Raw genomic sequence first — 55,185 nt, 5'->3', positions numbered from 1 at the left:
TGACCTTGTTGGCCAGGCCGCCGTGGTGCAGGGCCTCGATCAACGACTTATAGGCGTCCTTCAGCACGGTATATTTGCCGACCACGGCGATGGTCACTTCGCCGTCGGGGTGATTGACGGTCTGGTCGATGGCCTGCCAGCGCGACAGGTCCGGCTTGGGCGCGTCGCTCATGCCGAACACGTCCAGCACCTCGGCGTCCAGGCCTTCATGGTGATAGTCGATCGGCACGGCGTAGATCGACGAGCTGTCCATCGCCTGGATCACGGCGCTGGGACGCACGTTGCAGAATTGCGCGATCTTGCGCTTTTCCTCGACCGGGATGTCCTGCTCGCAGCGGCACAGCAGGATGTCGGGCTGAATGCCGATCGAGCGCAGCTCCTTGACGGAGTGCTGGGTCGGCTTGGTTTTCATCTCGCCGGCCGTCTTGATGAACGGCAGCAAGGTCAGATGGATGTAGCAGCTCTGGCCGCGCGGCAGGTCCTGGCGCAGCTGGCGGATGGCCTCGAAGAACGGCAGGCCCTCGATGTCGCCGACGGTGCCGCCGATCTCGACCAGCACGAAGTCGACCGGCTTTTCGCCCGTCTCGTCCATGGCGGGCGACATCACGAAATCCTTGATCTCGTTGGTGACGTGCGGAATCACCTGGACGGTCGCGCCCAGATAGTCGCCCCGACGCTCCTTCTCGATGATCGTCTTGTAGATCTGGCCGGTGGTGATGTTGTCAGCCTTGGTGGCCGACACGCCGGTGAAGCGCTCGTAGTGGCCAAGGTCCAGGTCCGTCTCGGCGCCGTCGTCGGTCACGAAGACCTCGCCGTGCTGATACGGGCTCATCGTGCCGGGATCGACGTTGAGATAAGGGTCGAGCTTACGAAGGCGGACCTTGTAGCCACGAGCCTGGAGGAGCGCTCCGAGCGCTGCGGAGGCGAGGCCTTTTCCAAGCGAGGAAACCACGCCGCCGGTGATGAAGATGTACCGGGTCATGGGCGCTCAGATTACCCGCGATTCGGGGATCGCGGCGAAAAGACCGACGTTCATCAACAGCTTTTGAGAAAAACGCTTACTGGGCCGGGGTTTGCGCAGGCGCGGGAGCCGCCGGCGCCGGCGTTTGAGCAGGTGCGGGCTGGCTGGTCAGCGGCGCGTTCAGCTGCGGGGTCGGCGCGGTGATCGCGCCCGGCTGCGATGTCGACGGCGTCTGACCGGCCGGAGCCACCGGGATGGCCGGCGCGTTCAGGGTCTTGGTGTCGAGATTGTCGATCTTCAGACGGTCGACGGCCGAACCCGCGCCCATGCGGCCCGTCAGGATGGTCAGGACCAGGCTGATGACCAGGAAGACCGAGAACAGGATCCAGGTGATGCGGGTCAGCAGGTCGCCGGCGCCGCGCGCGGTCATGAAGCCGGTGTTGCCGCCGCCCATGCCCAGGGCGCCGCCCTCGGAACGTTGCAGCAGAACCACGCCGATCAGGCCAAGGCAGACGACGATGTTGATGGCCAGCAGGATGCCGATGAGCATGAGGAAACTGATCTCGATCCGGGCGACGGGGAGTTCCGTCGTGAAAAACGAAGCGGCCCCTCTACCACTAGCGGCGCGCGCACGCCATAGCTGGGAAGGACGCCGGCCAACTCAAGTCCACAACCGAGACCAAAGATCCGAATGATCCTTGAAACCGAACGCCTGACGCTCGCGCCCCTGACGCCCCAGGACGCGCCGCTGGTCTATCCGTTCCTCAGCGATCCCGAAGTGATGGCCCATTGGGACCAGGCCCCGATCGAGGACCCCGATGAGGTCCAAGCCTGCGTCGACGGCCAGGTCGCCGAAATGGCCGATGGCAAGGCCCACTACTGGGCGGTGCGCCAGTCCACGAGCGGCGACTTCCTGGGCTATTGCGAACTGGTCGACATCGACCAGCGCCATCATCGGGCCGAGCTGCGCTTCATCGTGGCCCGCGAGGGCTGGGGCCAGGGCTATGGCCTGGAAGCCGTCCGCGCCCTCCTCGCCCACGCCGCGTCGATGGGCCTCAAGCGCCTGATCGCCCGCACCCATGTCGGCGACAACCGCGCCGAGAAGCTGCTGGAGCGGCTGGGGTTCGAGGAGGAAGGCTATCTGAAGGGCCATATCCATCGCGAAGGCGAGCGCCGGGATTGCCGGCTGTTCGGGCTGCTGCTTTAGGGCTTCGTGCGTCCTTCGAGGCTCGCCGTCGGCTCGCACCTCAGGATGAGGACCCTTTTGCATCGGATCTCCTCATCCTGAGGCGCCCGCGCAGCGGGCCTCGAAGGACGCACGGCTTCTCGGCCTCACGCGGCGTTGGCCGCTGAAGGGTGTGGGGAGGCGCGAAGCGGCCGGGACGAACCCGGGGACCGTGATGTGTTGTGTGCGTTTCGGTTCGATCGTCCGCTTCGCAGGCGCTGTTCTTGACCTGAGGATGGGAGGCGTGAGCGTTTTTCGGCTCGGGTCCCCAAGAGCCCCCGGACGGGCAGGGATAAGATCGATCGGTCTCTGTCCGTCTCGACCCCGACTATCCCCGATAGGCGGCTTGTACGATCACCGCCCTGTCGTTCCCGCGCTTGTCCCGACCTTGCGAGCCACTCGGCGCTTGCGCCGTCCTTCTGAGACAGCCCGCACGCTTCGACCCGCCGGCCAGGACATCGCGGCCCCGCTCAGCTCCATCCCCATCGCCGCTTTGGGCCGGTACCAGGCGCCCTCCCCCTGCGACGGGGACACCAATGAGTATGGGGCGGGTTGAGGCGCCGCTGAGAGCGCGATGGAAGAAAGTTTCAAGACATTGAATTGACGGCGTTTGATATCGCCAACGCCCGTGGTTCAGCGCCCTCTATCCCCTCTCTCCATGAGAGAGGAACCAGGATTTTAAGCCGCCGCGATGATCGCCAGGAAATCCGTCGCCTTCAGCGAAGCCCCGCCGACCAGCGCGCCGCCGACCTCGGCCGCGGCCAGGATCTCGACGGCGTTGTCCGGCTTCACCGAGCCGCCGTAGAGAATCGGCACGGTCGCGCCGTGGTCGCCGAACTTGGCGACCAGTTCGGTGCGGATCGCGGCGTGCATCTCCTCGATATCAGCCACGCCGGCCACATGGCCGGTGCCGATGGCCCAGATCGGTTCATAGGCCACCGCGAAGGCTTGGCCGGCCAGCGAGGCCGGGAGGGAGTTGCGAACCTGCCCCGTCACGATCGCGAGCGCCTTGCCCGCCTCGCGCTGGGCCAGGCTCTCGCCGAAGCAGACGATGGGCTCTAGGCCTTCGGCCAGGGCGGTCTCGACCTTGGCGGCCACCAGGGCGCAGGTCTCACCATGATCGGTGCGGCGTTCGGAATGGCCCAGGATCACCAGGGCCGCGCCGGCGTCAGTCAACATCGGCGCCGAGACGTCGCCGGTGTGGGCGCCGCTCGTCTTCACATGGCAGTCTTGGCCGCCGGTGAGCACGACCGAGCCTTCCAGCGCCCGGCTCAGCCGGTCCAGCAGGGTGGCCGGCGGACAGATCGCCACCCGGGCGCCGGCGGGCTTGGCCTCCAGGGCGGCAGCCACCGCGCGGGCTTGATCCAAGGCCTCGGCGAGGCCGTTCATCTTCCAGTTTCCGGCGATCAGCGGCCGGGGCGTCAGGCTTGAGAGGGTCATGAGGAGGTTGTTGACCTCGCGCGCCCTTGGGAAGTCAAGACCGCCGTGGCTTGCCCCCTCGCCTTCCGCTCTACTATACCCGCTGCTCGCGCTCGCTGCGTCGCCTTTAGGCGCGTGCGCACGCGGTAAGTCAGGAAGGTTTTCCCAGTCATGCTCGCCGGTTTCCGCACCTTCGCCAAATCGCCGCTCGCGGTGGTCCTGTTCGGCCTGCTGATCGTCAGCTTCGCCGTGTTCGGGATCAGCGACGTGTTCAAGGGTCCTCGCATCTCGGGCGTTGTCGCCGCCGGATCACGCTCGGTCTCGCCGGAAGACTTCAAGACCCGGTATGAAAACTACCGCAAGGGCACGGAGCGCCAGACCGGCGAGGCTCTGACGCCCGACCAGGCCGTCGAGCGCGGCGTCGACCGCCAGATCCTGCAGGAAGTGGCTCTGCAGGAATCGATGGCCGAGATCATCAGCCGGTTCGGCATCAAGCCGTCGGACAAGCTGGTGGGCAACATCGTGCGCGAGCAAATGAGCAACCTGCCGCCGAACCAGCGTCCGTTCGACCCGATCACCGGCAAGTTCGATCCCAAGCTCTACCAGCAACTGCTGGCCCAGGCCGGCCTGACGCCGGACAGCTACCAGGCCTCGCTGCGCGACGAGATCGCCCAGACCCATGTGTTCTCGGGCGTCGCCAACGGCCTGCACGCGCCGCGCATCTATGGCGCCCTGCAAGCCGCCTATGGCCTGGAAAGCCGCGATCTGGCCGCCTTCGCCGTCAACCCCGCCAGCGTCGAGCGCCCGGCCAATCCGACCGACGCCCAGCTGACGGCGTTCATGAAGGAGCACGCCGATCGCCTGACCCGTCCGGAGACGCGCGTGCTGTCGATCATGCGCGTCAGCGCCCAGGCGCTGGAGCCCTCGGTCACGGTCAGCCCGGCCGACGTGCAGAAGACCTTCGACTTCCGCAAGGACACGCTGGCGACCCCGGAAACCCGCTCGATCGTCCAGATCGTCGCCCCCGACGCCAAGGCCGCCGCCGTCATCGCCCAGCGCCTGGCCAAGGGCGACCAGCCGGCCGTCGTCGCCTCCGCCTACGGCAAGACGCCGGTGGTCATCGCCGACAAGCCCAAGAGCGCCCTGCCCGACCGCAAGGTCGCCGACGCCGCCTTCAGCCTGGCCGTCGGCCAGGCTAGCGGTCCGATCGCCGGCGAGCTGGGAACCTCGGTGATCAAGGTCACCAAGATCACTCCCGGAACCGCCGCGACGCTGGACAGCGTTCGTCCGCAGATCGAGGCCGAGCTGCGCGCCCAGAACGCCCAGGCCAAGGCCTATGACCAGACCCAGGCCTATCAGGACGCCCACGACGCGGGCTCCGACCTGGTGGCCGCCGCCGGCAAGGCCGGCGCGCTGGTCATGACCACGGCTCCGATCACCGCCCAGGGCGCCGACGAGACCGGCCGTCCGCTGGCCGGCCTGACCCCCGACATCCTCAAGACCGCCTTCGCCCTGTCCTCGGGCGGCGAGAGCGAGCTGGTCGAGATCGGCAAGGGCGAATACTACGCCGTGAAGGTCGAGAAGGTCATTCCGGCCGCCCTGCCGCCGCTGGACGCCATCAAGCCGCAGCTGACCGGCGTGTGGCTGCAGACCGAGATGGGCAAGCGCCTGCAGGCCAAGGCGGACGCCCTGGCCGCCCGCGTCAAGAAGGGCGAGAGCCTGGACGCCGTCGCCGCCTCGTCGGGCTCCAAGGTCCAGCGCGTGGCGGGGATCAGCCGCGAGAACGCCCAGCAGCACCAGGCCCTGGGCCGCGAGCTGCTGATGGCCACGTTCGGCGCCAAGCCCGGCGACGTTTTCACCTCGCGCGCCGGCCAGATGGCCTTCGTGGTCGCCAAGCTCGAGACCGTGCGTCCGGGCAAGGTCGAGGACATGGCGCGCATTTCCCAGGCGCTGCGTCCGCAGGTCGACCAGGGCCTGATGCGCGACATCGGCGAGACCGTCCGCAACGCCGCCAAGGCCGAGCTGAAGACCAAGATCAACCTGACCCTGGCCCGCCAGGCCATCGGCGTGGACACCGACGCCCTGGCCAAGGCCGAGGCCGCCAAGACCGGCAAAGCCAAATGAGCCTCGAGCCCGCCTTCGACGCCTTCGCCGAAACCTACGACGCCGGCCGGCCGCAGGTCGTCTGGACCCGCCTGATCGACGATCTGGAAACGCCAGTCTCGGCTTATCTGAAGATCGGCCAAGGCAAGCCCTATGCCTTCCTGTTCGAGAGCGTCGAGGGCGGCGCATGGCGCGGCCGCTACTCCATCGTGGCGATGAAGCCGGACCTCGTCTGGCGCTGTCGCGGCGACCAGGCCGAGGTCGCCGAGGGTGAGGCCATCGACCGCAAGGCCTTCACGCCCCAGGCCGGCGGCGCGCTGGACAGCCTGCGCGACCTGATCGCCCGCTCGCGGATCGACCTGCCCAAGGGCCTGCCGCCCATGGCCGCCGGCGTGTTCGGCGCGCTGGGCTATGACATGGTGCGCCTGGCCGAACGCCTGCCGGACATCAACGAGGACACGCTTGGCGGCCTGCCGGACGGGATCATGACCCGGCCGTCGATCGTCGCCGTCTTCGACGCGATCGCCCAGGAGATCATCCTGGTGACGACCGCACGGCCGAAGGCCGGCGTCTCGGCCAAGGACGCTCATGACGCGGCACGGACCCGCATCGAGGCGGTGATGGCCGACCTGCGCCGTCCGCTGGCCCACGAAGCGCCGCGCACCGGCCACGCGCCGATCGAGTTCACCACGCCCGTCAGCCGCGAGGACTATGCGGTCGTGGTCGACAAGGCCAAGGAGTACATCCGGGCCGGCGACATCTTCCAGGTGGTGCCCAGCCACCGCTTCCGCGCGCCGTTCGATCTGGATCCGTTCGCGCTCTACCGCTCGCTGCGCCGGACCAACCCGTCGCCGTTCCTGTATTTCCTGAACCTGGACGGCTGCCACCTGGTGGGCTCCAGTCCGGAGATCCTGGTGCGCCTGCGCGACGGCAAGATCACCATCCGCCCGATCGCCGGCACCCGCCCCCGCGGCGCGACGCCGGAAGAGGACAAGGCGCTGGAAGCCGAGCTGCTGGCCGACCCCAAGGAACGCGCCGAGCACCTGATGCTGCTGGACCTCGGCCGCAACGACGTGGGCCGCGTGGCCATGCTGCGCGAGCCGGGCAAGAACACGCCGGCCCAGACGCCCAAGGGCCCGCAGGTTCGCGTGACCGAGAGCTTCAAGATCGAGCGCTACAGCCACGTCATGCACATCGTCTCCAACGTCGAGGGCAACGCGCCCGACGGCGTGGATCCGGTCGACGTGCTGATGGCCGCCCTGCCCGCCGGCACCCTCTCGGGCGCGCCCAAGGTGCGGGCCATGGAGATCATCGACGAACTGGAGATCGAGAAGCGCGGCCTCGGCTACGCCGGCGCGGTCGGCTATATCGGCGCCGACGGCTCGGTCGACACCTGCATCGTGCTGCGCACGGCGCTGGTCAAGGACGGCATGATGTACGTGCAGGCCGGCGGCGGCGTGGTCGCCGACAGCGACGCCGACGCCGAATACGACGAGACCCTGCACAAGTCCCGCGCCCTCAAGCGCGCCGCCGAAGAAGCCTGGCGCTTCGCTTAGGGGCGCTTCGCCTATACCTTCAGCCCAGGCGGTCGCTCGGCAGATGCTGGGTGACCGCCGGCGGAGCGATCACCATGATGGTGGCGAAGCTCAGGGCGCAGAACGCCGCGAAGGCGGCGGCGGCCAGCACCGGTCCCATCTTCTGGCGACGCTCCTTAGGCCGCAGCAGGGCCCGGGCATAGGCCATGGCGATGGGGTCGAGGGCGGAATCACTGACGCTCATGTCCCCTAGGATGACGAAGCCCTGGCCCGACGCAATGCGGCGCTTTCGCGCTGGCGCTCGGATGAGAAAAACTCCTCTCACCTTTTTGCCGAACCCGAACTAAAAGCTGTTCTCCGAAAGGCGGCGTCATGATCCTGGTCATCGATAACTACGACAGCTTCACCTACAATCTCGTCCACTATCTGAACGAGCTTGGGGCCGAGACGGTCATTCATCGCAACGACGACCTGACGGTGCAGGAGGCCCTGGGTCTTCGCCCTGCCGCGATCCTGCTGTCGCCCGGCCCCAAGGCGCCCGACCAGGCCGGCATCTGCCTGCCGCTGCTGCGCGGCGCGCCGGACGACATGCCGATCCTGGGCGTCTGCCTGGGCCACCAGGCCATCGGCCAAGCCTATGGCGGGGATGTGATCCGCGCCAAGGAAGTCATGCACGGCAAGGTCAGCCCGATCCGCCACGCCGACGTCGGCATCTTCAAGGGCCTGCCCAATCCCTTCACCGCCACCCGCTACCACAGCCTGGCGGTGAAGCGCGAAACCCTGCCGGCCGAGCTGGAAGTCACCGCCTGGACCGACGACGGCGAGATCATGGGCGTGCAGCACAAGACCCGCCCCGTACATGGCGTACAGTTCCACCCCGAGTCGATCGCCACCGAGGGCGGCCACCAGATGCTGGCCAACTTCATCGACCTGGCGGGCGTCAAGCGCGACGCGGCGATCTGGGTCTAGGCCGACACCATGTCCGACGCTTTCAAGCCGCTGCTGGCCAAGCTGGCCGACGGCCAGACCCTGTCCGAAGACGACGCCGAAGTGTTCTTCAGCGCCTGCCTGCGCGGCGAACCGACCCCGGCCCAGGTGGCCGCGGCGGTCACCGCCATGCGCCTGCGCGGCGAGACGGTCGGCGAGATCGCCGCCTGCGCCCGGGCCATGCGTCGCGCGGCCGTCCGGCTGGAGCACGACTATGACGTCGTCGACGTCTGCGGCACCGGCGGCGACGGCCTGCATACGCTGAACATCTCCACCGCCGTCGGCTTCGTGGCGGCAGGCGGCGGGCTGAAGGTCGCCAAGCATGGCAACCGCGCCGTCACCTCCAAGTCCGGCACCGCCGACGTCCTGACCGCCCTGGGCGTCAATATCGACGCCAGCCGCGAGCAGCAGCGCGCCGCGCTGGACAACGCCGGCATCTGCTTCCTGTTCGCCCAGGCCCACCACGGCGCGATGAAGCACGTCACGCCGATCCGCCAGCAGCTGGGCTTTCGCACCATCTTCAACCTGCTGGGCCCGCTGACCAACCCAGCTGGCGCCCGCCGCCAGGTGGTCGGGGTGCCCGCCCCGCGTTTCGTCGAGCCGATCGCCCGCGCCCTGGGCGCCCTGGGCGCCGAGCGCGCCTGGTCGGTGCACGGCTCGGGCCTGGACGAGCTGACCACCACCGGTCCGACCGAGGTCGCCGAGTGGCGCAACGGCGCGGTGCGCCTGTTCACGATCACGCCCGAAGCCGTAGGTCTGCCGCGCGCGTCGCTGGCCGACATCACCGGCGGCGAACCCGCCTTCAACGCCGCCGCCCTCACCCGGCTGCTGGACGGCGAAAAGGGCGCCTATCGCGACATCGTCCTGCTGAACGCCGCCGCCGCCTTCCTGGTCGCCGACAAGGTCGAGACGCTGAGCGAGGGCATCGAGGCCGCCGCCGCCTCGATCGACAGCGGCGGGGCCAAGGCGGCCCTGGCCGGCCTAGTGGCCCTCACCAACACCGAGATCGCGACCGCATGACCGACATCCTCGCCAAGATCGCCGCGTACAAGCGCGACGAGGTCGCCGACCGCAAGCGCCGGCGCACCGTGACGGCGCTCGAGAACGCCGCCCGCAACGCCTCGGCCCCGCGCGGCTTCAAGCGCGCCCTGAAGGCCGCTCATGCGCCCGGCAAGCTGGCCCTGATCGCCGAGATCAAGAAGGCCTCGCCGTCCAAGGGCCTGATCCGCGCCGATTTCGACCCGCCGGCCCTGGCCCGCAACTACGAAGCCGGCGGCGCGGCCTGCCTGTCGATCCTGACCGACGGTCCAAGCTTCCAGGGCGCCGATCCCTACCTGATCGACGCCCGCGCGGCGGTGTCGCTGCCCTGCATCCGCAAGGATTTCCTGGTCGATCCCTGGCAGGTGGCCGAAAGCCGCGCCCTGGGCGCCGACGCCATCCTGGTCATCCTGGCTATGATCGACGACGTCCTGGCCGCCGAACTGATGAGCGAAGCCGCCCGCCTGGGCATGGACGCCCTGGTCGAGGTCCATGACGAGGCCGAGATGGCCCGCGCCGGCCAGCTGGGCTCGACCCTGGTGGGCATCAACAACCGCGACCTGAAGAGCTTCGTCGTCGACTTGGCCGTCACTGAACGCCTGGCCGCCCAAGCCCCGCAGGACGCCCTGCTGGTCACCGAGAGCGGCATCTTCACGCCCGAAGACGTGGTGCGGATGGAGACGGCCGGCGCCACGGCCATGCTGGTCGGCGAAAGCCTGATGCGGCAAGCCAACGTCACCGAGGCGACCAGAGTCCTGCTGGGCTAATCCGCCGAGACCGGTCTAGCCGCGTGGAGACCGAGCGCGTGGGCGCTCCAGTCGGCCGCCGTCTCGGGGATCTCTTGCCTGAGCAGCGTGGGTTCGAAGGAGCCCGTCCAGATCAGAAGACGCACGATTTTCCGTCGCCCGGCCGCCGTTAGGAATGAAACCTCCATCCAGGATCTCCAAGACTTCCCGGCGCCGGAAGGCGCAAGCACGTCCTAATAGTGACGCTTTAATTTCCCAGGCCCTGAAAGCGCCGCCATACCGCCAAAATCTGAAATCAATGTCTGGCTGTGGGACTTCCGAAGGTTGAGTCCCGGTGGGGGATCTTCAATGGGATTCAGTGGCGCTTTGCTGCAAGGTTTTGCGGCCGCGATGACGGTCGGCACGGCCCAGCCGTTCGACGATGCGCCCTCCCCGTCCAAGACCGAGGAAGTTCGGCCCGACTGCGACGAACCACGCTCGACCTCCGGCAAGCCATCCAAGCCCGCCGAGGCGCCCTGCAAGGTCGATCCGAACGCCGTCGACGGCGTCACCGTCGAAGGCGAAAAGCGCGGCAAGACCGAGGGCCCCGTCAAGCCCGAACTGGTCCTCGACGAGGAAGCCATCAAGTCCTACGGCGCCAGCAGCATCGCCGAGCTGATGATGCTGATCGAGCCCCTGACGCGCAGCAGTCGCGGCGACGATCCGCCCATCCAGCTGATCAACGGCCAGCGCACCTCCAGTCCGCAGGAGACGCGCGGCATACCGCCCGAGGCCCTGGTGACGGTCGAGATCCTGCCCGAGGAGGCCAGCCTGGCCTATGGCTTCCGCGCCACCCAGAAGCTGGTGAACTTCAAGCTCAAGAAGACCTTCCGCGCCAAAACCCTGCAGACCGATGGCCGCTGGGCCACCGACGGCGGGCGCGTCAGCGTCGAGCAGCAGGCCAATCTGTTCAATGTCGACGAAAAGGCCCGCTGGACGATCGATACGCGCCTCAACCGCGCTTCGCCGCTCTACGAGCAGGAGCGCGACATCGTCCGCACCGCAACCGCGGGCGCGCCCTACGACATTCAGGGCAATGTCACGAGCGCCGTCGCGGGCGGCGAGATCGACCCGGCCCTGTCGGCGCTAGCGGGTTCGGTCGTCACCACGGCCGCCGCGCCGGCCTCGGCGGCGAGCGGCGCGAGCGCCCTGTCCGACTTCGTCGCCGGCGCGGGCAAGTTGGCGAGCGACGACCTGACCGCCTCGCGCACCCTGATGCCGCGCACCGAGGGCGGCTCGATCCAGGCCGCCTACACCCGCAATATCTTCGGCAAGACCACGGCCACGCTCAGCGGCAATCTGGAAAGCTCCAGCCAGATCAGCTACCTGGGCCTGACGGGCGCGGCGATCCAACTGCCGGCCACGAGCCCGTTCTCGCCCTTCGCCCAGGACGTGACCCTCTATCGCTATTTCGAGGCGCGCGACGCCCTGCGGCGCACGGTCGACACCGACAAGGTCGAGGCCGGGCTGACGATGCTGGGCATGGTCAAGGGCTGGCGCTGGACCTTCGCCGGCAATTTCGACCGCGCCGACAGCGCCACGCGCACCGGGCGCGGCCTGGACGTCACCGCGTTCAAGGCGGCGGTGGCGTCCGGCGACGCAGGCGTCAATCCTTTCGGACCGATCCCGGCCGGCCTGCTGCGCTACGCCGCGCAGGACACAGCCGACTCCGTCACCACCAACGCCAAGGCCGACCTGACCCTCGCCGGGACCTTGGCCGAGCTGCCGGCCGGCCGGCTGCGCGCCACGCTGAAGGGCGGGCTGGACACGCGCCGGATCGAGGCCGAGAGCCTCCGTTCCGGCGTGCGGGTCGCGCGCGAGCTGGTCCGCGACCGGGCCAGCGTCCAGACCAGTCTCGACCTGCCGTTGTTCAGCCGTCAGGCCGGCGCGCCCGTGTTCCTGGGCGACGTCTCGCTGAACGGCAACCTGCTGTACGAGCAGTTCTCGGACCTCGGCGGCCTGGCCACGATCGGCGCCGGGATCTCGTGGACGCCGGTCAAGCGCCTGACTCTGTCGGCTAATTACAGCGGCGAGGACGGCGAACCCACGCCTCAGCAGATGAACGATCCGGAGCTGCTGACGCCCAACGCCTCGATGTACGACTTCGCCACCGGCCAGACCGTGCAGGTCACCCGCACCGACGGCGGCAATCCGAACCTGGTCACCGACAGCAAGCGGGTGCTCAAGCTGGGCCTCAATTACAAGCCGTTCGAGAAGCGCGACCTGTCGCTTTTCGCCAACTACACCTCCAGCCGCATCGACGATCCGATCATATCGCTCCCCGCCATCTCACCCGAACTGGAGAAGGCCTTTCCCGAACGGTTCACGCGCGACGCGACGGGGCGGTTGACCGCCGTCGACCTGCGGCCGGTGAACTTCGCCCACGCCGACCGGCAGGACCTGCGCTGGGGCTTCAACTATTCCCGGCGCTGGGGCGCGCCCCCGATCGCCGCGCGGCCGGCCAGCCCCGCCACGGCGCCTCGCGGCCGTCCCGGCACGCCGTCGACGCCGCCGGCGACGGGCTTCTTCTCCGTGTCACTGACCCATACGTGGCGGCTCCAAGACGAGGCGGTGATCCGCGACGGCATGGCGCCGCTGGACCTCCTGGACGGCGCCTCGCTGGGCCGCCGGGGCGGCACGCCGCGCCACGAGGTCACCCTGCAGGCCAATGTCTTCAAGGACGGCCTGGGCCTCTTTGCTTTCGGGGTCTGGAAGTCCTCGACCTGGGTCGACGGCGGCGTCTCCGGCGACGATCTCTATTTTTCAGATCTGCCGACCCTCAGCCTGACCGGCTTCGTCGACTTCAATTCCCGTAGAGCCTTGGTCAAGCGCCATCCTTGGCTAAAGGGCGCGCGCGTCAATGTGGGCGTCGACAATGTCTTCAACACCAAACAGACGGTGCGCGACCCGCAGGGACTGACACCCCAGGCCTACCAACCCGACTACATGGACAGGCTGGGCCGGACGGTGAGGCTGAGCGTACGCAAACAGTTCTGAGCCCAGATGACGAAACCGTAAGCCATGATTTGGCCAAGCTGGCCCCCACACTCTGTCTTCAGGCAGATGCGGGGAACAGCCATGAGCCACGATAGCGAAACCAGGACCGGTTGGGCCCACGGCCTGGTCGACACCGCCAAGACCTTCGCCATCGTCGTGGCGATCATGCTGGTGCCGCGCACGGTGCTGTGCCAGCCCTTCACCATTCCCTCAGCCTCGATGGAGCCGACCCTGCTGGTCGGCGACTACATCCTGGTCTCGAAATTCCCTTACGGGATAAGCCGCCACTCGGCGCCGTTCAGCCCGCCGGTGGGCCACGGCCGCCTGCTGAGCCACGACCCCGAACGCGGCGACGTCGTGGTGTTCAAGAAGCCCGGGGATGGCCGCACCGACGTCATCAAGCGCCTGATCGGCTTTCCCGGCGACCACATCCAGGTGGTCGGCGGCGTGCTGCGCATCAACGGCAAGGCCGTGGCTCAGCGGCCCGTCGCCACTCGCGTCGAGGACAGCGCCTGGGGCTATCCGGTGACGGTCGACGAGATCGCCGAGACCCTGCCCAACGGCCGCCGTTACCTGACCCACACGCAGGGCCCGACCACCCCGGCCGGCAACACCGGCGTCTACATCGTGCCGGCCGGCTGCTATTTCGTGATGGGCGACAACCGCGACAACTCGGTCGACAGCCGCTTCGATCCAGGCGTGACGCCCCGAGGCTACGCGACCTGCAAGTGGAACAGCGAGCTCGACCGCTATCTGCCGCCCGAGACCGGCATGGGCTATGTGCCGGCCGAGAACCTGGTCGGCCGCGCCGAGCGCATTCTGTTCTCCTGGGACGGCAAGAAGGGCCTGCGTCTGGACCGGACCTTCAAGTCCCTCTCCGCCCCCAAGGCCTGACCCGAATTCGACGCCTCGCGACTGGCGCTCGACGCCCCGCTCGGCCACATTGCCCTAACGGAACGTCCCGACACGCGGACGCGTTTGGGAGGATCGTTCGGATGGGCATTGTCGCCCGCATCGTCAAATGGGCCCTGGTCACCTTCTTCCGGACCCAGGGCTGGAGCGTCGAAGGCTCCGCCCCGGCCACCCGCAAGTTCGTGATCATCGCCGCCCCGCACACCAGCAACTGGGACTTCGTCTATTTCCTGGGCGCGGCCGACGCGCTGAACCTGAACCTCAGCTTCATGGGCAAGGCCTCGCTGTTCCGCTGGCCGTTCGACAAGATGATGCGCGACCTGGGCGGCGTGCCGGTCGACCGCTCCAAATCCGGCGACACCGTCTCGGCCATGGCCGCCGAGTTCGGCCGTCGCGACGAATTCATGCTGACGATCGCGCCAGAGGGCACGCGCGGCAAGGCGCGTCAGTGGAAGACCGGCTTCTACAACATCGCGCGGCAGGCCGACGTGCCCCTGGTGCTGGGCTTCATCGACTACGAGCGCAAGATCATCGGCCTTGGTCCGACCATGATCCCCAGCGGCGACTACGATGCGGATCTGGCCAAGCTGATCGAATTCTACCGCCCCTACAGCGGCAAGCACCTGGACAGGGCGACCCAGCTTTAACGTTTTGATTCGGCCGGTTTCGGCGGTTCGACGCGTCCATGGACCCAGCAAATGCTTGCCCGGTGGCGCTTCGACGTCCGTCAACTTGACATTAAGGAAGAACGCCTAGAGAACATTCGCAGGGTTTGCGGTTTGTTCCGCGTCTTCACCGAGGTCGAGATGCTCACGCGCAAGCAGCACGAGCTGCTGATGTTCATCCACGAACGCATCAAGGAGAGCGGCGTGTCGCCGTCCTTCGACGAGATGAAGGAGGCGTTGGACCTCGCGTCGAAGTCGGGCATTCACCGCCTGATCACGGCGCTGGAGGAACGCGGCTTCATCCGTCGCCTGGCTCACCGGGCCCGGGCGCTGGAGGTGGTGAAGCTGCCACAGCAGGCGACCACGGCGGCGCCGCCCAAGGGGCGCGGGTCGTTCAAGCCGCAGGTGTTCGAGGGCGGCGGCGCGCCGGCTCCGGTGCCCAACGGCGGATCCTCGTCGACGCCGGCCAATGACAGCCGCGAACTGCCGATCCTCGGCAAGATCGCCGCCGGCACGCCCATCGACGCCATCCAGCACGAACGCGAGCGCCTGCCGGTGCCCGAGAGCATGCTGGGCGGCGGCGAGCACTATGTGCTCGAGGTGCAGGGCGACTCGATGATCGAGGCCGGCATCCTCGACGGCGACTACGTGATCATCAAGAAGGGCGACACCGCCAACTCCGGCGAGATCGTCGTGGCCCTGGTGGGTGAAGAAGCCACGCTCAAGCGCCTGCGCAAGAAGGGCGGCTCGATCGCACTCGAGGCGGCCAACCCCAAGTACGAGACGCGGATCTTTGGTCCGGACCAGGTCGAGGTGCAGGGCAAGCTGGTGGGGCTGATCCGGCGGTATCACTGAGTTCAGTTGAAGCTTCGGAATTGAAAAGGCCGTCCCGGTTGGGGCGGCCTTTTTCGTTGGTTCAAAAACGCAAAATTCTTGTCATCCCGGAAGCCTCGCAGAGGCTGTCCGGGACCCAGGGGCCAAGGCACTGCGGCTACCCCTGGGTCCCGGCTCTCCGCTGCGCTGCGGCCGGGATGACAAGGTTGAGTTGGAGGGGAGGCGCTAGCCGCCCTACTCCCTGGCGATCCGCGCCAGGTGCCCCAGGATCTTCTCGGCCGCGTCGAGACGCTGAGCCGGCGTATCCCACTCGCCCTTGACCACCACCTTCTGATCGGGCCGGACCTTCCAGATCAGGCTGTTCTTGGCGACGTACTGCATCAGCCCCAGCGGGTTGGCATAGGTATCGTTCCGGAAGCTGGCCACCGCGCCCTTCGGCCCCACGTCGATCTTGGCGACATTGGCTTCACGGCACAGGCCCTTGATGGCGACGACCTTGAGCAGGCTGTCGGTCTCGGGCGGCAGCGGGCCGAAGCGGTCGATCAGCTCGGCGGCCAGGGCTTCGCGGTCGGCCGACTTCTCGGCTTCCGACAGGCGGCGATAGAGCGACAGGCGCACGTTCAGGTCCGGCACATATTCGTCCGGGATCATCACGGCCGCGCCGGTGTTGATCTGCGGCGACCAGCCGCGATCCTCCAGCAGGGCCTCGGCGCCCTGGCGCTGGCGCAGCTCGGCGACGGCGTCTTCCAGCATCTGCTGATAGAGCTCGACGCCGATCTCCTTGATGTGGCCGCTCTGCTCGTCGCCCAGCAGGTTGCCGCCGCCGCGCTGATCCAGGTCGTGGCTGGCCAGCTGGAAGCCCGCGCCCAGGCTGTCCAGCGACTGCAGCACCTGCAGGCGCTTTTCGGCCGACAGGGTGATGGTCTTCTCGTTGGGCGTGGTCAGATAGGCATAGGCGCGGGCCTTGGACCGGCCGACCCGGCCTCGGATCTGATAGAGCTGCGCCAGGCCGAACATGTCGGCGCGGTGGACGATCAAGGTGTTGGCCGACGGGATATCCAGCCCGCTCTCGACGATCGTCGTGGCGAGCAGCACGTCGTACTGGCCCTCGTAGAAGGCCGTCATCACGTCTTCCAGCTGGGTCGGGGCCATCTGGCCGTGGCCGACCACGTACTTGATCTCCGGCACCTGGGTGCGGAGGAACTTCTCTATGTCCTCCAGGTCCTTGATGCGCGGCACCACGTAATAGGCCTGACCGCCGCGATACTTCTCGCGCAGCAGGGCCTCGCGCAGGGTCACCGGATCGAACGGGCTGATATAGGTCCGCACCGCCAGGCGATCGACCGGCGGGGTGGCGATGATCGACATCTCGCGGATGCCGCTCAGCGCCATCTGCAGGGTGCGCGGGATCGGCGTGGCGGTCAGGGTCAGCATGTGCACGTCGGCGCGAAGCTCTTTCAGCTTCTCCTTGTGCTTGACCCCGAAGTGCTGCTCCTCGTCGACGATCACCAGGCCCAGGTCCTTGAACGAGACCTGCTTGCTGAGCACCGCGTGGGTGCCGACCACGATCTCCAACTGACCGTTGGCCAGGCCCTCGCGGGTCTCGGCGGCTTCCTTGCCGGTGACAAGGCGCGACAGGCGGGTGACCTTGACCGGCCAGCCCTGGAAGCGGTCCTTGAAGGTCTTGTAGTGCTGACGGGCCAGCAGCGTCGTCGGGCAGACGATGGCCACCTGCTTGCCGCTCATCGCCACCACGAAGGCCGCGCGCAGGGCGACCTCGGTCTTGCCAAAGCCGACGTCGCCACAGATCAGGCGGTCCATCGGCTTGCCCGAGGACAGATCGCCCAGCACGTCGGCGATGGCCGACAGCTGGTCGTCGGTCTCCTCGTACGGGAAGCGCGCGCAGAACTCGTCGAACACGCCGTGCGGCGGGTCGGTTTCTTCCACCGACTTCATCTGGCGGGCGGCGGCGATCTGGATCAGGCCCTCGGCCATGACCCGCAGGCGCTCCTTGGCCTTCGACTTGCGCGACTGCCAGGCCGCCCCGCCCAGCTTGTCCAGTTGGACGTTCTCGCCGTCGGTCCCGTAGCGGGTCAGCAGGTCGATGTTCTCGACCGGCAGGTAGAGCTTGGCCTCGCCGCCGTACAGCAGGTCCAGGCAGTCGTGCGGCGCGCCCTGGACGTCGAGGGTCTTCAGACCCTCGTAGCGGCCGATGCCGTGGTCGATGTGGACGACCAGATCGCCCGGCGTCAGAGCGCTGGCCTCGGCCAGGAAGTTAGCGGCGCGGCGCTTCTTGCGCGGCCGGGCCAGGCGATCGCCGAGAATGTCGGTCTCGGAGATGACCGCCAGGTTTTCGGTCTCAAAGCCGTTGTCCAGCGGCAGCACCACGCGCTGCGGGACTTTGGGATCATTGGCCTTGGCCGCCTGCCAGTAGCCGGCATAGGGGATCTTTTTGAGGCCATGGTCGGCCAGCATGGTCCCCAGACGCTCAGACGAGCCCTCGGACCACGAGCCGAACAGCACGCGCTTGCCCGCGGCCGCCAGGGCGCTGGCGTGGGCGGCGGTGGCCTCGAACAGGTTGACGCTGTCCTGGGCCCGCTCGGCGGCGAAGACGCGGCCAAGCTTGGCGCCCATGTCGACGACGTCCAGGCCCTGGGGCTGGAACGGCGTGAACTTGCGGTGCGGGCGGTCGGAGACCGCTTCGTCCCATTCCTTGGCGGTCAGGTAGAGGGCGCTGGGCTCTAGCGGACGATAGGCCGACTTGCGATCGGCCGAGGCGCGGGCCTGATAGGCATCCTCGATCATCGACAGGCGCTCGTCGCGCGCTTCCGACGTCTGGTTGTCGAGGCCCACCAGCGAACCGTCCGGCAGATAGTCGAAGAGGGTCGCCATCCGCTCGTAGAACAGCGGCAGCCAATGCTCGAGGCCCGCGCGGCGACCGCCCTCGCTGACGGTGTTGTAGAGCGCATCGTCGCCCGGCGCGCCGAACTTGGCGACATAGCCTCGGCGGAAACGCGAGATGCCCTCGGCGTCCAGCAGGGCCTCGCTGACCGGCAGGAGATCGATCTCCTTCAGCTGCTTGGTCGAGCGCTGGGTCTCGGGATCGAAGGCGCGGATGCTTTCCAGCGTGTCGCCGAACAGGTCCAGGCGCACGGGCTCCTCGGCGGCCGAGGGGTAGACGTCGATCACGCCGCCCCGGATCGCGAACTCGCCGCGCTCGGAGACGGTGGAGGCGCGGACATAGCCGTTGACCGCGAAATAGCGCTCCAGGTCCTTGATATCGACGCTGTGGCCCACCTTGGCCGAGTAGGACGCCCGCATCAGAACGGTCTTGTCGGGCACGCGCTGCAGGAGGGCCGGCGCGGCGATCACCAGCATGGCCGGCTTGGTCGTGCCGAGGCCTCGGGCCAGGCGCGACAGGGTCGCCATCCGCGTCGCCGCGACGCCGGCCGACGGGCCGATGCGGTCATAGGGCAGGCAGTCCCACGACGGGAACAGCACCGCCTCGATCTCGGGCGCGAAGAACTTCAGGGCATCGATGAAGGCGCTGGCCCGGGCGGTGTCGCGGGCGACGAAGGCGGTCAGGCCGCCGCGCGCGCGGGCGATGTCGGCCATCACCAGGGCATCGAAGCCCTCGGGCGCGCCGGCCAGGGTCAGGCCGCCGGCGGCCTTGGCGATCTGCTTGGCGTCGTAGGCCATGAAACTCTCTTAAGCGCCGTCGCCGACGGGGCGGACGGCATGCGCCTCGAAGCGGAACTGTCGGATCATCGCCAGCACATCGGTCTCGAATTGCTCGGGCGTGGCTTCCTGCCCGACGATCCAAGCGTAGATCTCGCGATCGGGTTGCTCGAGCAGGGTTTCGAGGGTGTCGAATTGCTCGGGAGTCAGGTCCTGGCCATGGTTGTCCGCGAACGGCCCCAGAATGAGGTCCGCTTCCCGAAAACCGCGATGCCAGGCGCGGAACCGAAGCCGCCGAAGGCGGGAGTCGTGATCTATGGTCATGTGCCCGGCGGATATAGAGCGCGGGGCGGGCGGGCGCCAGCCATCAGGCCGGTTTGCGCCACTCCATGATGACGTACCAGGGAACGCGGTTGTAACGCTCGGCCTTGGCGGGCTCGCCGCCGGTGGCCCGGGGCTCGTCGAAATGGGTCAGGACAAGGCCCGTCGCCAGGAACCAGCGCATGTAGTCGCTGAGCGGCCGGTGCCAATTGACGATTCTGATGCCGCGCCAGCTTTCCCAGGTCGACCGCGCCTCGAGATAGCGATCGATGGCGAAATGCGTCCTGCGGCCCAGCCTGTCCTTTTGCCAGCCGTCATTCGCCCGGGCCGTGCTGAAGCCGGTGAGATTGGCGACGAGCAAGGTTCCACCGGGCTTCAGCACCCGCGCCATCTCGGCGATGGCCGCCTTGGCGTGTTCGATGTCGATCAGGCTGAGGCAGCTGACCACCAGGTCGAAGCGGGCGTCGGGAAAGTCCATCGCCTCGGCCCGTCCTTCCACATAGACGCCTTGCGGATCGCGATCTCGGGCGGCGGCCAGAAGCTCCTCCGTCGGATCAAGGCCGACCGGCGCGAAGCCCTCGGCGCGCAGAATCCGGCAGAACCGCCCTTCCCCGCAGCCGACATCCAGCGCATCGCCCTTCGTCAGCGCACGGAGCCGCTCGACCATCCGACCGTCCAGCACGTGCTGACGCCCGAAATCGCCGGTCTCGCCCATGTCGGCGATCCAGGCCTTGGCCGAACTCTTCCAACCGCCGTCGTCCATGCTCGCCCCGTCCCTTGAATTCTTGCCATCATTGACTTTGCCAGGGTTCGGCCTATTTATCCCCAGCTTCGGAGCAGGTCAGGCGAATCCGCGCCACCCGTTCGCCCAAATACGGGTGGCTTCGAATTTCAGCCAGAATGACATGACAGAATTTTCCGAACTCGGGCTGTCGCCCACGACCCTTCAAGCGGTCGCAGACACCGGCTACACCACGGCCACCCCCATTCAAGCGCAGGCGATCCCGGTCGCTCTGGCAGGCCAGGACGTTCTGGGCATCGCCCAGACTGGCACCGGCAAGACCGCCGCCTTCACCCTGCCGCTGATCGACAAGCTGATGAATGGCCGCGCCAAGGCGCGCATGCCGCGCGCCCTGGTCATCGCCCCGACTCGCGAACTGGCCGACCAGGTCGCCTCGTCCTTCGAGAAGTACGCCAAGGGCACCAAGCTTTCGTGGGCGCTGCTGATCGGCGGCGTGTCGTTCGGCGATCAGGAAAAGAAACTTGATCGCGGCGTCGACGTGCTGATCGCCACCCCCGGCCGCCTGCTCGACCATTTCGAACGCGGCAAACTGCTGATGACCGGCGTGCAATTCCTGGTCGTCGACGAAGCCGACCGCATGCTGGACATGGGCTTCATCCCGGACATCGAGCGCATCTTCAAGATGACGCCGCCCAAGAAGCAAACCCTGTTCTTCTCGGCGACCATGCCGCCGGAAATCACCCGCCTGACCAAGCAGTTCCTCAAGGATCCCGTGCGGATCGAGGTGGCCAAGCCGGCGACGACCAACGCCAACATCACCCAGCTGCTGGTCAAGGTGCCTTCCTCCGATCCCAAGGCCAAGCGCTTGGCGCTGCGCGCGCTGGTCGAGAAGGCCCAGATTGAAACCGGCATTGTGTTCTGCAATCGCAAGACCGAAGTCGACATCGTCGCCAAGTCGCTGCGCTCGCACGGCTTCGACGCCGCCGCCATCCACGGCGACCTGGACCAGAGCCAGCGCATGAAGACCCTGGCGGCCTTCCGCGACGGTTCGCTGAAGATCCTGGTGGCCTCCGACGTCGCCGCGCGCGGCCTGGACATCCCGGCCGTCAGCCACGTCTTCAACTACGACGTCCCGCACCACGCCGACGACTATGTGCACCGTATCGGCCGCACCGGTCGCGCCGGGCGCACGGGCGTGACCTACATGCTGGTGACCCCGGCCGACGACAAGGGCTTCGACAAGGTCGTCAAGCTGATCGGCTCGACGCCGGACGAGGAAAAGCTCGACCTCGACTACTCGGGCGCCGTCACCGTCCACCGCGACGGCGACAAGAAGCGTGGCGGCCGTGGCGCGCCGCGTGATCGCGATCGCGGCGAGCGCGAGCCGGGCGAACGCTCGGCCCGTGGCGGCCGTGGCCCGCGTCGCGACGCGGAGGCCGCCCCGGCCGAAGCCGCCGCGCCGGTCGAAGGCGTCGTCGAGGCAGCCGCGCCGGCGGAAGCCCGCGAGGATCGTCCTGCCCGCAGCCGTGGCGACCGCAAGCCCCGCGAGCGCGGCCCCCGCGCCGAGCGCGCCGAGGCCGAAGCGCCGTCGGAAGCGGTTCAGGCCGACGTTCAGGTCGAAGCCGAGATCCGCGCCCCGCGCGAACGTGGCCGTGACCGTGGCCGTCCCGAGCGTGGTCCGCGTCCGGAACGCGTCGAAGCCGCCGCACCGGTCGAGGCCGAAAGCATCGCGCCGCGCGGCCGCGATCGTGGTCCGCGTCCCGAGCGCAACGAGCGTCCCGAGCGCGAAGCCCGTCCGGCCTCGCCGGTGCGTGGCGTCCAGCCGGTCCGTGGCCGCGAGGATGACGACGACCGCCGCGTCGTCGGTTTCGGCTCCGACACCCCGGCCTTCCTGATGCGCGCCCCGCCGCGCCTGCCCAAGGCCTCGGCCGAGGACTGATCGAGGCGGCGACGTCCAGGCGTCGCCATTCCTCCAAAACGAGCGTAGGATAACGGCGTTCTCGGCTTCGGCCGGACGCCGCCCGCTTTCCCGCGCGACGCCTTGGCCTGATCCGAGCCCTTTCGGAGGTCCTTGGCATGAACACCGTGAACGACCCGGACATCACACCCGACCTGCTGGCCCACGAGCGCACCTATCATGCGTTCAACATGCTGCTGCGCTGGGCGATGCTCAGCCTGGCCGCCGGCCTGACGGCCCTGACCATCTGGTTCGCCACGCCGATCGGCTTCCTGGGCGGACTGGTCGTCGGGATCATCGTCTGGGTCGCCGGCTATTACGGCCTGGTCCGGCACGAGGCGCGCCAGCCGCTCGATCCTTGGGCAATGGGCCGCTAGGAGCTCAGAGCGCCGCGTCGATGAAGGCCAGCAGGTCGTCGAGCGGCGGCCTGTAAGCGAACTTGAAACCGCGTTTCAGTCGGGCCAGCGGCGCGCGCCAACGGCCGGCCGGCGACCCGCAGACATAGCCGCGCCACTCGACGCCGACCTGGCGGCAGGCGGCCCAGACCCAACGGCTGCTGAAGTTCTCGGGCTGGATCTCCACCACCCGCGCCCCGGGCGGCAGGAACAGCGCATTGGCCAGGGCCGCGCCGGTCGGCGCCACCACGACCTCAGCGTCGCGCATCAGGTCGATCTGCTGAAGCGGCGACAGGTCCTCGGGCCGCACGATGACGAAGCCCCGCTTCTCGAGCGCCGCCTCCAAGGCCCGCTCGTTGACCATCACCCGCATCGACTGGCCTCGCCGTGAAAGATAGACGCGTCGAGCGCCCTGCCCCGGCTCACCCTTGGTCGCAGACAACCGCGCGGCCAACCGCGCCACCGTTGCGTCGGGCGCATGCAGGAAGTGGTTCATGCTGCTGGCGTAGAGCGCGGTGTCGAGGCGCACGACCGGCGCGTCGAGCTCGCGGACCGTGCGGCCCGGAAAGGCCATCACCAGCAATTCGCGCTGCCAGGCCTTGAGCGGCGGCGCGACGATCTCGGCGCCGTCCAGCAGCCGTTGCTCCTCAAGCATCAGTAGCGAGGTCAGGGCGTCGAGAATGAAGTGGCCGTAGTTGAAGCCCGCGCCCCACGGCAGGAACAGGGCGGCGCGCTCCAGCCTCGGCGGTTCGTCCTTCAGGCGCAGACGCGGTGCGCCGGCCTCGACCGAGACGCCAGGCAGACCAGACAGATTTGGCCAGCGATGCAGGGCCTCGCCGGTCGGCCCCAGATGCGCGCCGCCCTTTAGCGGACCGTCGCGCTCGACCACTACGCCGAAGGCCGGAAAATGCAGCACGTCGCGCGCGAGGCAGATCGCCGTGGCCTCGACCGGCGGCGGCGCGCGATCGAAGGGCCAGGCAGACGCCGCCTTGCCGCCCAAGGCGGCGTCTGCCGTCGAGGCCGCCGCATCTGTCGGCGATTTCCAGAACGTCCCCGACGGCCCGCTGTCGGCCAGCCGCATGCGCAGCACCGCCGCGTCCGTCACCGACGGCAGCGCGGCGTTGTCCAGAATGTGCAGCGGCGCGTCGAAGCTCATCAGGCCTTTCGACCACGCGACTCGGACGGAGGCAAACGCGCTAGCGCTTGATCTGCCCGGCCAGATACTTGCGGATGCCCGCGCCATAGGGCGGACGTAGGCCGAGCATAGGAGCGATGTCCTTCTTCAGCTGATGGAACACCGCCTTCTTGTGGCTAAACTCCAGGAACCCGTCATGGCCGTGATAGGCGCCCATGCCGGCCGGCCCGACGCCGCCGAACGGCAGTTCCTCCTGCGTGACGTGGAAGATCACGTCGTTGACCGTGACCCCGCCGCTGGTGGTGCGCTCCAGAACGCGGTCCTTCTCGGCCTCGTCCGTTCCGAACCAGTAGAGCGCCAGCGGCCGGTCGCGGGCGTTGATGTAGTCCACGGCCTCCTCGACCTTCTGATAGGTCTTCACCGGCAGCAGCGGGCCGAAGATCTCTTCCTGCATCACCGCCATGTCGTCGGTGGGATTGAGGATCAGGGTCGGCGCGATCTTGCGGTGCGGCTGCTGGCTCAGGTCCTCGCCGGCCGGATTGATCTCGACAATCGTCGCACCCTTGGCCCGGGCGTCCTCGACATAGCCGCTGATCCGGTCGAAGTGCCGCTGGGCGACCACGGCGGTGTAGTCGGGATTGTCCTTCAGGGTCGGGAAATAGCGACCGACCGACGCCTTGGCTTCGGCGACGAAGCTGTCGAGCTGCTCGACCGGCGCGAACACATAGTCGGGCGCCAGGCAGATCTGGCCGGCGTTCAGGGTCTTGCCGTTCATGATGCGGGCTGCGGCCGTGGCCATGTCGGCGCCGCGCGACAGGATCACCGGGCTCTTGCCGCCCAGTTCCAGCGTGACCGGCACGAGGTTCTCGGCGGCGGCCCGCATCACGTGACGGGCCACCGAGGTGGCGCCGGTGAACACGAGGTGGTCGAAGGCGAGGCCGGAGAAGGCTTGCCCAGCCTCGGGACCGCCGGTGAAGACCGCGATCTCTTCTTCGGTGAAGGCCTTGGCGAACATCGCCTTCATCAGCTCGGAGGTCGCCGGCGTGAATTCCGACGGCTTGATCATCGCCCGGTTGCCGGCGGCCAGAATGCCGGCCAGCGGCGCGAAGGTCAGGTTGACCGGGAAGTTCCAGGGGCTGATCACACCCACCACACCCTTGGGCTGGTACTGGATGCTGGCCTTGGCCCCGAACAGGCCCAGGATCGCCGGCGTCGTCTTGCGCTTTTCGGTCTTCATCCACTTGGCGAGGTTGTCGCGCGCGAATTTCAGAGGTCCGATCGAGCCGGCGACGTCCGTCAGGGCCGTGGCGTCGGGGGAACGCGAACCGAAGTCATCACTGATCGCCCGAGCAATTTCCGTCTGGTGCCCGACCAACAGATCGATGCAATGATTGATGCGTTCGATGCGCTTGGCCGCGTCGGGTGGCCCCTCGCGCAGGTGCGCCGCCTTCTGGCGCGCAAGCACATGATTCATTTCGGCTTTGTGAGCCTCGAAACCCAGATTCACCGGCGCGTTCATGACTGCCATCCTCCCGAGCGGCCCGCCTTGGGCTCATCTTATCAGTGTTCACAATGATCAAGAGCCGGAAGAAGCGCAAGAGAACCTTGTTCGCTCTTAACCCCTCGTTTGAACTCTCGGCGCTAAGGTGACGGTCCAAGCGATCGGCATTCTCGCTAAGGAGCGCGCCGATTGGGGGAAGATAAGATGTCGGACGTCGAAACCACGCTGCGCGGCCCTGAGGCCTACAAGATCGCGAAACGCGCCTTGGAGCTGATGGAGCGCCATCAGGTGTGGCCCACCGCGCTCAATTTCGAACTCTGGACTCATTACGTCGCCGATCCCGAAGGCGCCCTGGCGCGAGAGCTGACCCGGCTGATCTCGCTGGGCGAACCGATGACCGAACTGGTCAGCGAAGAGCTCGCAGCGACCTACCTGCCCAAGGCGCGCCTGAACGAACAAATCCGCGACGCCGGCGACTTGCTGAGCAAGGAACTGGAGTCGGTCTCCAAGGCTATCCAGAACGCCCAGAAGACCAACGCGGCCTTCGGCAAGCAACTGGCCGGCGTGACCAAGGACCTCGGCGCCAGCACCGACGCAGCCTCGATCAAGAACGTCGTCACCAGCCTGGCCGAGGCCACCCGCCGCGTTCACAAGGAAAACCAGTCGCTGGAATCGCGCCTGGCCGAATCCACAGCCGAGGTCGATCGCCTGCGCGAGCACCTGGAACAGGTTCGCCGCGACGCCACGACCGACGGCCTGACCAACCTCGCCAACCGCAAGGCTTTCGACGAGGAACTGGATCGCGCCTGCCAGGAAGGCGACGAAGCCGGCAGCAGCCTTTGCCTGGCCGTCCTCGACATCGACCATTTCAAGGGCTTCAACGACACCTGGGGCCACCAGACCGGCGACCAGGTCATCCGCTACGTCGCTTCGGTGATCGGCCGCGTGGCCGCCATGCCGCGCTTCGCCGCCCGCTACGGCGGCGAGGAGTTCGCGATGATCTTCCCGCGGGAATCGGCGTCGATCGTCGCCAGCTGCCTGGAAGAGATCCGCGTCGAGGTCTCCTCGCGCATGCTCAAGCGTCGCTCGACGAACGAGGACCTGGGCACGATCACGATTTCCTCGGGCTTCGCCGAGCGTCACAAGGACGAAAGCGGCCACTCGCTGATGGAACGCGCCGACGCGGCCCTCTACGCCTCCAAGCGCGGTGGCCGCAACAAGGTCAGCTCCGCCGAGGGCAAGCCGGCTTCGGCCAACGCCGCCTAGTCTTCAGCGTCATAAACGACGATCGAACGCCGCCGTTTTCGCGAACGGCGGCGTTTTCGTGTGAAAAACCCTCTGGCCTTCCCCCGGGTGAAGGGCGCCTAGCTAGTCTCAAGAGCGTAAGAGCCTTGGGAGGACGCCGTGGACTATCAGAAAATCCGCCTGACCGCCGAGGATGGCGTGGCGACGATCACCCTGTCCGACCCGACGACCCTGAACGCCGCCAGTCTCGACCTGGCCAAGGAGATCATCCACGCCCTGGCCGCCATAGCGCATGGCAAGGTCGAGGCCCGGGCCGTCGTCATCACGGGCGAAGGTCGCGGCTTCTGCTCGGGGGCCAATCTGTCGGGCGGCGGCGCGGCCGGCCGTGAACTGGACGTCGACGGCAAGCCGGACGCCGGCTCGGCGCTGGAGACCATCTACAATCCGATGATGACCGCGTTGCGGGATTTCCCGCACCCCATCGTCACCGCCGTCAACGGCGCGGCGGCCGGGGTCGGCTGCTCGCTGGCCCTGATGGGCGACATGATCGTGGCCGGCGAAAGCGCCTATTTCCTGCAAGCCTTCCGGCGCATCGGCCTGGTGCCGGACGGCGGTTCGACCTACCTGCTGCCGCGCCTGATCGGCAAGGCGCGGGCCATGGAGATGATGCTGCTGGGCGACAAGATCCCCGCCGCCAAGGCCTTCGAATGGGGTCTCGTCAATCGCTGCGTGCCGGACGCCGAATTGCAGGCCACGGCGACGACGATCGCCAAGGAACTGGCCAACGGCCCGGCTGCCCTGGGCGCGATCCGCAAGCTGGTCTGGGAGAGCCTCGACGCCGACTGGAACGGCCAGCTGCACGCCGAGCGCAAGGCCCAGAAGTTCGCCGGCAAGACCGAGGACTTCATCGAGGGCGTCAGCGCCTTCCTTCAGAAGCGGGTCGCGGCCTTCAAGGGGCGCTAACGGCGCTCGCCTGAAGGTCCAGCAGAATCGCCAGCGCCTTGTCGGCCATGTCAGCCGGCACGAAGACATGGTCGTGGCGCAGGGCTGCGACCATGTTGCAGGCGATCCCGGCCTTGGCCAGCGCCGTGGCCACGGCCGCCGTAAGACCCACGCCGTCCAGGGCTGAATAGACGTTCAACGTGATCAGCCGCATCGGGTCCGCGACCGCGAATCCGTGCGCCTCGGCCTTCCCGCGCTCCAGGATCAGGCTTACGCCCTCGGCCTCGCGGAACATCGCCAACGGCTCCAGCCAAAGCCAATCACCCTTGGCGGCGCAGAACACATAGTCGCCGGCCATCAGTTCCGGCATCATGCCAGCCACCATCGCCCGCCTGTCGCGAACGACCTTGGTCATGCGAGATACGGCTTGTAGCTCTTTTCCTCCACGATCTCCGACCCCGCCGCTGCGTTGATCGCGCGCTTGATGGCGGCGCGCTGATCGTTGTCGATATAGACGCGGCGGGCCAGGGCCACGAAGTCCGGGCCGAAATCCTGGCGGCGCTCGCAGTCGCGCTTGCCGTCCTCGATGTCCCACAGGGCGGCGTTGACGGCGGTCAGATCGGCGGTCAGTCGGTCGATCTCGTCTGAGGCCGGCAGGTGCTCGGCCGCCGTGGCCTCCAGCAGGGCCAGCTCCTTGCGGACATTGGCCTCCTTGGCGGCGTCGCCGATCCGCGCGGCCTTCACGCGCAAGATGGTGATCTTGTCGATCAGTTCGCCCGCCGAGATGGGCGCGAGGATGGGCATACTAGGCGACTCCGGACATCAGCCGCGAGAGAGCGGCGTGGACCGCATCGCTGGGCAAGGCGGCCATATCGTGTCCGTAGTCCTCCGCCACCAGCATCTCAAGTCGCGCGGCGGCGGGACGGAACTTCACCGCCTTGCGCCGATCCTTCTGCAGCGACAGCAACGGCGCGCCGCCGGCGGCCAGCATGTGACCGGGACCGGCGTCGTTGGCCACGGCGGCGGCGAGCCGGCCGGCCAGGGCGATGACCAGCAGCGGTCCCTTCACGTGCGGATAGGCGTCTCGGCGATCGGCTTCCGGAAACCGGGCGCCGGGAACATCACGCCGGGTCTTGGCCGCGTCGTCGACCTCGTCGGGCCCGAAGAAGAACACCGGCGTCACGCCCGTCGTTTCCAGGTGCTGGGCCAACGCGATGTAGCGCTCCAGCGGCCAGCGCTTGTCCTGGCCGCCAGCGCCAGGCGCCAGACCGACATAGGTCGGACCGTCGGGCAGCAGGGCCTTGGCGGCTTCAAGAGCGTCCTTGTGGGTCAAGGTGATCGGCGTCGGCGCGCCCTGCCCGTCCGACGCCAGGGCCAGCAGGCGGGCCAGGCGGTCGGTGACGGCCACGGGCCAGTCTCGGGTCCTCGCCAGCCGAGCCGCCGACACCAAGGCCCCCGCCGCTCGACTGGCCACGGCGCTGCGGCGCAGGTTCTCCTGGGTGTCGATGACGAGGTCGAACCTGCGACCGCCGAACGGCCTGACCCAGGGCAGGATATCGCGCGGACGCTCGCCGGTGACGCCGTCGAGGATCACCTCGTCGACATAGCCCTCGACCACGGTCTTCAGCGGCCCGACATAGACCGTCTCGCCCTTGGCGGCGCACCAGGTGATCCGGGCGTCCGGAAAGGCGGCGCGCAGGCCGGCGATGAAGGGCAGCTTGATCAGCCCGTCGCCGATCACTTCGCCCATCGAATAGACCAAGACGGTTTTGACCATGGGCTGGATTAGGCCGCCTCGACGTCCCGGGTCAACGCCGTGGAATATGTATGTGAGCGTTCACTTGCTTATCTGAACCATTGCGGTAATCTCGTCTCATGAGCGCCAAACCCCGCATCGAACGCGCCGCACTCGAGGTCTTCGTCAGCGACGGCGTCGACGCCGCCACCACCAAGGCCATCGCCGCCAAGGCGGGTGTGTCCGAGGGCGCGATCTACCGCCACTGGAAGAGCAAGGATGAACTGGCCCTGGGCCTGTTCATGGCCACCCACCGCCGGCTGTCGGACCTGATCGCGCAGACGGCCGACGCCAGCAAGAGCGTCAACGCCAAGGCCGCCGCGCTGGTCGCCGCCTATTGTACGGTGGCCGACGAGGACTGGCTGCTGTTCTCTTTCCACTTGCTGCACCTGCACCACTTCCTGCCCTACTATCAGGAAGACGGCCAAGACCCGGTGACTTTAGTCGAGGGCGTCATCAAGCGCGCCATGTTGGCCACCGAGTTGCCGCCGGGCGACCCGCGCGTGATCGCCGCCATGGCCATCGGCGTGATCGCCCAAACCGCCCAGAACAAGGCCTATGGCCGTTTGGGCGAAGACGCCCTCTCCGCCCACGCCTCCTTGATGACCGCGGCCGTCCAGGCCGTGCTCGTCGCCCGTTAAGTCGTTCCCATCAAGGAATATCGAACCATGCGCAGCGCGCTGTTCAACGCCTACTACTGGGTCCTGTCGATCTTCTACGGCCTGTCGGCCGCGCTCTCCGCCCTACTCCCGGGCCGCAAGCCCATCGCCTTCGCCCTGCGGCTCTACAGTCAACGGATGCTGTGGGCGCTGCGGACCTTCGCCGGAATCAAGATCGACCTGAAGGGCCAGGAGAACCTGCCCAAGGGCGCCTTCATCATCGCCGCCAAGCATCATAGCTGGGGCGACGGCTTCGTGATGTTCGCTAATGTCGAGAACCTCAGCTTCGTGACCGGCGACCACCTGGAAAAGTTTCCGCTGGTCGGGGCGATCCTGAAGAAGTTCGGCGCCATTGTCGTCGACAGCTGCGGTGGGCCGGAAGCCCGCAAGGCCCTGTCGGAAAGCGCCGCCCAGGTCGCCGCCGACGGGCGCCGCATCCTCATCTATCCCGAGGGGCATCTGGCCGCGCCGGGAGAGCGGTTCCGCTATCGCACCGGCGTCTACTACATGAGCAAGGACTTCGACCTGCCGGTCGTGCCGGTGGCGACCAATCTGGGCTGCTTCTGGCGTCAGACCGACAAGCAGAAGACCGCCGGCCAGGCGACGGTCGAGTTCATGCCGCCGATCATGCCGGGGCTTGCCAAGGATGACTTCATGGCGCGCATGGAGCAGGTCATCGAGACCCGCACCAACGAACTGATCGCCCAGGCGCGTGGTGAGCCGGTGAAGCCGTCGGTGCTAGTGGAGTGGAATGGTCGGACGAACGTGGCGCCGCAGGCCGAACCCGCCACCGCGTCCCTTCTCCCGTAGGGAGAAGGAGGGCCCGCCGCGCAGCGGTAGGAGGATCAGGGGTTATGAGGCCTGAAGACGTGCCAGCACGCCATCGAACTCCCAACACCCAAACCGCCCCGTCCCTATGGGAGAGGGTTCAAAGGATCAGTCGACCTGCACCGGGCAATCCAGCGGGATCGCGATGAACGTCCGGTCGGCCTTGCGCTTGCGGAAATGCTCCGAGGCGCAACCGACCGAGCACAGGATCCCGCGATCCGACCAGTAAAGCGGAGTCTGGTCCTCATGCCGGAAGCTCGGCGCGCCCCAAACAAGGCCGCATTCGACGCAGCAAGGTGTGCGCGCCAGCATCCTAGTGCTCCGTCTCGATCGCGGGCTGGATCGTCACGCTCTCGCCGCAGCCGCAGGCGTCGGTCTCGTTCGGATTGTTGAACACAAACTTCGACGACAGCTTGGCGGTCTCGTAATCGATCGTGGTGCCGATCAGGAACAGCACCGCCTTGGGGTCGATCAGGATGGTGACGTCCTTGTCCTCGACCACCTCGTCGAGCGGGTTCTTCTCGGCGGCGTATTCGAAGACATATTCCGAACCGGCGCAGCCGCCGTTCTTCACGCCTACTCGAAGACCCGCGTAAGGCTTATCCGCCCGGGCCATGATCTCCTTCACGCGCGCGGCCGCGGCGTCGGTCAAGGTGACGACCTTGGGACGGGGGCGACGGGCGCGGGGCGTGACGGCGATATCCATGGCGTTCGAACCGATCAGAACATGTTCAGTTGCAGCTTGGCCTCGTCGCTCATCCGCGAGGCGTCCCATGGCGGCTCGAAGACCAGGTCGACGGTGCACGACTTCAGGCCCGGGATCTCCATGATCGCATCCTTGACCCAGCCCGGCATTTCCCCGGCCACCGGGCAGCCCGGCGCGGTCAGGGTCATGTCGATGGCGATATCTTTCTCGTCGGAGACATCGACCTTGTAGATCAGGCCCAGCTCATAGATGTCGACCGGGATTTCCGGATCATAGACCGACTTCAGCTTCTCGATCAGCAGATCGGTCAGCTTGGCCAGCTCTTCCTTGGGAAGAGCCGAAGTGGTCTCGGGAACGGGCGCGGCGGCGTCGGTCATGCGGGGCTCAACTGAAGAAACTGCGGGCTTTGGCCAGCGCATCCACGAACGCGTCGGCCTCGGCCTCTGTGTTATATAGGGCGAAGGAAGCGCGAGCGCTCGACGTGACGCCAAATCTGCGCATCAAGGGCTCGGCGCAGTGGGTGCCGGCGCGGACGGCGACGCCGTAACGGTCCAGCACTTGGGCCAGGTCGTGGGCGTGGACACCCTCGACCGTGAACGACAGCACCGCGCCCTTGCCGGGCGCCTCGCCGAGAATTCTCAAGCCGTTGACGCCGCGCAGCCGCTCGGCGACCCGCTCATAGAGGGCGTGCTCGTGGGCGAAGGCGGCGTCGCGATCCAGGCCGTCCAGCCATTCGATCGCCGCGCCCAGGCCGACAGCCTCCAGGATCGCGGGCGTACCGGCTTCGAAGCGGTGCGGCGGGTCGGCATAGGTAATGGCGTCCATCGACACCGAGCCGATCATCTCGCCGCCGCCCTGATAAGGCGGCAGGGCGGCGAGGCGCTCGGTCTTGCCGTAGAGCACGCCGATGCCGGTGGGGCCGTAGAGCTTGTGGCCGGAGAAGACGTAGAAATCGACGTCCAGCGCCTTCACGTCGACCTTGGAGTGGACGATGGCCTGACAGCCGTCGAGCAACACCTGAGCGCCGGCCGCGTGGGCCAGGCGGACGATCCCGGCCACGTCGTTGACCGTGCCCAGCACGTTCGACATGTGGGTGATGGCGACCATCTTGGTCTTCGCCGACAGCAGGCCCTTGAAGGCCTCCATATCGAGACGTCCGTCGTCGAGCACCGGCACGAACTTCAGGACCACGCCCTTGCGCTCGCGCAGGAAGTGCCACGGCACGATGTTGGCGTGGTGCTCCATCTCGGAGATGACGATCTCGTCGCCGGCGTTCAGCGACAGGCCGAATGAGCTGGCGACCAGGTTGACCGCCTCGGTGGCGCTCTTGGTCCAGACGATTTCGGTCGGTTCGGCGTTGATGAACTTCGCGACCGTTTCCCGAGCCTTTTCGTAGGCTTCCGTCGTTTCATTGGCGAGCGTGTGCAGGCCGCGATGGACGTTGGCGTAGGAGGTGCGGGCCAGGCCGACCATGGTGTCCAGCACCGCGTCGGGCTTCTGGGCGCTGGCGGCGCTGTCCAGATAGATCAGCGGCTTGCCGTGCACGGTCCGTTGCAGGATCGGGAACTGGGCGCGGATCGCCTCGACATCGAAGGGGGCGTCAAAAGCCATCAGTCGATGCTCCGTCCCAGGCGCTGGGCGACCCAGGCGCGTGCGACCTCGCGGGCGGCGTCATGCGCGATGCGCTCGACGACTTCGCCAACGAAGGCCTCGGTCAGCATGGCGCGGGCTTCCAGTTCGGGAATGCCGCGCTGGCGGGCGTAGAAGATCGCCTGCTCGTCCAGGGCGCCGATGGTGTTGCCGTGGGCGCAGGAGACGTCGTCGGCGAAGATCAGCAGTTCGGGCTTGGCGTCGACCTCGGCCTTGTCCGAGAGGATTAGGGCGTGGTGGCCCATGCGGGCGTCGGTCTGGTCGGCGCCGGGCTGGACGATGATCCGCCCCTGGAACACGCCGCGCGCCTGGTCGGCGACCATACCCTTGGTCAATTGCGAGGTCGTGCCATCGACGCCGTCGTGGGTGACCTGGGTGGTCAGGTCGGCATGACGCTGGGCGTCGAGCAGATAGATCCCGTCCAAACGCAGGTCGGCATGGGCGCCAGGATGGGCGACGCGGGTCTCGATCCGCTGGCGACGAGCGCCGGTGGTCAGGATCGTCTGGGCGTAATTGGCGCCGGCCGACAGGGCGACCTCGGCGTCGACGACCGAAACGGCGTCGGTCGCGTCCGAAGCCATCACGATGCGTTCGACGACGGCGTCCTTGGCGACCCGAATGTCGAACGTGATCTCCGACAGATAGCTGTCGGCCAGGCCTTCGTGGCTTTCGAGCAGGGTCAGGCGCGCGCCTTCGCCCACCGAAATCCGCACGCGGCCGGCATGGGCCGTCGCGGCGGTGGCCGAGATCAGACGCAGAGCGACGACGCGGGTCTCGCCGGCGCCGACGGTCAGCTCAACGCCGCCCTGGCCGTTGACGATGGTCAGGGTCTCGTCCGCCGCGAACGGACCGGCGCCGACGTCGCTCTCGAACTTCGGCGAGATCGGCGGCAGGGTCCGGATCAGGCCGCGCAGATCGGTCCAGCGCCAGTCCTCGTCGCGGCGCGAGGGTAGCTCGGTCAGGTCGCCGGTCTTGAGGGCGGAGGCCAGGCTCATGCCGCGGCGCTCGCATACTTGTCGTAGCCTTCGGCTTCCAGCTGCAGCGCCAGTTCCGGGCCGCCCGAAGCGACGATGCGGCCGGCGGCCAGCACGTGGACGCGGTCGGGTTTGATGTAGTCCAGCAGGCGCTGATAGTGGGTGATCACCAGCATGCCGCGCTCAGGGCTGCGCAGGGCGTTGACGCCTTCAGAGACGATCTTCAGGGCGTCGATATCCAGGCCGCTGTCGGTTTCGTCGAGGATGAGGAACTTCGGCGAAAGCATCGCCATTTGAAAGATTTCCATCCGCTTCTTCTCACCGCCCGAGAAGCCGACATTCAGGCCGCGCTTCAGCATCTCAAAGTCGATCTTCAGCGAGGCGGCCTTCTCCTTGGCCAGCTTCAGGAAGGCCGGGGCGGCGATCTCGTCCTCGCCGCGCGCGCGACGCTGGGCGTTGAGAGCGGTGCGAATAAAGGTAAGCGCCGGAACGCCCGGAATTTCCAAGGGATATTGGAACGATAGGAACAGCCCCTTGGCGGCGCGCTCGTTGGCGTCCAGGGCCAGCAGGTCCTCGCCATTCAGGTGTGCCGAGCCCTCGGTGACCTCATAGCCGCCACGCCCCGTGAGCACGTAGGAGAGGGTCGACTTGCCCGCCCCGTTCGGCCCCATGATGGCGTGCACCTGCCCGGCGGGAACATCGAGCGTCACGCCCTTCAGGATCGGCTTGTCTTCGACGCGCGCGTGGAGGTTCTGGATAGAAAGCATCTTTAACCAACGGATCCTTCAAGGGAAATCGCGACCAGCTTTTGAGCTTCGACGGCGAATTCCATGGGCAGTTGTTGCAACACGTCCTTGACGAAGCCGTTGACCAGCAGGGCCACGGCTTCTTCCTGCGAAAGGCCGCGTTGCTGGCAATAGAACAGCTGGTCGTCCGACAGGCGGGTGGTGGTGGCCTCGTGCTCGAACACCGACTGGCCGTTGCGGGCCTCGATGTACGGGACTGTGTGGGCCGCGCAGGTCTTGCCGATCAGCAAGCTGTCGCACTGGGTGAAGTTGCGCGCGCCCTTGGCCTTGGGGTGGGCCGATACCAGGCCGCGATAGGTGCTGGTCGATTTGCCCGCGCTGATGCCCTTGGCGACGATCCGCGAGCGGGTGTTGGCGCCCAGGTGGATCATCTTGGTGCCGGTGTCGGCCTGCTGGTGACCGTTGGTCACGGCGATCGAGTAGAACTCGCCCGAGCTGCCCTCGCCGCGCAGCACGCAGGACGGATATTTCCAGGTTACGGCCGAGCCGGTCTCGACTTGCGTCCAGCTGACCTTGGAGCGGTCGCCCCGGCAGTCGGCGCGCTTGGTGACGAAGTTGTAGATGCCGCCCTTGCCGGTCTCCGGATCGCCCGGATACCAGTTCTGGACGGTGGAATATTTGATCTCGGCGTCGTCCAACAGGACGAGCTCGACCACGGCCGCGTGCAGCTGGTTCTCGTCGCGCATCGGGGCCGTGCAGCCCTCGAGATAGGAGCAATAGGCGCCCTTGTCGGCGATGATCAGCGTCCGCTCGAACTGGCCGCTGTCCTTGGCGTTGATGCGGAAATAGGTCGACAGCTCCATCGGGCAACGCACGCCCGGCGGGATGTAGACGAACGAGCCGTCGCTGAAGACCGCGCTGTTGAGACAGGCGAAATAGTTGTCCGAGGTCGGCACCACCGAGCCCAGATACTGGCGCACCAGATCGCCATGCTCGCGGATCGCCTCGCTCATCGAGCAGAAGATCACGCCGACCGCCGCCAGCTCCTTCTTGAAGGTGGTGACCACGCTGACGCTGTCGAACACCGCGTCCACGGCATAGCGCGGAGCGCCCTCGACACCCGCCAGAACTTCCTGCTCCTTCAGCGGGATGCCGAGCTTGGCGTAGACGGCCAGCAACTCGGGATCGACCTCGTCCAGGCTCTTGGGACCATCCTTGGTCTTGGGCGCGGCGTAGTAGTAGGAGTCCTGATAGTCGATCTTCGGGTAGTTCACCTTGGCCCAGTTGGGCTCTTCCAACTCAAGCCAGCGGCGATAGGCCTCCAGGCGCCAATCCAGCATCCACTGGGGCTCTTCCTTCTTGGCCGAGATGAAGCGCACGATGTCCTCGGAGAGGCCCTTGGGGGCGAACTCCTGATCGATTTCGGTCGTGAAGCCGTGCTCGTACTTCTCGAGCGCCGCTACGGTTTCGACAGTCTCTTTGACCGCGGCCATCAAGCCACCTCCCGACGCCGAGCGCCGATACGCTTCCAGGCGGCGAGCCAGGCGTCGCCGCATTTGATCCAGTCGTCTTCCGTGCTCGCCCAGCCACCGCTGACCCGAAGGGCGAACGGAGCCAGATCGGGTCGGCCCATGGCTTCCACCACACGGCTGGCCTTGACCTTGCCCGATGAGCACGCGCTGCCGGCGCTGGCCATCACGCCCGCCAGATCCAGGTTCATCACCTGGATCTCGGAGCCGAAGCCTTCGCCGGCGAAGCACAGGGTTTGGGGCAGGCGATCGACACCCTCCCCGAGCACGACCGCGCCTTCCGCCTTGACGCGTTCAGCCAGGGCGTCGCGCCAATGGCCCAGTTTGGCCATCGAGGCAAGGTCGCGAGACGCCGCATCGGCGGCCGCTCCGAAGGCGGCGATGCCCGCGACGTTCTCGGTGCCGGCCCGACGGCCACGCTCCTGACCGCCGCCGTGCTGGCGACGATGCAGGACGGCGCGCGTGCCGGCGACCAAGGCGCCGACGCCCTGCGGCCCGCCCAGCTTGTGGGCCGACAGGGCCATCGTATCGGCGCCGAGGGCGGAGAAATCGATGGCGATCTTGCCGGCCGCCTGCACGGCATCGACATGCAGCCAGCCGTCGGCGGCGCGCACCAGGGCGGAAGCCGCCGCGACCGGCTGGATGACGCCGGTCTCGTTGTTGGCCAGCATCAGGCAGATCAGCGCGCGGCCGGGCTTGGCCAATTCGGCTTCCAGCCAGGCCAGATCGGCGACGCCGAAGTTATCCACAGGCCAGGTCGCGACCGGCAGGCCAGAGACCTTGGCGGTCTCGACCACGGCGTCGTGCTCAGTGGCCCCGACGATAATCCGCTCGAAGCCTGCGGCCTTGGCGCTTTCGATGGCCAGGGCGTTGGCCTCGGTGCCGCCGCTGACGAAGGTGACAGAACCCGACGGCACGCCGACCAGGGCGGCGACTTGGGCGCGAGCCTTTTCCACCAGATCGCGCGCCGCGCGGCCGGCGGCGTGGACGGATGAGGGGTTGGCGGGAGCCTCCAGCGCACGCAACAGCGCGTCCCGCGCTTCCGGACGGATTGGCGCGGTGGCGTTGTAGTCGAGATAGACGGGGGCGCGGGTCATGCTCACTCCGCCGCGATCTCCAAGGCTTTGGGCTCAGGACGCAGACGGCCTTCCAGCACGTCGGCCACCGACACCGAGGCTAGGTAGCCATGGATCTGGCGGCCCATCTCTTCCCAAAGGTCGTGGGTCATGCACCGCTCGCCGCCGGCCATGCAGCCCTTGGGGCCGCCCTTGGACAGGCCGCAGCGCGTGGCGCGCAGGGGTTCGTCGACGGCCAGCACGATGTCGGAGATCAGGGTCTTCTCGGCGTCCAGCGCCAGGCGATAGCCGCCGCCCGGACCCCGCGCGCTCTTGACCAGGCCCTTGCGGCGCAGGCGCGCGAAAAGCTGTTCGAGATAGGACAAGGAGATCTGCTGACGGGCCGCGATCTCGGCCAGGGCGACCGCACGGCCCTCCCCTTCGTCCTGGCGCTTGGCCAGGTCGGTCATGGCCATGACGGCGTATCGTCCCTTGGTGCTCAGGCGCATGCGCCTTACTCCTTGCAGATTCCGCGCGCATCGGCTTTTGCGTGTGCTACAAGCCGCGACTTCGCGCGCGGGCTCGACAGTCCGCGTCGCTGGCTGCGATTTAGGAAGACCAAGCGCAGCGGTCAAGTATTCCATCGGCCGGAAAGCCGGGAAAACGACCGCTCGCGAGCTTAAGGGGACGATATGCCTGATGTGATTTTGACCGGCGCGTCCGGGCGGATCGAAGGTCGCTATTCTCCGGGCAAGACCGAGACGGCGCCGATCGCCCTGATCCTGCACCCGCACCCCAAGGCGGGCGGTCACATGAACCACCCGGTTTCGGTGCAACTGTATCACCTGTTCATGAAGCGCGGCTTCGCGACGCTGCGCTTCAACTTCCGCGGCGTGGGCCGCAGCCAGGGCGAATTCGACGCCGGCATCGGCGAACTGGCCGACGCGGCCACCGCGCTGGACTGGCTGCAGACCTCGAACCCGGCCGCCAGCCAGACCTGGGTCGCTGGCTTCGATTTCGGCGCCTATATCGGCATGCAGCTCCTGATGCGTCGCCCGGAGACGGACGGCTTCATCAGCGTCTCGCCGCCCACCAACATGTACGACTTCAGCTTCCTGGCGCCCTGCCCGGCCTCGGGCCTGTTCCTGACGGGCTCGGCTGACAGCATCACCCCGCCGGTCGAAGTCGAGCGTGTGGTTTCCAAGCTGCGCACGCAGAAGGGCATCGTCATCGACTACGAAGTCATCGACAAGGCCAGCCACTTCTGGACCGAGCACCTGCCCTTCGTGGAAAAGAGCGTCGGCGACTATCTGGACAAGCGGATCGAAGCCAACCCGATCTGATCCTTCAGAGGCCTCCCTTCGGGGAGGCCTTTTTCATTCGGGACATCGCCGGTTCGAGTACTTACATAACGCTGGTACCGGTAACGCGAGAGCGAACATGCACTACGATATCGTGATCGTCGGCGGCGGCGCGGGCGGGCTGGAGCTGGCCTCGCGGTTGGGGCGCAAGCTGGGTCGCAAGGCCGGGCGCGAGCGGGTGCTGCTGATCGACCGTTCGATTTTCCACATCTGGAAGCCGACCCTGCACGAGGTGGCGGCCGGCACGCTCAACGCCCACCAAGAGGGCCTGTCCTATCCGATCCTGGCGCGCAGCAACCATTTCAGCTTCTTGCTGGGCGAGCTGACCGGCTTCGATCCGGTCGCCAAGCGCCTGACCCTGGGCGAGCTTCGCGGCGACGACGGGTCGGTGCTCGCGCCCGAGCGCCATGTCGGCTTCACCTGGGGCGTGCTGGCGATCGGCAGCGGCTCGAACCTGTTCGACACCCCCGGCGCGGAGCAGGCGCACCTGCTGGAGCGCACCGAGGACGCCGAGCGCTTCCATGCCCGGCTGCTGGCGGCGTTCATGCATGCGCCGTTCTCGCCCGACAAGGCGCTGCGCGTGGCCATCGTCGGCGGCGGGGCGACCGGCGTGGAGCTGTCGGCCGAACTGATCGAGGCTCACAACGAACTGCAGGACGGCCTGGGCGCCGAGCAGCGCTTTCGCCTGGAAATCTCGATCGTCGAGGCCGCGCCGCGCATCCTGGGCGGCCTGCCGGAGAAGATCTCCGACCAGGCGACCACGGCGCTGGAACGCAAGGGCGTGCGTGTACGCACCGGAGCCAAGGTCATCGCCGTCCACGCCGACCGGCTGGAGACCAGCCATGGCGACATTCCCGCCGACCTGATCGTCTGGGCCGCCGGGGTGAAGGCGGCGGGCTCCAACGCCGGCTACGGGCTGGAGACCAACCGCCTGAACCAGTTCGTGGTCAGCGAGCGGCTGGAGACCACGGCGCCGGACGTCTACGCCCTGGGCGACTGCGCGGCCTGCCCCTGGAAGGACGGCAAGCTGGTGCCCGCCCGTGCGCAGGCCGCTCACCAGCAGGCCGATTATCTGGCGAAGGTGATCAACGCCCGTCTGCATCAGCGGCAGGTGCAGGAGCCCTATGTCTACAAGGACTTCGGCTCGCTGGTGTCACTAGGAGAGAACAAGGGCGTCGGCTCGCTGATGGGCGGACTGGGCGGGCCCAACTTCTTCGTCGAGGGCCTGATCGCCAAGACCATGTACATCTCGCTGCACCTGGACCACCACCGGGCGATCCTGGGCACTGTGAAGACCGTGGTGCTGGCCTTGGCGCGCCTGCTGCAGGAACGTGTGTCGGGGCGGCTGAAGTTGCACTGAGCGCATCAGCAAGGCGGTCGGCTGGCGAACCGGGCGGCGTTCTGGGCCAGGGTGTCGGCGAAGCCTATCGCCTTGCGGCGCTCATCCACCGTCTCCGGGGCCTCCAGCGTGTCGACAACCCACTTGCCGCCCTTGCAGGTCATCTGGCTGCCATAGCGCTGCGGACGCCCCTCGGCGATGGCTAGGCGGTCATACATCAGAGCGAAGTCGGGCCCTCGGACCTCGCCGGTCGCGACCAGCGGCTCCAGCACTGGCACAAAGCGCCGCCACAGCGCCACGTCGGAATGCTGGACGATCAGGAAGGCGGCCATCGACGCCTTGGGCCCATAGCGGCTCTTGTAGAACCAGCCTTCAGGCGGAAGCATCGCCAGGAGTTGTTCTTGGTTGGCCTTGTCGACGGCCATGATCGGCGTCCACATCGCGGCCCGGGCGGCGTAGAGCTGAGGCGGCTCCAGCGTATGCAGGTCGATGGGGATCATCGCCAGCCGCCCAACCTGCTCCAACCGTCCCATGCGCTCCAGGCGTTCGGCGTCGTCGGCAGCCGGTGGCAAAGCGGCTTGGGCCTTGCGCTCAGCCTCGATCGCCTCGCCGACCGGCGCCACCAGGGCCGCCGCCTGCGGGCTCAAAGGCGCGGGGGTCGGTTGAGCTGAGGCGAGCAGCAACAGCGTCAGCAGTATACCGATCATCGCTATCGCCCCCGAACCGACCGAGCGCGCATCCAGTCACGATTCCCGTCCTCCGCGAAAGTCTGATATTGCGGCCTAGGGTTGGACGATCCGTCCGCCTGTCATCGGCGCCGCAACGCCCGTCGTTCCCGGGAAGCTAATCGGCAACCCCAGCGCCGTTCGCGCCGCCAGATAGGCGAAGGCTTCGGCCTCGATGGAGTCGCCGCGCCAGCCGTAATCCTCCGCGGTCCTGACCGGCACCGGCGCGCGCTCGGACAACACCTTCATGATCTGCGGATTGTGGCGACCGCCGCCGCAGACGATCAGCGCGCTGGGACGATCGCCCTTGTCGAACGCCTTGACGACCGCCTCGGCGGTGAAGGCCACCAGGGTGGCGGCGGCGTCTTCGGCCGACAGGGGTTCGACCAGATCGAGCGGGAAGTCGTAGCGGTCCAGAGACTTGGGCGCGGGGCCGGCGAAGTAGGCGCTGGCCAGGAAGGTGTCGAGCACGCCCTGGTCCACCTTGCCGGCCGCCGCCATCCGCCCGTTGTCGTCGAAGCGACCCAGCCCCCGCGACTGCAGCATCAGGTCGATCATCCCGTTGCCCGGACCGGTGTCGAAGGCCAGCAGCCGGTCATCGGCGTCGATCAGGGTGATATTGGCCACGCCGCCGATGTTCAGCGCCGCCACCGGCGCCGGCAGGCCCGAGGCTCGGGCGCGGGCCGCGTGATAGATCGGGGCCAGCGGCGCGCCCTGCCCGCCCGACGCGACGTCGGCGGTGCGGAAGTCGAAGGCCACTGGCCGCCCACTGGCCTTGGCCAGACGCTCGGCTTCGAGCAGTTGCACCGTGCGGCCGATGCGGCCGGGCTCGGGGCGCTCGTGCAGCACGGTCTGGCCGTGCACGCCCAGCAGGTCGAAATCGCTCCACGCCAAGCCATGCTCGGCCAGGAAGCTCTCGGCGGCGTGGAAGTGTTCGTCGGCCACCGCGCGGGCGGCCTCGGCGAAGATGTCCGGCGCCGGCTTATCGCGCGGCCAGCCCCGAGCAACCTCGGTGGCCACCAGCAGCAGGTCGCGGGTCTCCTCGCGGAGCTTGCGTTCCCCGGCCGGGCCAAAGGCCTGGATGTCTTCGCCGTCGGTCTCGAGCACCGCCATGTCGACAGCGTCGAGCGAGGTGCCGGTCATGAATCCCAGTATGCGCATCAGCGTTGACTGCCATGGTCGGGGGCCTGTAGCTAGGCCCCATGATCGACGTCCGCTTCCCCGTCCGCGCCTATTACCGCCCGCTGAAATAGCGGGAGGCCGGCCTGACACGTCGCCACCCTGCCGGGGGCGCGTCTCAAAGATCATAGCGTTCCGGGCTCTATCCGGAGACTGACCTCATGAAACCCTCGCCACATCCAGGCCCGCCCGTGCTAGACGGCGCCCCGTCCCTTCAAAAGACGCCAAATCCAGAGAGTCGATCCATGTCCGCGCCCGCCTCGTTCAAGTCGGAATTCCTGCAGACCCTGCAGGCGCGCGGCTACATCCACCAGATCACCCACCCGGACGAGTTGGACGCGGCCGCCGCCGGCGGGATCGTCACGGCCTATATCGGCTTCGACGCCACCGCGCCGTCCCTGCACGTGGGCAGCCTGATCCAGATCATGATGCTGCGCCGCCTGCAGCAGGCCGGCCACAAGCCGATCGTCCTGATGGGCGGCGGCACGACCAAGGTGGGCGATCCCACGGGCAAGGACGAGAGCCGCAAGCTGCTGAGCGACGCCGACATCCAGGCCAACATCGCCGGCATCAAGCAGGTCTTCGCCAAGTTCCTGACCTTCGGCGACGGACCGACCGACGCCATCATGGTCGACAACGACGAGTGGCTTTCGAAGTTCGGCTACGTGCAGTTCCTGCGCGACTACGGCGTGCACTTCACGGTCAACCGGATGCTGGCCTTCGACTCGGTCAAGCTGCGGCTCGAGCGCGAGCAGCCGATGACCTTCCTCGAATTCAACTACATGCTGATGCAGGCCACCGACTTCCTGGAGCTGAACCGCAAGTACGGCTGCGTGCTGCAGATGGGCGGATCGGACCAGTGGGGCAACATCCTCAATGGCGTGGAGCTGACGCGCCGCGTCGACCAGAAGGCCGCCTTCGGCCTGACGACGCCGCTGCTGGCAACCGCCTCGGGCGCCAAGATGGGCAAGACCATGTCGGGCGCGGTCTGGCTGAACGCCGAGCAGCTGAGCCCGTACGACTACTGGCAGTTCTGGCGCAACACCGAGGACGCCGACGTGGGCCGCTTCCTGAAGCTGTTCACCGACCTGCCCCTGGACGAGATCGCCCGCCTGGAAGCGCTGCCTGGCGCCCAGATCAACGACGCCAAGAAGGTGCTGGCCGACGAAGCCACCCGCATGGCGCACGGCGAGGACGCCGCCAAGACCGCGCGCGACGCGGCCGAGAAGGCGTTCGAGCAAGGCGTGACTTCCGCCGACCTGCCGACCTTCGAGGTTCCCGCCGCGGATCTGAAGGCCGGGATCGTCCTGGCCAACCTGTTCGCCGACGCCGGCCTGGCCGCCTCGCGCGGCGAGGCGCGTCGCCTGGCCCAGGGCGGTGGTCTGAAGCTGAACGACAAGGCCGAGGCCGACGCCAACCGTGTCGTCACCGAAGCCGACCTGATCGACGGCGTCGTCAAGCTGGCGGCGGGCAAGAAGAAGATCGTTCTGGTGAAGCCTATCTAACCTGTGTCATCCCGGACGCCTCGAAGAGGTGATCCGGGACCGCCGGAAAACATCGACGCATGCCGTGGTCCCGGCGCTCCGCTACGCTGCGGCCGGGATAACAGTTGAATTGAGTTGAGGAGAGAAACGATGCTTCAAGCTGGCGACAAGGCTCCCGCGTTCGACCTGCCCACCGACACGGGCCGGGTCAGCCTCGCGAGCCTGAAGGGCAAGAAGATCGTCCTCTATTTCTATCCCAAGGACGACACCTCGGGCTGCACGTCCGAGGCGCTGCAGTTCTCGTCCGAGGTCGAGGAATTCCAGAAGCTGGGCGCGGTGATCGTCGGGGTGTCCAAGGACAGCGCCGCCTCGCACGCCAAGTTCCGCAAGAAGCACGACCTGACCGTCGAACTGGCCGCCGACACTACCGGCGAAGTCGTCGAGACCTACGGCGCCTGGGTCGAGAAGAGCATGTACGGCCGCAAATATATGGGCATCGACCGCTCGACCTTCCTGATCGACGGCGAGGGCGTCATTCGCGAGGTCTGGCGCAAGGTGAAGGTGCCCGGCCACATCAAGGCTGTGCTAACGGCGGCCCGCGCACTGAAGTAGGTTCGGGCGCAATTTTTTGCCTGAACGCCAGGAACGCTTGCCGCGTAACGGTGTTGTATTTCCGCCTCGGCCTTCGAGCTTCTGTCGCGAACACGACCCTAACGCGTGGTCGCCGCGTTCAGAACACGTTAACGGTTAGAGCCGCATGATCAAATTTACGACTCGCGCTCCCTTTGGGGGCGAAGAGTCTTGCGCCATTCCGCTTTATCGTTGCATATCCCCCTGTCCTGAAAACGGGGGTTTCCTAGGCGATGGCGATCAAGCGCTTCAAGCGGCTGCAGCAATCCCTGGAAAGCCTGTTCCCTGAACGGCATCTGTACATCCGCTCCGGCGGCGAGATGCGCGGCTACGTCTTCTCCACCAACAAGCAACTCCTGGCCGCCGCCGGCGTCGGCGTGGCGGCCTTGTGGATGGGCGTCTGCACCGCCTCGATGATGGTCAACGCCCTGGCCGTCAGCTCCACCGACCAGCAGGTCATCAAGCAGCGCGCCTATTACGAGCGCCTCAACGCCGACCGCCAGGCGCGCCTGAACAGCGCCGTCGCCCAGCTGTCGGCCACCAACGGCTCGCTCGACGAGCTGGCGGCTTCGGTCGAGAAGCGCCACTCGGCCCTGGCCATGCTGGTCAGCGACTTCAAGGGCGTGCCCGGGGCCGCCGACGCCCTGAAGGTGGCCAAGCCCCGCCTGCTGGCCGCCACGCCCGTGCAGCGCATCCAGGCCACCCGGATGGATCAGGAGCGCCTGATCGACGCCGCCGAGACCTTCGCCAAGAGCCGCGCCGAACGCCTTCGCCTGGCCATGCGCATGGCGGGCCTGGACGCCGGCAACTACACCGGCCGCGGCGTGTCGCTGGGCGGCCCGCTGATCGAGGCCAAGGATCCGCGCGCGCTCGCCGCCGTCCTTGATGTCGACGAGGAATTCGCCAGCCGCATCCAGCGCGCCGCCACCGACATGTCGGACATGCGCTCGCTGAACCAGGCGGCCCAGAAGCTGCCGTTCTACCGGCCGACCAACAATCCGGCGCTCAGCAGCAGCTATGGCGTCCGCTTCGATCCGTTCACCCATCGCCCCGCGTTCCATTCGGGCCTGGATTTCCCTGGCGCGTTCTACACCCCCATCATGGCCACGGCCCCGGGCGTGATCTCGTTCACCGGCGTTCGCTCCGGGTACGGCAACACGATCGAGATCGACCATGGCGGCGGCTTCAAGACGCGCTATGCTCACCTTCAAGCGATCTCCGTCCGGGTCGGACAGCGTGTGGCGATCGGTCAACGCGTTGGGGCCATGGGCTCGACGGGACGGTCCACCGGCCCGCACCTGCACTATGAAGTCTGGGCCAACGGCAGGGCCCAGAACCCCAATCGCTTTTTGAAGGCTGGTGAGTATGTTCAGCAAGCAAACTAAGTCCCCGGCGCGCGGCCCGGCCAAGATCGAGCCCCTGCCCACCCCCGTCTCGCCCCTCGACAACGCCCGTAAGGCCCCGCCGAAGGTGGCCTCGCTGATCTCCTCGGACATCACCATCGAGGGCGGCATCACCGGCGACGGCGAACTGCAGATCGACGGCGTGGTGCGCGGCGACGTCCGCGTCGGTCGCCTGACCGTCGGCGAGACCGGCCACGTCGAAGGCTCGGTGTTCGCCGAAGCCGTCGAGGTGCGCGGCCGCATCGTCGGCGCGATCACCTCCAAGCAGGTCCGCCTGTACGGCACCTCCTATATCGACGGCGACATCACCCACGAGCAGCTGGCGATGGAGACCGGAGCCTTCTTCCAAGGCCGCAGCCTGAAGTTCCAGCGCCCCGCCCAGCAACCGGCTCCGACGCCCGTCCTGGCCGCGCCCGTGGAGGCCCACGCCAAGCCGGCCTGAGCCCACCGACATCGAACTACGAAACGCCCCGGATCATTCCGGGGCGTTTTGCTTTCGGAGCCTAACGGCTGGACAGCACGAAGGTGTTGCCGTCCGGGTCCTTGAACTTGGCGAAGGTCCCCCAGGGCTGCTTCTGCGGCGGACCTTCGAACTCGACGCCCCTCTCGACCATCTTGCGATAGCTGTGTTCGACGTCGTCGCAGGCCAGCGAGCCGTTGAAGAAGCTGCCGATGCGGTCCTCGTGACCTTCAGGCGTGAACAGCACCAGGCCCGTCTCGGCGCCAGGGATCGACAACTCGATCCAGCGCTGGTCGCCCATCGGCTGGTCGGTGGCCACGCGCAGACCCACCTTCTGCGTCCAGAAGGCCAAAGCCCGATCCTGGTCACGGGTCGGGATGCTGACGAACTTCACCTGCTTGATCAAACTCATGGCCTCGCCTCAGCGCCTCGATGTGGAGGACCTGGATTAGCCGCGGGCGATTGCGTCCGGGAAGACATGCAGTCATTGCTATAGCAATGATGACACCAACCTACGTCCTCGACCGCTACGTGCTGGACACGCTGATGGCCGACTTGGTCGCGCACGACCACAGACCGTCGGCTTTCCTGGTGTATCTAGCCATCGTCGCCGCCCACGCGGACGGGCGCGCGACCTTCAGCCATGCGCAATTGGCCGAACGGACGGGACTGTCGAAGCGGACGGTGCAGGCGGCGGTCGAGCAGCTGGCCCGCCGCGACCTGATCAAGATCGCGCGCCAGGGACCGACGGAGCCCGCGATCTACGAACCCCTCAGCCCCTGGCGGCGATAGTCGCCTAGGACGCCGAGGCGTCCCGCGTGGCCCCGACCCGTTGGGCCAGGGACGCGCCCATGAATTCGTCGAGATCGCCATCCAGCACCCCTTGGGTGTCGGAGGTCTCGACATTGGTCCGCAGGTCCTTGACCATCTGGTAGGGCTGCAGGACGTAGCTGCGGATCTGGTGACCCCAGCCGATGTCGGTCTTCTGGTCTTCCAGCGCCTGCTGGGCGGCTTCGCGCTTCTGTAGCTCCGCCTCGTAGAGGCGCGCGCGCAGCATCTTCCAGGCTTCCTCGCGGTTTTGGTGCTGCGAGCGGCCGGCCTGGCAGGCCACCGCGATGCCGGTCGGGATGTGCGTCAGACGCACCGCCGAGTCCGTCTTGTTGATATGCTGACCGCCGGCGCCGCTGGCGCGGTAGGTGTCGGTCCGCACGTCGGACGGATTGATCTCGATCTCGATGGTGTCGTCCACCACCGGATAGACCCAGGCCGAGGCGAACGAGGTGTGGCGCTTTGCGGCCGCGTCATAAGGGCTGATGCGCACCAGACGGTGCACGCCGGCCTCGGTCTTCAGCCAGCCATAGGCGTTCTGGCCCTTGATCAGCAGCGTGGCCGACTTGATGCCGACCTGGTCGCCCGAGGTCTCTTCGACCAGCTCCACGCTCATCTTGTGGGCGTTGGCCCAGCGCGAATACATGCGCAGCAGCATGCCGGCCCAGTCGCAGGACTCGGTGCCGCCGGCCCCGGAGTTGATTTCGACATAACAGTCGTTGCCGTCAGCCTCGCCGGACAGCAGGGCCTCCAGTTCGGCGCGGCCGGCGCGTTCCTTCAGCTCCTTGAGCTGGGCGCGCGCATCCTCCAGCAGGGCCTCGTCGCCCTCCATGTCGGCCAGTTCGGCGTACTCCAGCGCGTCCTTCAGACCCTGCTGCAGGGCCTGCACGGCTTCGACGCGTCCGGCCAGGCTGGCGCGCTCGCGCGAGACCGCCTGGGCTTCGGCGGGTCTGTCCCAAAGGGTCGGATCTTCGACCCGGGCGTTCAGCTCATCGAGCTTTCTAAGGGCGACATCCCAGTCAAAGACGCCTCCTGAGCAGTCCAACGGACTGCTCGATGTCGGCCGCGGAGGCCTCGACATCCGGTCTCATCACGTAACTCCGTGACAGTGGTGAAGGGCGCGGGGAATAGCCTGCGCCCGGAGTCGGCGCAACGCCGATGATTGTCAGTAAAGGCCGCTGAGGGGGTCCGGGTTCTTCGGCGGCGGCTTGACGGCCTCGGCGGCGTTGGACGCGCCGGTGGGCACGCCGTTCGGCCAGGCGTCGGAATAGGGCTGCGGACCGGCGGCGGTCGGTGCGGCGACCTTGGGCTCGGTGCCCGGACGGAAGGCTTCGCGGATACCGCGCACCATGGCGAACTTGGCCGTCTTGGGCGGCTTGAAATCGACGACGGGCGTGCCCTTCAGGGCTTCCTTCATGAAGTCCATGAACACCGGCACCGCGTCCGTGGCCCCGGTCTCGCCCTCGCCCAGCGAGCGGTTGTCGTCGAAGCCGACGAACACCCCGACCACCAGGTTGGGCGAATAGCCGACGAACCAGGCGCTGCGGTATTCGTTGGTGGTGCCCGTCTTGCCGGCCAGCGGACGTCCCAACGAGCTGACGGCGGCGGCCGTGCCGCGCTGGACCACGCCCTGCAGCATCGAGGTGATCTGATAGGCGGTGACCGGATCCATGACCTGCTCACCCGGCGCATCGAAGCGCGGGCTTTCGTCGCCGTTGAAGCCGGAGGTGCACTTAAGGCAGTCGCGCTTGTCAGCGCGGAAGATCACCTTGCCCTCGCGGTCCTGCACCAGCTCGATCAGGTGCGGCTCGATGCGGCGGCCGCCGTTGACGAAGGGCGCATAGGCCGAGGTCAGCTTGAAGGGCGTGGTCTCCCCCGCCCCCAGCGCCATGGCCAGCACCGGGTCCATGTTGCGGACCACGCCGGTGCGCTTGGCGAACTCCACGATCTTCTTCATGCCGACGCTCTGGGCCAGGCGCACGGTCATGGCGTTGATCGACTGCTCCAGGCCCTTGCGCAGCGGTTGGGCCCCGTAGAACTCCTTGTGGTAGTTCTCCGGGCTCCAGTCCTCGCCGTTCGCGCCCTTGAAGGTGATGGCGCTGTCGACGACCACGCTGGCCGGCGTGTAGCCGTTCTCCAGGGCCGCCGCATAGACGAACGGCTTGAACGACGAGCCGGGCTGACGCATCGCCTGGGTGGCGCGGTTGAAGTTCGACAGCGAGAAGCTGTAGCCGCCGACCAGCGCGATGACCCGGCCGCTATAAGGCTCCATGGCCACCAGGGCGCCATTGACGGCCGGCACCTGGCGCAGACGGTAGGACGAGGAGTCGTCGACCTTCTCGACGAACACCAGGTCTCCGGGCTTGAGGCCCTTTCCGGCTTTCGCCCAGGCCATGTCCTCGCCGACGATAGCGCCCTCGCCCTCGTTCTTGATTAGCCGGACGCGGCCGTCAGAGGTAGTGACCAAAGCGGCGCGCCAGCCGGTGCGTTCGGACGGCGGGGCCTTGGCGCGCGCGGCCTTCTCCCATCCCAGGTCGTTGGATTCCACATGGCCCCAGGCGCCGCGCCAACCGTGGCGGCGGTCATAGTGCTCCAGGCCGTCCATCAGCGCGATGCGGGCGGCGGTCTGCAGGCGCGGATCCAGGGTGGTCCGCATGTAGTAGCCGCCTTCGTTCAGGCGCGGGCCGAGGGTGGCGACGCCGCGCTGACGCACTTCCTCGACGAAATAGTCGGCGTCGCGATACGAGGCGCGCTTGGGCGCGGCCTGGACCACCAGGTCCTCGGCCATGGCCCGATCGGCGTCGGCCTTGGACACCCAGCCCAGATCGGCCATCTGGCCCAAGATCCAGTTGCGGCGCGCTACGGCTTTCGCCTTGTTGCGCACCGGGTGATAGTTGTCCGGCCCCTTGGGCAGCGCCGCCAGATAGGCGCACTCGGCCAGGGTCAGGTCCGGCAGCGACTTGCCGAAATAGTTGTAGGCGGCCGCGCCGACGCCGAAGGAGCGATAGCCCAGCCAGATCTCGTTCAGGTACAGCTCGAGGATCTGCTGCTTGTCGAGGGACTGCTCCAGGCGGTGCGCCAGGATCGCTTCCTTGAACTTGCGGCCGACCGTGGCGTCACTGGTCAGCAGGACGTTCTTGGCGACCTGCTGAGTGATGGTCGAGCCGCCCTCCAGGCGGCGACCACGCGCGGCGTTGCCGACGTTCTTGAGCATGGCGCGCGAGAAGCCGCCCACGTCGACGCCGCTGTGGCGGAAGAAGTTGCGATCCTCGGCGGCCATGAAGGCTTGTGCCAGCTGCGGCGGGATCTGGTCGTAGGGGATGAAGATCCGGCGCTCTTTGCTGTACTCGCCGATCAGGGTGCCGTCCCACGCATAGACGCGCGTCGCCGTCGGTGGACGGTAGTCCTGCAGCTCGCCAGCGTCGGGCATGTCATGGAACAGCCACGCCGCGTAAATCGCGATCGCGAAGCCCGCCACGGCGATTGCGGAAAGCACCGCCACGCCGGCGATGGCCATCCATCGTTCGGTGGGTTTCAGATCCACGCGGCCTCCGTCGGACGGCGCAACCTCGCCCGCCTCGTTTCCATCCTCTAGAGCCGGATTCACGAAAGTGTAAGCGCTTTCGCGTCGCACCTGAGTGCCGACGGACTCTACCCCATGCCTCTAGCCCGCATTGCCCCGGGCGCCAACGGCGCACGGCGCCTCAGCCAGACGTCAGGACTTGCGGACCTGGGCGGCGAAATAGGATTCGATGGCGTCGCCGACAGCGTTGACCACGCGGGCGCGGCTGGTCGCGTTGCTCAGCAGGCGCTCGTCGTCGACATTGGTGATGAAGCCCATCTCCAGCAGAACGGCCGGCACGTCGGGCGCCAGCAACACGATGAAGCCGGCGTCGCGATGGCTGCGGCGAAGCAGAGTAGTCTCCTCCCCCACCCGCTCCAGCAGCAGCTGGGCGAAGGCGGCCGAGCGGTTCTTGGTGGCGCGCTGAGACAGGTCCAGCAGGATCTGGCTGACGGCGCGGTCACGGCCCGGCAAGCTGGCCTTCATCAGCCAGTCGTCCTTCTCCAGAACGCGGGCGACGCGCTCGGTGCCCTTTTCCGACAGGGTGTAGACGCTGGCTCCGCGCGTGGAGATATCGGGACCAGAGTCAGCGTGCATGGAGATGAAGAGGTCGGCGTCGGCGCGGCGGGCGATCTGCACGCGCGCTTCCAGCGGAATGAAGGTGTCGGTCTCGCGGGTCATCACCACCTGGAAGCGACCGGATTTCTCCAGCCGAGCCTTCAGCGCCTTGGCGGCGGCCAGGGTGACGTCCTTTTCGTAGACGGAAGCGCCCAGCGAGCCGGGATCCTTGCCGCCGTGACCGGCGTCGATGACGATCACCTTCTTCAGGCGAAGCGGCGCGGCTTTGACCGGGCTTGAGACCAGCGTCAGTTTCGGCGCGGCCACCGGGCCGGCGCCGTCGATGGCCTTCAGGTCGATGACATAGCGATAGGCCAGAGCGCCGTCGCCCGGCGGCAAGAGGAAGCGCCGGCGGACCTCGGCCTTGCCGGACAGATCCAGGCGCAGCCGCGCGCCGCCGCCCGCCTCGTCGATGACCCAGCGCTTGACCAGCCCTTGGCCGGCGCCCTGCAGGTCGCCCGACACCGAGACGTTGGGAAGGCCGATGACAATACGGTTGTCCAGCGCGCCATCGGCGACCAGCTTGCCGACCGCAGCGCGATCCAGGTCGATGACGACGCGGGTTTCGGCGCGGTCGCCGCCGAAGCGGACTTTCTGCACGCCGGCCGCCGGCGCGGGGCCTTGGGCAGTGGCCACGGCGACGCCAGCAAGGGTCAGTCCGCCGACGATCAGAATCGCCCGCAGCCAGCCCGTTCTCGCTAAACCGATGACAACCCTACGCATTCGCGCCCGCAAAACCCGAACCTGGTGAACCAACCGTCAATATCGGCCCGGCGGGGTAGCAAAAGCGTTAAACCTATCCTTGCTGTCGAGCGCTTTCCTTTTGCCTCGCGATGTTGCTACAATTCAAATGCGCGCGGGCGCCGTGATCGTCACAGCCGCTTGCGCGGGCGACCGCGAGACGATCGAAGCCTTTCGCCTCTTTCGTTCCGTGCGCCGCGACTAGACGAGTTATCCAGGATCGATCCTTCGTTCGTAGGCAGACGCCTGCCACGAAAAGCGGTCCGCGGGCCCGCGTCGGGCTTTACGCCTCCTGGCGACGACGCGCCATCCGATCCGCGCCATCCGGCGCGACGGGCAACACATCCAGTCCGCGCTCCCGGCGCGGTAGGGAAAAACGAAACCTCATGGGCTGCGCCGCACCCGTCCGCCTTTGGCATCCGACCTCTCGCAACCGCACTGGCGGAGCGACGGGCGGTGACGCGCGCGCCCCTCATTCATATCGGCGCCCGGACCCCGCGTCCGCCGCGCGCCGTGGAGACTTCCTTTATGTCGAAGAAGATGCTGATCGACGCAGCACACGCCGAAGAGACGCGTGTGGTCGTCGTGGACGGAACGCGGGTTGAAGAATTCGATTTCGAAAGCCAGACCCGCAAACAACTTCGCGGAAATATCTATCTTGCCAAGGTGACCCGCGTTGAACCCAGCCTCCAGGCTGCGTTCATCGAATATGGCGGCAACCGCCACGGCTTCCTCGCCTTCAACGAGATCCATCCCGACTACTACCAGATCCCGGTCGCCGACCGCGAAGCGCTGATGCGCGACGATTCGCATGACGACGAGGACGATCATCACCACGCCCGCGACGAAGACGACGGCGACGCCATCGACGACGAGGAAGACGCGGTCGAGGAAGAGCTGGCGCGCCGCAAGCGCCGCCTGATGCGCAAGTACAAGATCCAGGAAGTGATCCGCCGTCGGCAGATCATGCTGGTCCAGGTCGTCAAGGAAGAGCGCGGCAACAAGGGCGCGGCGCTCACGACCTACCTGTCGCTGGCCGGCCGCTACGGCGTCCTGATGCCCAACACCGCCCGGGGCGGCGGCATCAGCCGCAAGATCACCACGGTCACCGACCGCAAGCGTCTGAAGAGCGTCGTCCAGAGCCTGGATGTGCCGCAAGGCATGGGCCTGATCGTCCGCACCGCCGGCGCCAAGCGCACCAAGGCCGAGATCAAGCGCGACTACGACTATCTGCTGCGCCTGTGGGAGAACATCCGCGAGACGACCCTGCACTCGGTCGCCCCGGCGCTGATCTACGAGGAAGAAGACCTCGTCAAACGCGCTATCCGCGACATGTACGATAAGGAGCTGGAAGGCATCTGGGTCGAGGGCGAAGCGGGCTACCGCGAAGCGCGCGACTTCATGCGCATGCTGATGCCCAGCCAGGCCAAGAAGGTCTTCCACTACCGCGATCCGGCGCCGCTGTTCGTCAAGCACCGCATCGAGGACCACCTGGCGCAGATCTATTCGCCGGTCGTGCCGCTGCGTTCGGGCGGCTATCTGGTGATCAACCAGACCGAAGCCCTGGTCGCCATCGACGTCAACTCGGGCAAGGCGACGCGCGAGCGCAACATCGAAGCCACCGCGCTGAAGACCAACACCGAAGCCGCCGAGGAAGCCGCTCGCCAGCTGCGCCTGCGCGACCTAGCCGGCCTGATCGTCATCGACTTCATCGACATGGATGAGGCCAAGAACAATCGCTCTGTCGAGAAGGTCCTTAAGGACGCCCTCAAGGACGACCGCGCCCGCATCCAGATGGGGAAGATCAGCGGTTTCGGTCTGATGGAAATCAGCCGTCAGCGCCGCCGCACCGGCGTGCTGGAAGGCACCACCCACATCTGCGAGCACTGCGAAGGCACCGGCCGGGTCCGCTCGGTCGAGTCCAGCGCCCTGGCCGCCCTGCGCACCCTGGAAGTCGAGGCCCTGAAGGGCAGCGGCTCGGTGACCCTGAAGGTCTCGCGCGCCGTCGGCATCTACATCCTCAACGAAAAGCGCGCCTATCTGGTGCGACTGCAGCAGACCCACGGTCTGTTCGTGACGGTGCTGGTCGACGACAGCCTGCGCGCCGCCGAAAGCGAGATCGAGCGGACCGAGCTGGGCGAGCGCATCGCCATCGCTCCGCCGCCCGTGTCGGACGACGACTTCGAAGACGACGTCTATGACGACGAGGAAGAAGACGAAGACGAGGAGATCCTCGACGAGGAAGCCGTCGAGCGTGAAGACACCGACGATGACGACGCCAGCGCTCGCGCCAGCTCGCGCGGTCGCGGCCGTCCGGTCGAAGCCGCCTCGGACGATGACGGCGACCGCAACCGCAAGCGTAAGCGCCGCCGGCGCGGTCGCCGCGACGACGCGGACGCCGAGGTCGAAGCCGGCGCGGGTTCGGATGACGACGCCGACGGCGAGGACGGCGACGCCCGTGACGGCGACTTCGCCATCGAGGGCGAGGACGAAGAAGCCCGCCGCCGCCGCCGCCGTCGCGGACGTCGCGGCGGTCGCCGTGGCGGTCGCGAGGACGGCGATCGTCCGGCCGACGCCTTCGTCTGGATCCGTCCGCGCGTCCCGTTCGGCGACAGCGCCTTCGCCTGGCACGACCCTGCGGCTCTCGACGGTCGCGGCGGTGAGCCCCGCCGTCCGACTCCCGAACGCGCCGAGCAGGCCGAACGGGCGCCCGAAGCGCCGCGCGCCGAACGTCCTGAACGTCCCGAGCGCGAGCGTCGCGGTCGTGGCCGTCGCGGCGAGCGTGGTCCGCGTCCGGAAGCCGCTGAAGGCTTGAGCGAAACGCCGGTCGCCGCGATCGAGGCCGAACTGCCGCCGATCGCCCCGGCGGTCGTCGAACCGCCGCCCAGCGACATCTGGGTGGAGCTGCCGGCCCCGACCGAAGAGGCCCCGAAGAAGGCCCGCCGTCCGCGCGCCCGTGGCCGCAAAGCCGACGCCGCTCCTGAAGCGACGGCCGAGGTCGAGACCGTGACCGAAGCCCCCGTCGAGACCGTCGCGGAAGCGGCCGTCGAGGCGCCGGCTCCGGTCGAGGTCGCTCCGGAAGTCCTGGTCGAGCCCGCGCCCATCGCAGCGTCGGCTCCGCAACCGGCCCCGGAACCCGAGCCCGTGCTGGAAACCGCTACGGCGCCCGCCGAGCCGGATCCCGCCGAAATCTCCGAGCCGCCGGCCAAGCCCCGCAAGGGCTGGTGGCGTCGCGGCTAAAGACGTGATCGTGGACGGTCGGGCCCTGGCTCGGCCGTCCATCACGCCTATATGGTCAGGTGACGTCGGGCGGAAAGCAGTGTTCACACGCGGCTGAAATCCAAGTTACACTGGCCTCGTTCGCGGGGGCGCGATCTGGAGACATTGGATGACCTCCCGCACGCGGTGGGCTGAGAAGCGGTTTCGCGCCCTGTGTTCCATCGCCGTTGTCACGGCGGTCAGCCTGTCCGCGCCCCTTCCCGCCTCGGCCCAGGATGGCGAGTCGCTGATCCGGGACACCGAGATCGAGGAGATCC

Annotated in this window: 53 protein-coding genes and 1 pseudogene (2 of these 54 cut by a window edge); 27 read left to right on the top strand and 27 right to left on the bottom strand. The window is 67.4% G+C overall.

The genetic code is table 11. The annotated features are described in order from the left end of the window. A protein-coding gene (pyrG, locus tag AC1RUS_RS07130) for a CTP synthase (protein ID WP_492914476.1) crosses the window boundary here: on the bottom strand, positions 1–982 show its 5' portion. 671 nt of this gene lie to the left of the window's left edge; 982 of the gene's 1,653 nt are visible here — the first part of the coding sequence; it begins with the start codon at positions 980–982; its stop codon lies off the left edge, out of view. A 76-nt stretch (positions 983–1,058) separates the two neighbouring features. Further along, a complete protein-coding gene (gene secG / locus AC1RUS_RS07125; protein ID WP_492914474.1) occupies positions 1,059–1,511 on the bottom strand; it encodes a preprotein translocase subunit SecG in 453 nt (150 codons plus the stop codon). Between the two features lie 141 nt (positions 1,512–1,652). Here secG and AC1RUS_RS07120 point away from each other — a divergent pair, with 141 nt between their 5' ends. Together AC1RUS_RS07120 and AC1RUS_RS07115 are read left to right on the top strand one after the other, a co-directional pair. Beyond that, the gene (locus tag AC1RUS_RS07120) at positions 1,653–2,168 is read left to right on the top strand and encodes a GNAT family N-acetyltransferase (protein WP_492914472.1); all 516 of its coding nucleotides are present in this window, start codon (positions 1,653–1,655) and stop codon (positions 2,166–2,168) included. 8 nt (positions 2,169–2,176) lie between these two features. Next, positions 2,177–2,280 (top strand): annotated as a pseudogene (locus tag AC1RUS_RS07115) (hypothetical protein); the annotation flags it as partial. A gap of 584 nt (positions 2,281–2,864) precedes the next feature. Here the strand turns inward: AC1RUS_RS07115 and tpiA are convergent. Further along, positions 2,865–3,626, bottom strand: a complete 762-nt coding sequence (tpiA, locus tag AC1RUS_RS07110) for a triose-phosphate isomerase (RefSeq protein WP_492914470.1) — start codon at positions 3,624–3,626, stop codon at positions 2,865–2,867. A gap of 150 nt (positions 3,627–3,776) precedes the next feature. Here tpiA and AC1RUS_RS07105 point away from each other — a divergent pair, with 150 nt between their 5' ends. Then, the gene (locus AC1RUS_RS07105; protein ID WP_492914467.1) at positions 3,777–5,729 is read left to right on the top strand and encodes a peptidylprolyl isomerase; all 1,953 of its coding nucleotides are present in this window, start codon (positions 3,777–3,779) and stop codon (positions 5,727–5,729) included. Then, a complete protein-coding gene (gene trpE, locus AC1RUS_RS07100) occupies positions 5,726–7,264 on the top strand; it encodes an anthranilate synthase component I (protein ID WP_492914465.1) in 1,539 nt (512 codons plus the stop codon). The genes AC1RUS_RS07105 and trpE overlap by 4 nt, the downstream gene beginning before the upstream one ends. A 19-nt stretch (positions 7,265–7,283) precedes the next feature. On the opposite strand, the gene AC1RUS_RS07095 is transcribed toward trpE, so the two are convergent. After that, a complete protein-coding gene (locus tag AC1RUS_RS07095; protein ID WP_492914464.1) occupies positions 7,284–7,487 on the bottom strand; it encodes a hypothetical protein in 204 nt (67 codons plus the stop codon). 128 nt (positions 7,488–7,615) lie between these two features. On the opposite strand from AC1RUS_RS07095, the gene AC1RUS_RS07090 reads away from it, so the two are divergent. From AC1RUS_RS07090 to lexA, 7 genes are all read left to right on the top strand, one after another. After that, the gene (locus tag AC1RUS_RS07090) at positions 7,616–8,212 is read left to right on the top strand and encodes an anthranilate synthase component II (RefSeq protein WP_492914462.1); all 597 of its coding nucleotides are present in this window, start codon (positions 7,616–7,618) and stop codon (positions 8,210–8,212) included. 9 nt (positions 8,213–8,221) lie between these two features. Beyond that, positions 8,222–9,250 carry an anthranilate phosphoribosyltransferase gene (trpD, locus tag AC1RUS_RS07085; RefSeq protein WP_492914459.1) on the top strand — a complete coding sequence of 343 codons (1,029 nt, stop codon included), beginning with the start codon at positions 8,222–8,224 and terminating at the stop codon, positions 9,248–9,250. Then, entirely contained in the window at positions 9,247–10,035 is a 789-nt protein-coding gene (gene trpC, locus AC1RUS_RS07080) for an indole-3-glycerol phosphate synthase TrpC (protein ID WP_492914457.1), read from the top strand. The genes trpD and trpC overlap by 4 nt, the downstream gene beginning before the upstream one ends. Positions 10,036–10,362: 327 nt before the next feature. Next, entirely contained in the window at positions 10,363–13,050 is a 2,688-nt protein-coding gene (locus tag AC1RUS_RS07075) for a TonB-dependent receptor (RefSeq protein ID WP_492914456.1), read from the top strand. An 81-nt stretch (positions 13,051–13,131) separates the two neighbouring features. After that, positions 13,132–13,944 carry a signal peptidase I gene (gene lepB / locus AC1RUS_RS07070; RefSeq protein ID WP_492914454.1) on the top strand — a complete coding sequence of 271 codons (813 nt, stop codon included), beginning with the start codon at positions 13,132–13,134 and terminating at the stop codon, positions 13,942–13,944. Positions 13,945–14,045: 101 nt separating this feature from the next. Beyond that, positions 14,046–14,609: a lysophospholipid acyltransferase family protein gene (locus tag AC1RUS_RS07065; RefSeq protein ID WP_492914452.1), complete on the top strand. Its 564-nt coding sequence runs from the start codon at positions 14,046–14,048 to the stop codon at positions 14,607–14,609. A gap of 159 nt (positions 14,610–14,768) precedes the next feature. Further along, positions 14,769–15,482, top strand: coding sequence for a transcriptional repressor LexA (gene lexA, locus AC1RUS_RS07060; protein ID WP_492915280.1), 714 nt, complete (start codon positions 14,769–14,771; stop codon positions 15,480–15,482). Positions 15,483–15,695: 213 nt separating this feature from the next. Here lexA and mfd read toward each other — a convergent pair whose 3' ends face one another. From mfd to AC1RUS_RS07045, 3 genes are read right to left on the bottom strand one after another with little or no spacing between them, the layout of a single operon-like run. Further along, positions 15,696–19,160 carry a transcription-repair coupling factor gene (gene mfd, locus AC1RUS_RS07055; protein WP_492914450.1) on the bottom strand — a complete coding sequence of 1,155 codons (3,465 nt, stop codon included), beginning with the start codon at positions 19,158–19,160 and terminating at the stop codon, positions 15,696–15,698. Positions 19,161–19,169: 9 nt separating this feature from the next. Next, positions 19,170–19,463 carry an FAD assembly factor SdhE gene (locus AC1RUS_RS07050; RefSeq protein WP_492914448.1) on the bottom strand — a complete coding sequence of 98 codons (294 nt, stop codon included), beginning with the start codon at positions 19,461–19,463 and terminating at the stop codon, positions 19,170–19,172. A 43-nt stretch (positions 19,464–19,506) separates the two neighbouring features. Beyond that, the gene (locus tag AC1RUS_RS07045) at positions 19,507–20,223 is read right to left on the bottom strand and encodes a class I SAM-dependent methyltransferase (protein WP_492914446.1); all 717 of its coding nucleotides are present in this window, start codon (positions 20,221–20,223) and stop codon (positions 19,507–19,509) included. Positions 20,224–20,365: 142 nt separating this feature from the next. Here AC1RUS_RS07045 and AC1RUS_RS07040 point away from each other — a divergent pair, with 142 nt between their 5' ends. Together AC1RUS_RS07040 and AC1RUS_RS07035 are read left to right on the top strand one after the other, a co-directional pair. Then, entirely contained in the window at positions 20,366–22,141 is a 1,776-nt protein-coding gene (locus tag AC1RUS_RS07040) for a DEAD/DEAH box helicase (protein ID WP_492914444.1), read from the top strand. A gap of 137 nt (positions 22,142–22,278) precedes the next feature. Then, positions 22,279–22,536, top strand: a complete 258-nt coding sequence (locus AC1RUS_RS07035) for a hypothetical protein (protein ID WP_492914442.1) — start codon at positions 22,279–22,281, stop codon at positions 22,534–22,536. Between the two features lie 4 nt (positions 22,537–22,540). Here the strand turns inward: AC1RUS_RS07035 and AC1RUS_RS07030 are convergent, their stop codons facing one another. Together AC1RUS_RS07030 and AC1RUS_RS07025 are read right to left on the bottom strand one after the other, a co-directional pair. Continuing rightward, positions 22,541–23,710, bottom strand: a complete 1,170-nt coding sequence (locus tag AC1RUS_RS07030) for a glycosyltransferase family 61 protein (RefSeq protein WP_492914440.1) — start codon at positions 23,708–23,710, stop codon at positions 22,541–22,543. 40 nt (positions 23,711–23,750) lie between these two features. Continuing rightward, entirely contained in the window at positions 23,751–25,208 is a 1,458-nt protein-coding gene (locus AC1RUS_RS07025) for a coniferyl aldehyde dehydrogenase (protein ID WP_492914438.1), read from the bottom strand. Between the two features lie 186 nt (positions 25,209–25,394). Between AC1RUS_RS07025 and AC1RUS_RS07020 the strand changes: the two genes are divergently transcribed. Both AC1RUS_RS07020 and AC1RUS_RS07015 read left to right on the top strand, forming a co-directional pair. Beyond that, positions 25,395–26,456: a GGDEF domain-containing protein gene (locus AC1RUS_RS07020; RefSeq protein WP_492914436.1), complete on the top strand. Its 1,062-nt coding sequence runs from the start codon at positions 25,395–25,397 to the stop codon at positions 26,454–26,456. Between the two features lie 138 nt (positions 26,457–26,594). Beyond that, on the top strand, positions 26,595–27,398 hold the full coding sequence (locus tag AC1RUS_RS07015; protein ID WP_492914434.1) for an enoyl-CoA hydratase/isomerase: 804 nt from the start codon (positions 26,595–26,597) through the stop codon (positions 27,396–27,398). Here the strand turns inward: AC1RUS_RS07015 and AC1RUS_RS07010 are convergent. Genes AC1RUS_RS07010 through AC1RUS_RS07000 form a run of 3 tightly spaced genes read right to left on the bottom strand, consistent with a single transcriptional unit; the run spans position 27,385 to position 29,154 of the window. Continuing rightward, positions 27,385–27,792: an ACT domain-containing protein gene (locus AC1RUS_RS07010; RefSeq protein ID WP_492914432.1), complete on the bottom strand. Its 408-nt coding sequence runs from the start codon at positions 27,790–27,792 to the stop codon at positions 27,385–27,387. The two genes, AC1RUS_RS07015 and AC1RUS_RS07010, sit on opposite strands and share 14 nt — an antisense overlap. Next, entirely contained in the window at positions 27,789–28,181 is a 393-nt protein-coding gene (locus AC1RUS_RS07005; protein WP_492914430.1) for a DUF6165 family protein, read from the bottom strand. The genes AC1RUS_RS07010 and AC1RUS_RS07005 overlap by 4 nt, the downstream gene beginning before the upstream one ends. Position 28,182: 1 nt before the next feature. Beyond that, on the bottom strand, positions 28,183–29,154 hold the full coding sequence (locus tag AC1RUS_RS07000) for a glycosyltransferase family 9 protein (RefSeq protein ID WP_492914427.1): 972 nt from the start codon (positions 29,152–29,154) through the stop codon (positions 28,183–28,185). Between the two features lie 98 nt (positions 29,155–29,252). Between AC1RUS_RS07000 and AC1RUS_RS06995 the strand changes: the two genes are divergently transcribed. Next, the gene (locus AC1RUS_RS06995) at positions 29,253–29,813 is read left to right on the top strand and encodes a TetR/AcrR family transcriptional regulator (protein WP_492914425.1); all 561 of its coding nucleotides are present in this window, start codon (positions 29,253–29,255) and stop codon (positions 29,811–29,813) included. Between the two features lie 27 nt (positions 29,814–29,840). Beyond that, positions 29,841–30,641 (top strand): lysophospholipid acyltransferase family protein, encoded by an 801-nt coding sequence (locus tag AC1RUS_RS06990; protein WP_492914423.1) that lies wholly within the window; start codon positions 29,841–29,843, stop codon positions 30,639–30,641. Positions 30,642–30,767: 126 nt separating this feature from the next. Here AC1RUS_RS06990 and AC1RUS_RS06985 read toward each other — a convergent pair whose 3' ends face one another. From AC1RUS_RS06985 to AC1RUS_RS06945, 9 genes are read right to left on the bottom strand one after another with little or no spacing between them, the layout of a single operon-like run. Further along, a complete protein-coding gene (locus AC1RUS_RS06985; RefSeq protein ID WP_492914421.1) occupies positions 30,768–30,971 on the bottom strand; it encodes a hypothetical protein in 204 nt (67 codons plus the stop codon). 1 nt (position 30,972) lies between these two features. After that, positions 30,973–31,365 (bottom strand): HesB/IscA family protein, encoded by a 393-nt coding sequence (locus tag AC1RUS_RS06980; RefSeq protein ID WP_492914419.1) that lies wholly within the window; start codon positions 31,363–31,365, stop codon positions 30,973–30,975. A gap of 14 nt (positions 31,366–31,379) precedes the next feature. Continuing rightward, positions 31,380–31,742: an SUF system Fe-S cluster assembly protein gene (locus AC1RUS_RS06975; protein WP_492914416.1), complete on the bottom strand. Its 363-nt coding sequence runs from the start codon at positions 31,740–31,742 to the stop codon at positions 31,380–31,382. Between the two features lie 7 nt (positions 31,743–31,749). Next, entirely contained in the window at positions 31,750–32,976 is a 1,227-nt protein-coding gene (locus AC1RUS_RS06970) for an aminotransferase class V-fold PLP-dependent enzyme (RefSeq protein WP_492914414.1), read from the bottom strand. After that, positions 32,976–34,010, bottom strand: a complete 1,035-nt coding sequence (gene sufD / locus AC1RUS_RS06965; protein ID WP_492914412.1) for a Fe-S cluster assembly protein SufD — start codon at positions 34,008–34,010, stop codon at positions 32,976–32,978. The genes AC1RUS_RS06970 and sufD overlap by 1 nt, the downstream gene beginning before the upstream one ends. Then, positions 34,007–34,756 carry a Fe-S cluster assembly ATPase SufC gene (gene sufC, locus AC1RUS_RS06960; RefSeq protein WP_492914411.1) on the bottom strand — a complete coding sequence of 250 codons (750 nt, stop codon included), beginning with the start codon at positions 34,754–34,756 and terminating at the stop codon, positions 34,007–34,009. Before sufC ends, sufD begins: the two co-directional genes overlap by 4 nt. 2 nt (positions 34,757–34,758) lie before the next feature. Then, positions 34,759–36,228: a Fe-S cluster assembly protein SufB gene (sufB, locus tag AC1RUS_RS06955; RefSeq protein ID WP_492914409.1), complete on the bottom strand. Its 1,470-nt coding sequence runs from the start codon at positions 36,226–36,228 to the stop codon at positions 34,759–34,761. After that, complete coding sequence (locus AC1RUS_RS06950; protein ID WP_492914407.1) at positions 36,228–37,361, bottom strand: cysteine desulfurase family protein; 1,134 nt, start codon at positions 37,359–37,361, stop codon at positions 36,228–36,230. The genes sufB and AC1RUS_RS06950 overlap by 1 nt, the downstream gene beginning before the upstream one ends. A gap of 2 nt (positions 37,362–37,363) precedes the next feature. Continuing rightward, on the bottom strand, positions 37,364–37,828 hold the full coding sequence (locus tag AC1RUS_RS06945) for an Rrf2 family transcriptional regulator (protein ID WP_492914405.1): 465 nt from the start codon (positions 37,826–37,828) through the stop codon (positions 37,364–37,366). A 183-nt stretch (positions 37,829–38,011) separates the two neighbouring features. On the opposite strand from AC1RUS_RS06945, the gene AC1RUS_RS06940 reads away from it, so the two are divergent. Continuing rightward, complete coding sequence (locus tag AC1RUS_RS06940; RefSeq protein ID WP_492914404.1) at positions 38,012–38,662, top strand: alpha/beta hydrolase; 651 nt, start codon at positions 38,012–38,014, stop codon at positions 38,660–38,662. A gap of 97 nt (positions 38,663–38,759) precedes the next feature. After that, entirely contained in the window at positions 38,760–40,040 is a 1,281-nt protein-coding gene (locus tag AC1RUS_RS06935; protein ID WP_492914402.1) for an NAD(P)/FAD-dependent oxidoreductase, read from the top strand. 5 nt (positions 40,041–40,045) lie between these two features. Here the strand turns inward: AC1RUS_RS06935 and AC1RUS_RS06930 are convergent, their stop codons facing one another. Both AC1RUS_RS06930 and AC1RUS_RS06925 read right to left on the bottom strand, forming a co-directional pair. Further along, on the bottom strand, positions 40,046–40,726 hold the full coding sequence (locus AC1RUS_RS06930) for a DUF6624 domain-containing protein (protein WP_492914401.1): 681 nt from the start codon (positions 40,724–40,726) through the stop codon (positions 40,046–40,048). A gap of 75 nt (positions 40,727–40,801) precedes the next feature. Next, a complete protein-coding gene (locus AC1RUS_RS06925; protein ID WP_492914400.1) occupies positions 40,802–41,905 on the bottom strand; it encodes an anhydro-N-acetylmuramic acid kinase in 1,104 nt (367 codons plus the stop codon). A gap of 179 nt (positions 41,906–42,084) precedes the next feature. Here AC1RUS_RS06925 and tyrS point away from each other — a divergent pair, with 179 nt between their 5' ends. From tyrS to AC1RUS_RS06905, 4 genes are all read left to right on the top strand, one after another. After that, on the top strand, positions 42,085–43,428 hold the full coding sequence (gene tyrS / locus AC1RUS_RS06920; protein ID WP_492914397.1) for a tyrosine--tRNA ligase: 1,344 nt from the start codon (positions 42,085–42,087) through the stop codon (positions 43,426–43,428). 129 nt (positions 43,429–43,557) lie between these two features. Further along, entirely contained in the window at positions 43,558–44,019 is a 462-nt protein-coding gene (locus tag AC1RUS_RS06915) for a peroxiredoxin (RefSeq protein ID WP_492914395.1), read from the top strand. Positions 44,020–44,270: 251 nt separating this feature from the next. After that, entirely contained in the window at positions 44,271–45,422 is a 1,152-nt protein-coding gene (locus tag AC1RUS_RS06910; protein WP_492914393.1) for a peptidoglycan DD-metalloendopeptidase family protein, read from the top strand. Next, positions 45,403–45,882 carry a bactofilin family protein gene (locus tag AC1RUS_RS06905; protein ID WP_492914391.1) on the top strand — a complete coding sequence of 160 codons (480 nt, stop codon included), beginning with the start codon at positions 45,403–45,405 and terminating at the stop codon, positions 45,880–45,882. The genes AC1RUS_RS06910 and AC1RUS_RS06905 overlap by 20 nt, the downstream gene beginning before the upstream one ends. 61 nt (positions 45,883–45,943) lie before the next feature. On the opposite strand, the gene AC1RUS_RS06900 is transcribed toward AC1RUS_RS06905, so the two are convergent. Then, positions 45,944–46,312 carry a VOC family protein gene (locus AC1RUS_RS06900; protein WP_492914389.1) on the bottom strand — a complete coding sequence of 123 codons (369 nt, stop codon included), beginning with the start codon at positions 46,310–46,312 and terminating at the stop codon, positions 45,944–45,946. 86 nt (positions 46,313–46,398) lie between these two features. On the opposite strand from AC1RUS_RS06900, the gene AC1RUS_RS06895 reads away from it, so the two are divergent. Next, on the top strand, positions 46,399–46,692 hold the full coding sequence (locus AC1RUS_RS06895; protein WP_492914388.1) for a helix-turn-helix domain-containing protein: 294 nt from the start codon (positions 46,399–46,401) through the stop codon (positions 46,690–46,692). Positions 46,693–46,696: 4 nt separating this feature from the next. On the opposite strand, the gene prfB is transcribed toward AC1RUS_RS06895, so the two are convergent. The 3 genes from prfB to AC1RUS_RS06880 form a co-directional block, all read right to left on the bottom strand. After that, a protein-coding gene (gene prfB / locus AC1RUS_RS06890; RefSeq protein ID WP_492914386.1) for a peptide chain release factor 2 occupies positions 46,697–47,819 on the bottom strand; the annotation gives its coding sequence in 2 pieces (ribosomal slippage) (positions 46,697–47,749 and positions 47,751–47,819; 1,122 coding nt in all). A gap of 74 nt (positions 47,820–47,893) precedes the next feature. After that, positions 47,894–50,272: a penicillin-binding protein 1A gene (locus AC1RUS_RS06885; protein WP_492914384.1), complete on the bottom strand. Its 2,379-nt coding sequence runs from the start codon at positions 50,270–50,272 to the stop codon at positions 47,894–47,896. 171 nt (positions 50,273–50,443) lie between these two features. Beyond that, positions 50,444–51,631 carry an N-acetylmuramoyl-L-alanine amidase family protein gene (locus tag AC1RUS_RS06880; RefSeq protein WP_492914382.1) on the bottom strand — a complete coding sequence of 396 codons (1,188 nt, stop codon included), beginning with the start codon at positions 51,629–51,631 and terminating at the stop codon, positions 50,444–50,446. 404 nt (positions 51,632–52,035) lie between these two features. Between AC1RUS_RS06880 and AC1RUS_RS06875 the strand changes: the two genes are divergently transcribed. The 3 genes from AC1RUS_RS06875 to AC1RUS_RS06865 all read left to right on the top strand — a co-directional run. Beyond that, complete coding sequence (locus tag AC1RUS_RS06875; protein ID WP_492914379.1) at positions 52,036–52,254, top strand: hypothetical protein; 219 nt, start codon at positions 52,036–52,038, stop codon at positions 52,252–52,254. Further along, entirely contained in the window at positions 52,178–54,889 is a 2,712-nt protein-coding gene (locus AC1RUS_RS06870; RefSeq protein ID WP_492914377.1) for an Rne/Rng family ribonuclease, read from the top strand. Before AC1RUS_RS06875 ends, AC1RUS_RS06870 begins: the two co-directional genes overlap by 77 nt. A 148-nt stretch (positions 54,890–55,037) precedes the next feature. Next, positions 55,038–55,185: the beginning of a M48 family metalloprotease gene (locus AC1RUS_RS06865; protein ID WP_492914374.1), read on the top strand. 1,268 nt of this gene lie beyond the right edge of the window; the window shows 148 of its 1,416 coding nt (coding positions 1–148); its start codon is at positions 55,038–55,040; its stop codon lies beyond the right edge, outside the window.

The sequence above is a fragment of the Caulobacter sp. GW821-FHT10F06 genome (assembly GCF_058809215.1).
Note: the sequence above shows the minus strand (reverse complement) of the source record. Positions and strands in the feature narration are given on the sequence as shown.

Coding starts and splice junctions, on each gene's coding strand:
- secG (WP_492914474.1), bottom strand. CDS start 1,511: ATGCTCATCGGCATCCTGCTGGCCATCAACATCGTCGTCTGCCTTGGC.
- AC1RUS_RS07120 (WP_492914472.1), top strand. CDS start 1,653: ATGATCCTTGAAACCGAACGCCTGACGCTCGCGCCCCTGACGCCCCAG.
- tpiA (WP_492914470.1), bottom strand. CDS start 3,626: ATGACCCTCTCAAGCCTGACGCCCCGGCCGCTGATCGCCGGAAACTGG.
- AC1RUS_RS07105 (WP_492914467.1), top strand. CDS start 3,777: ATGCTCGCCGGTTTCCGCACCTTCGCCAAATCGCCGCTCGCGGTGGTC.
- trpE (WP_492914465.1), top strand. CDS start 5,726: ATGAGCCTCGAGCCCGCCTTCGACGCCTTCGCCGAAACCTACGACGCC.
- AC1RUS_RS07095 (WP_492914464.1), bottom strand. CDS start 7,487: ATGAGCGTCAGTGATTCCGCCCTCGACCCCATCGCCATGGCCTATGCC.
- AC1RUS_RS07090 (WP_492914462.1), top strand. CDS start 7,616: ATGATCCTGGTCATCGATAACTACGACAGCTTCACCTACAATCTCGTC.
- trpD (WP_492914459.1), top strand. CDS start 8,222: ATGTCCGACGCTTTCAAGCCGCTGCTGGCCAAGCTGGCCGACGGCCAG.
- trpC (WP_492914457.1), top strand. CDS start 9,247: ATGACCGACATCCTCGCCAAGATCGCCGCGTACAAGCGCGACGAGGTC.
- AC1RUS_RS07075 (WP_492914456.1), top strand. CDS start 10,363: ATGGGATTCAGTGGCGCTTTGCTGCAAGGTTTTGCGGCCGCGATGACG.
- lepB (WP_492914454.1), top strand. CDS start 13,132: ATGAGCCACGATAGCGAAACCAGGACCGGTTGGGCCCACGGCCTGGTC.
- AC1RUS_RS07065 (WP_492914452.1), top strand. CDS start 14,046: ATGGGCATTGTCGCCCGCATCGTCAAATGGGCCCTGGTCACCTTCTTC.
- lexA (WP_492915280.1), top strand. CDS start 14,769: ATGCTCACGCGCAAGCAGCACGAGCTGCTGATGTTCATCCACGAACGC.
- mfd (WP_492914450.1), bottom strand. CDS start 19,160: ATGGCCTACGACGCCAAGCAGATCGCCAAGGCCGCCGGCGGCCTGACC.
- AC1RUS_RS07050 (WP_492914448.1), bottom strand. CDS start 19,463: ATGACCATAGATCACGACTCCCGCCTTCGGCGGCTTCGGTTCCGCGCC.
- AC1RUS_RS07045 (WP_492914446.1), bottom strand. CDS start 20,223: ATGGACGACGGCGGTTGGAAGAGTTCGGCCAAGGCCTGGATCGCCGAC.
- AC1RUS_RS07040 (WP_492914444.1), top strand. CDS start 20,366: ATGACAGAATTTTCCGAACTCGGGCTGTCGCCCACGACCCTTCAAGCG.
- AC1RUS_RS07035 (WP_492914442.1), top strand. CDS start 22,279: ATGAACACCGTGAACGACCCGGACATCACACCCGACCTGCTGGCCCAC.
- AC1RUS_RS07030 (WP_492914440.1), bottom strand. CDS start 23,710: ATGAGCTTCGACGCGCCGCTGCACATTCTGGACAACGCCGCGCTGCCG.
- AC1RUS_RS07025 (WP_492914438.1), bottom strand. CDS start 25,208: ATGAACGCGCCGGTGAATCTGGGTTTCGAGGCTCACAAAGCCGAAATG.
- AC1RUS_RS07020 (WP_492914436.1), top strand. CDS start 25,395: ATGTCGGACGTCGAAACCACGCTGCGCGGCCCTGAGGCCTACAAGATC.
- AC1RUS_RS07010 (WP_492914432.1), bottom strand. CDS start 27,792: ATGACCAAGGTCGTTCGCGACAGGCGGGCGATGGTGGCTGGCATGATG.
- AC1RUS_RS07005 (WP_492914430.1), bottom strand. CDS start 28,181: ATGCCCATCCTCGCGCCCATCTCGGCGGGCGAACTGATCGACAAGATC.
- AC1RUS_RS07000 (WP_492914427.1), bottom strand. CDS start 29,154: ATGGTCAAAACCGTCTTGGTCTATTCGATGGGCGAAGTGATCGGCGAC.
- AC1RUS_RS06995 (WP_492914425.1), top strand. CDS start 29,253: ATGAGCGCCAAACCCCGCATCGAACGCGCCGCACTCGAGGTCTTCGTC.
- AC1RUS_RS06990 (WP_492914423.1), top strand. CDS start 29,841: ATGCGCAGCGCGCTGTTCAACGCCTACTACTGGGTCCTGTCGATCTTC.
- AC1RUS_RS06985 (WP_492914421.1), bottom strand. CDS start 30,971: ATGCTGGCGCGCACACCTTGCTGCGTCGAATGCGGCCTTGTTTGGGGC.
- AC1RUS_RS06980 (WP_492914419.1), bottom strand. CDS start 31,365: ATGGATATCGCCGTCACGCCCCGCGCCCGTCGCCCCCGTCCCAAGGTC.
- AC1RUS_RS06975 (WP_492914416.1), bottom strand. CDS start 31,742: ATGACCGACGCCGCCGCGCCCGTTCCCGAGACCACTTCGGCTCTTCCC.
- AC1RUS_RS06970 (WP_492914414.1), bottom strand. CDS start 32,976: ATGGCTTTTGACGCCCCCTTCGATGTCGAGGCGATCCGCGCCCAGTTC.
- sufD (WP_492914412.1), bottom strand. CDS start 34,010: ATGAGCCTGGCCTCCGCCCTCAAGACCGGCGACCTGACCGAGCTACCC.
- sufC (WP_492914411.1), bottom strand. CDS start 34,756: ATGCTTTCTATCCAGAACCTCCACGCGCGCGTCGAAGACAAGCCGATC.
- sufB (WP_492914409.1), bottom strand. CDS start 36,228: ATGGCCGCGGTCAAAGAGACTGTCGAAACCGTAGCGGCGCTCGAGAAG.
- AC1RUS_RS06950 (WP_492914407.1), bottom strand. CDS start 37,361: ATGACCCGCGCCCCCGTCTATCTCGACTACAACGCCACCGCGCCAATC.
- AC1RUS_RS06945 (WP_492914405.1), bottom strand. CDS start 37,828: ATGCGCCTGAGCACCAAGGGACGATACGCCGTCATGGCCATGACCGAC.
- AC1RUS_RS06940 (WP_492914404.1), top strand. CDS start 38,012: ATGCCTGATGTGATTTTGACCGGCGCGTCCGGGCGGATCGAAGGTCGC.
- AC1RUS_RS06935 (WP_492914402.1), top strand. CDS start 38,760: ATGCACTACGATATCGTGATCGTCGGCGGCGGCGCGGGCGGGCTGGAG.
- AC1RUS_RS06930 (WP_492914401.1), bottom strand. CDS start 40,726: ATGATCGGTATACTGCTGACGCTGTTGCTGCTCGCCTCAGCTCAACCG.
- AC1RUS_RS06925 (WP_492914400.1), bottom strand. CDS start 41,905: ATGCGCATACTGGGATTCATGACCGGCACCTCGCTCGACGCTGTCGAC.
- tyrS (WP_492914397.1), top strand. CDS start 42,085: ATGAAACCCTCGCCACATCCAGGCCCGCCCGTGCTAGACGGCGCCCCG.
- AC1RUS_RS06915 (WP_492914395.1), top strand. CDS start 43,558: ATGCTTCAAGCTGGCGACAAGGCTCCCGCGTTCGACCTGCCCACCGAC.
- AC1RUS_RS06910 (WP_492914393.1), top strand. CDS start 44,271: ATGGCGATCAAGCGCTTCAAGCGGCTGCAGCAATCCCTGGAAAGCCTG.
- AC1RUS_RS06905 (WP_492914391.1), top strand. CDS start 45,403: ATGTTCAGCAAGCAAACTAAGTCCCCGGCGCGCGGCCCGGCCAAGATC.
- AC1RUS_RS06900 (WP_492914389.1), bottom strand. CDS start 46,312: ATGAGTTTGATCAAGCAGGTGAAGTTCGTCAGCATCCCGACCCGTGAC.
- AC1RUS_RS06895 (WP_492914388.1), top strand. CDS start 46,399: ATGATGACACCAACCTACGTCCTCGACCGCTACGTGCTGGACACGCTG.
- AC1RUS_RS06880 (WP_492914382.1), bottom strand. CDS start 51,631: ATGCGTAGGGTTGTCATCGGTTTAGCGAGAACGGGCTGGCTGCGGGCG.
- AC1RUS_RS06875 (WP_492914379.1), top strand. CDS start 52,036: ATGGGCTGCGCCGCACCCGTCCGCCTTTGGCATCCGACCTCTCGCAAC.
- AC1RUS_RS06870 (WP_492914377.1), top strand. CDS start 52,178: ATGTCGAAGAAGATGCTGATCGACGCAGCACACGCCGAAGAGACGCGT.